Source organism: Pseudomonas sp. Irchel s3h14 (assembly GCF_900187425.1).
Lineage (GTDB): Bacteria > Pseudomonadota > Gammaproteobacteria > Pseudomonadales > Pseudomonadaceae > Aquipseudomonas.
Genome location: NZ_FYDJ01000010.1, coordinates 115,344 through 171,864, shown reverse-complemented (window position 1 = coordinate 171,864; position 56,521 = coordinate 115,344). Strand labels below are relative to the sequence as shown.

Annotated in this window: 51 protein-coding genes and 3 pseudogenes (2 of these 54 only partly in view); 21 read left to right on the top strand and 33 right to left on the bottom strand. The window is 58.8% G+C overall.

The window, feature by feature from the left end; translation table 11 throughout:
• Both CKW16_RS20025 and CKW16_RS20020 read left to right on the top strand, forming a co-directional pair.
• A protein-coding gene (locus tag CKW16_RS20025) for a response regulator transcription factor (protein WP_008155184.1) crosses the window boundary here: on the top strand, positions 1 to 171 show its end. It extends 531 nt beyond the left edge of the window; only the last 171 of its 702 coding nucleotides appear in the window; its start codon lies beyond the left edge, outside the window; it ends in the stop codon at positions 169 to 171.
• A gap of 4 nt (positions 172 to 175) precedes the next feature.
• Positions 176 to 1,477, top strand: coding sequence for an ATP-binding protein (locus tag CKW16_RS20020; RefSeq protein ID WP_095130019.1), 1,302 nt, complete (start codon positions 176 to 178; stop codon positions 1,475 to 1,477).
• A 191-nt stretch (positions 1,478 to 1,668) separates the two neighbouring features.
• On the opposite strand, the gene pncA is transcribed toward CKW16_RS20020, so the two are convergent.
• From pncA to CKW16_RS20000, 4 genes are read right to left on the bottom strand one after another with little or no spacing between them, the layout of a single operon-like run.
• Positions 1,669 to 2,298: a bifunctional nicotinamidase/pyrazinamidase gene (gene pncA / locus CKW16_RS20015; protein ID WP_095130017.1), complete on the bottom strand. Its 630-nt coding sequence runs from the start codon at positions 2,296 to 2,298 to the stop codon at positions 1,669 to 1,671.
• A gap of 52 nt (positions 2,299 to 2,350) precedes the next feature.
• A complete protein-coding gene (locus CKW16_RS20010; RefSeq protein ID WP_095130015.1) occupies positions 2,351 to 3,127 on the bottom strand; it encodes an anti-sigma factor in 777 nt (258 codons plus the stop codon).
• The gene (locus tag CKW16_RS20005; RefSeq protein WP_218244104.1) at positions 3,124 to 3,621 is read right to left on the bottom strand and encodes a sigma-70 family RNA polymerase sigma factor; all 498 of its coding nucleotides are present in this window, start codon (positions 3,619 to 3,621) and stop codon (positions 3,124 to 3,126) included. The genes CKW16_RS20010 and CKW16_RS20005 overlap by 4 nt, the downstream gene beginning before the upstream one ends.
• A 54-nt stretch (positions 3,622 to 3,675) precedes the next feature.
• Positions 3,676 to 4,209, bottom strand: a complete 534-nt coding sequence (locus tag CKW16_RS20000) for a tetratricopeptide repeat protein (RefSeq protein ID WP_095130011.1) — start codon at positions 4,207 to 4,209, stop codon at positions 3,676 to 3,678.
• 136 nt (positions 4,210 to 4,345) lie between these two features.
• Here CKW16_RS20000 and CKW16_RS19995 point away from each other — a divergent pair.
• A pseudogene (locus CKW16_RS19995) lies at positions 4,346 to 4,717 on the top strand (SAM-dependent methyltransferase); the annotation flags it as partial.
• 121 nt (positions 4,718 to 4,838) lie between these two features.
• Here CKW16_RS19995 and CKW16_RS19990 read toward each other — a convergent pair.
• The 4 genes from CKW16_RS19990 to CKW16_RS19975 all read right to left on the bottom strand — a co-directional run bounded on the left by CKW16_RS19990 (position 4,839) and on the right by CKW16_RS19975 (position 7,797).
• Complete coding sequence (locus CKW16_RS19990; RefSeq protein ID WP_095130009.1) at positions 4,839 to 5,792, bottom strand: D-2-hydroxyacid dehydrogenase family protein; 954 nt, start codon at positions 5,790 to 5,792, stop codon at positions 4,839 to 4,841.
• 13 nt (positions 5,793 to 5,805) lie between these two features.
• The gene (locus tag CKW16_RS19985) at positions 5,806 to 6,831 is read right to left on the bottom strand and encodes an alpha/beta fold hydrolase (RefSeq protein ID WP_095130007.1); all 1,026 of its coding nucleotides are present in this window, start codon (positions 6,829 to 6,831) and stop codon (positions 5,806 to 5,808) included.
• Positions 6,832 to 6,916: 85 nt separating this feature from the next.
• On the bottom strand, positions 6,917 to 7,351 hold the full coding sequence (locus CKW16_RS19980) for a YqaA family protein (RefSeq protein ID WP_095130005.1): 435 nt from the start codon (positions 7,349 to 7,351) through the stop codon (positions 6,917 to 6,919).
• Positions 7,351 to 7,797 (bottom strand): DUF411 domain-containing protein, encoded by a 447-nt coding sequence (locus CKW16_RS19975; RefSeq protein WP_095130003.1) that lies wholly within the window; start codon positions 7,795 to 7,797, stop codon positions 7,351 to 7,353. Before CKW16_RS19975 ends, CKW16_RS19980 begins: the two co-directional genes overlap by 1 nt.
• A 502-nt stretch (positions 7,798 to 8,299) precedes the next feature.
• Here CKW16_RS19975 and CKW16_RS19970 point away from each other — a divergent pair.
• Positions 8,300 to 8,830 carry a hypothetical protein gene (locus CKW16_RS19970; RefSeq protein ID WP_095130002.1) on the top strand — a complete coding sequence of 177 codons (531 nt, stop codon included), beginning with the start codon at positions 8,300 to 8,302 and terminating at the stop codon, positions 8,828 to 8,830.
• Between the two features lie 39 nt (positions 8,831 to 8,869).
• Here the strand turns inward: CKW16_RS19970 and CKW16_RS19965 are convergent.
• Positions 8,870 to 9,409 (bottom strand): annotated as a pseudogene (locus CKW16_RS19965) (LysR substrate-binding domain-containing protein); the annotation flags it as partial.
• A 60-nt stretch (positions 9,410 to 9,469) separates the two neighbouring features.
• On the opposite strand from CKW16_RS19965, the pseudogene CKW16_RS32645 reads away from it, so the two are divergent.
• A pseudogene (locus CKW16_RS32645) lies at positions 9,470 to 9,613 on the top strand (LysR family transcriptional regulator); the annotation flags it as partial.
• Here CKW16_RS32645 and CKW16_RS19955 read toward each other — a convergent pair.
• From CKW16_RS19955 to CKW16_RS32345, 6 genes are all read right to left on the bottom strand, one after another.
• Positions 9,602 to 10,555: a GNAT family N-acetyltransferase gene (locus tag CKW16_RS19955; protein ID WP_095130065.1), complete on the bottom strand. Its 954-nt coding sequence runs from the start codon at positions 10,553 to 10,555 to the stop codon at positions 9,602 to 9,604. The pseudogene CKW16_RS32645 and the gene CKW16_RS19955 overlap by 12 nt on opposite strands.
• Entirely contained in the window at positions 10,555 to 11,844 is a 1,290-nt protein-coding gene (locus tag CKW16_RS19950; RefSeq protein WP_095130000.1) for an AMP-binding protein, read from the bottom strand. The genes CKW16_RS19955 and CKW16_RS19950 overlap by 1 nt, the downstream gene beginning before the upstream one ends.
• Before the next feature lie 63 nt (positions 11,845 to 11,907).
• Complete coding sequence (locus CKW16_RS19945; protein ID WP_095129998.1) at positions 11,908 to 14,310, bottom strand: acyl-CoA reductase; 2,403 nt, start codon at positions 14,308 to 14,310, stop codon at positions 11,908 to 11,910.
• A 1-nt stretch (position 14,311) separates the two neighbouring features.
• Positions 14,312 to 15,442, bottom strand: coding sequence for an acyl-protein synthase (locus CKW16_RS19940; protein WP_095129996.1), 1,131 nt, complete (start codon positions 15,440 to 15,442; stop codon positions 14,312 to 14,314).
• Positions 15,443 to 15,463: 21 nt separating this feature from the next.
• Positions 15,464 to 16,705, bottom strand: coding sequence for an MdfA family multidrug efflux MFS transporter (locus CKW16_RS19935; protein ID WP_095129994.1), 1,242 nt, complete (start codon positions 16,703 to 16,705; stop codon positions 15,464 to 15,466).
• A 250-nt stretch (positions 16,706 to 16,955) separates the two neighbouring features.
• Positions 16,956 to 17,093 (bottom strand): hypothetical protein, encoded by a 138-nt coding sequence (locus CKW16_RS32345; RefSeq protein ID WP_176471577.1) that lies wholly within the window; start codon positions 17,091 to 17,093, stop codon positions 16,956 to 16,958.
• Positions 17,094 to 17,250: 157 nt separating this feature from the next.
• Here CKW16_RS32345 and CKW16_RS19930 point away from each other — a divergent pair, with 157 nt between their 5' ends.
• Positions 17,251 to 17,439, top strand: coding sequence for a hypothetical protein (locus CKW16_RS19930; protein WP_008024801.1), 189 nt, complete (start codon positions 17,251 to 17,253; stop codon positions 17,437 to 17,439).
• 19 nt (positions 17,440 to 17,458) lie between these two features.
• Here the strand turns inward: CKW16_RS19930 and CKW16_RS19925 are convergent, their stop codons facing one another.
• The gene (locus CKW16_RS19925) at positions 17,459 to 17,830 is read right to left on the bottom strand and encodes a fe2+ zn2+ uptake regulation protein (protein WP_095129992.1); all 372 of its coding nucleotides are present in this window, start codon (positions 17,828 to 17,830) and stop codon (positions 17,459 to 17,461) included.
• 244 nt (positions 17,831 to 18,074) lie between these two features.
• Here CKW16_RS19925 and CKW16_RS19920 point away from each other — a divergent pair, with 244 nt between their 5' ends.
• Positions 18,075 to 20,420, top strand: a complete 2,346-nt coding sequence (locus CKW16_RS19920; protein WP_095129990.1) for an acylase — start codon at positions 18,075 to 18,077, stop codon at positions 20,418 to 20,420.
• A gap of 54 nt (positions 20,421 to 20,474) precedes the next feature.
• Here the strand turns inward: CKW16_RS19920 and CKW16_RS19915 are convergent, their stop codons facing one another.
• Positions 20,475 to 21,479 carry a FecR family protein gene (locus tag CKW16_RS19915; protein ID WP_095129988.1) on the bottom strand — a complete coding sequence of 335 codons (1,005 nt, stop codon included), beginning with the start codon at positions 21,477 to 21,479 and terminating at the stop codon, positions 20,475 to 20,477.
• A 98-nt stretch (positions 21,480 to 21,577) separates the two neighbouring features.
• Complete coding sequence (locus CKW16_RS19910; protein WP_095129986.1) at positions 21,578 to 26,398, bottom strand: dermonecrotic toxin domain-containing protein; 4,821 nt, start codon at positions 26,396 to 26,398, stop codon at positions 21,578 to 21,580.
• Positions 26,399 to 26,629: 231 nt separating this feature from the next.
• Here CKW16_RS19910 and CKW16_RS19905 point away from each other — a divergent pair, with 231 nt between their 5' ends.
• Positions 26,630 to 27,670 (top strand): Ldh family oxidoreductase, encoded by a 1,041-nt coding sequence (locus CKW16_RS19905; protein ID WP_095129984.1) that lies wholly within the window; start codon positions 26,630 to 26,632, stop codon positions 27,668 to 27,670.
• Positions 27,671 to 27,763: 93 nt separating this feature from the next.
• Here CKW16_RS19905 and CKW16_RS19900 read toward each other — a convergent pair whose 3' ends face one another.
• On the bottom strand, positions 27,764 to 28,081 hold the full coding sequence (locus CKW16_RS19900) for a YqjD family protein (RefSeq protein ID WP_095129982.1): 318 nt from the start codon (positions 28,079 to 28,081) through the stop codon (positions 27,764 to 27,766).
• Between the two features lie 165 nt (positions 28,082 to 28,246).
• On the opposite strand from CKW16_RS19900, the gene CKW16_RS19895 reads away from it, so the two are divergent.
• The gene (locus CKW16_RS19895) at positions 28,247 to 28,498 is read left to right on the top strand and encodes a hypothetical protein (protein ID WP_008155229.1); all 252 of its coding nucleotides are present in this window, start codon (positions 28,247 to 28,249) and stop codon (positions 28,496 to 28,498) included.
• On the opposite strand, the gene CKW16_RS19890 is transcribed toward CKW16_RS19895, so the two are convergent.
• Positions 28,473 to 29,408, bottom strand: a complete 936-nt coding sequence (locus CKW16_RS19890; RefSeq protein ID WP_095129980.1) for a LysR family transcriptional regulator — start codon at positions 29,406 to 29,408, stop codon at positions 28,473 to 28,475. The genes CKW16_RS19895 and CKW16_RS19890 overlap by 26 nt on opposite strands.
• Before the next feature lie 85 nt (positions 29,409 to 29,493).
• Between CKW16_RS19890 and CKW16_RS19885 the strand changes: the two genes are divergently transcribed.
• The gene (locus CKW16_RS19885) at positions 29,494 to 30,417 is read left to right on the top strand and encodes a carbon-nitrogen hydrolase family protein (RefSeq protein ID WP_095129978.1); all 924 of its coding nucleotides are present in this window, start codon (positions 29,494 to 29,496) and stop codon (positions 30,415 to 30,417) included.
• 149 nt (positions 30,418 to 30,566) lie between these two features.
• On the opposite strand, the gene CKW16_RS19880 is transcribed toward CKW16_RS19885, so the two are convergent.
• From CKW16_RS19880 to CKW16_RS19865, 3 genes are all read right to left on the bottom strand, one after another.
• The gene (locus CKW16_RS19880; protein ID WP_095129976.1) at positions 30,567 to 31,112 is read right to left on the bottom strand and encodes a GNAT family N-acetyltransferase; all 546 of its coding nucleotides are present in this window, start codon (positions 31,110 to 31,112) and stop codon (positions 30,567 to 30,569) included.
• 182 nt (positions 31,113 to 31,294) lie between these two features.
• Positions 31,295 to 32,767, bottom strand: a complete 1,473-nt coding sequence (locus CKW16_RS19870; protein ID WP_095129974.1) for a nucleobase:cation symporter-2 family protein — start codon at positions 32,765 to 32,767, stop codon at positions 31,295 to 31,297.
• Positions 32,768 to 32,888: 121 nt separating this feature from the next.
• Entirely contained in the window at positions 32,889 to 33,782 is an 894-nt protein-coding gene (locus tag CKW16_RS19865; RefSeq protein WP_095129972.1) for a LysR family transcriptional regulator, read from the bottom strand.
• Between the two features lie 102 nt (positions 33,783 to 33,884).
• Between CKW16_RS19865 and CKW16_RS19860 the strand changes: the two genes are divergently transcribed.
• Together CKW16_RS19860 and speB are read left to right on the top strand one after the other, a co-directional pair.
• Positions 33,885 to 34,976, top strand: coding sequence for a polyamine ABC transporter substrate-binding protein (locus tag CKW16_RS19860; protein ID WP_095129970.1), 1,092 nt, complete (start codon positions 33,885 to 33,887; stop codon positions 34,974 to 34,976).
• A gap of 13 nt (positions 34,977 to 34,989) precedes the next feature.
• Entirely contained in the window at positions 34,990 to 35,949 is a 960-nt protein-coding gene (gene speB / locus CKW16_RS19855) for an agmatinase (RefSeq protein WP_095129968.1), read from the top strand.
• Positions 35,950 to 36,051: 102 nt separating this feature from the next.
• On the opposite strand, the gene CKW16_RS19850 is transcribed toward speB, so the two are convergent.
• Positions 36,052 to 37,104, bottom strand: a complete 1,053-nt coding sequence (locus CKW16_RS19850; protein ID WP_095129966.1) for an aldo/keto reductase — start codon at positions 37,102 to 37,104, stop codon at positions 36,052 to 36,054.
• A 204-nt stretch (positions 37,105 to 37,308) separates the two neighbouring features.
• On the opposite strand from CKW16_RS19850, the gene CKW16_RS19845 reads away from it, so the two are divergent.
• From CKW16_RS19845 to CKW16_RS19825, 5 genes are all read left to right on the top strand, one after another.
• Positions 37,309 to 38,025 (top strand): YafY family protein, encoded by a 717-nt coding sequence (locus CKW16_RS19845; RefSeq protein ID WP_095129964.1) that lies wholly within the window; start codon positions 37,309 to 37,311, stop codon positions 38,023 to 38,025.
• Between the two features lie 52 nt (positions 38,026 to 38,077).
• A complete protein-coding gene (locus CKW16_RS19840; RefSeq protein WP_008069241.1) occupies positions 38,078 to 38,419 on the top strand; it encodes a nuclear transport factor 2 family protein in 342 nt (113 codons plus the stop codon).
• A gap of 26 nt (positions 38,420 to 38,445) precedes the next feature.
• Positions 38,446 to 39,564: a cell division protein ZapE gene (zapE, locus tag CKW16_RS19835; RefSeq protein ID WP_095129962.1), complete on the top strand. Its 1,119-nt coding sequence runs from the start codon at positions 38,446 to 38,448 to the stop codon at positions 39,562 to 39,564.
• 16 nt (positions 39,565 to 39,580) lie between these two features.
• Positions 39,581 to 40,162, top strand: coding sequence for a DinB family protein (locus CKW16_RS19830; RefSeq protein ID WP_095129960.1), 582 nt, complete (start codon positions 39,581 to 39,583; stop codon positions 40,160 to 40,162).
• A 113-nt stretch (positions 40,163 to 40,275) separates the two neighbouring features.
• On the top strand, positions 40,276 to 40,767 hold the full coding sequence (locus CKW16_RS19825) for a GNAT family N-acetyltransferase (protein WP_095129958.1): 492 nt from the start codon (positions 40,276 to 40,278) through the stop codon (positions 40,765 to 40,767).
• Between the two features lie 48 nt (positions 40,768 to 40,815).
• On the opposite strand, the gene CKW16_RS19820 is transcribed toward CKW16_RS19825, so the two are convergent.
• From CKW16_RS19820 to CKW16_RS19805, 4 genes are all read right to left on the bottom strand, one after another.
• Complete coding sequence (locus CKW16_RS19820) at positions 40,816 to 41,022, bottom strand: hypothetical protein (RefSeq protein WP_046054123.1); 207 nt, start codon at positions 41,020 to 41,022, stop codon at positions 40,816 to 40,818.
• A 96-nt stretch (positions 41,023 to 41,118) separates the two neighbouring features.
• Complete coding sequence (locus CKW16_RS19815) at positions 41,119 to 43,356, bottom strand: TonB-dependent siderophore receptor (RefSeq protein WP_095129956.1); 2,238 nt, start codon at positions 43,354 to 43,356, stop codon at positions 41,119 to 41,121.
• A gap of 167 nt (positions 43,357 to 43,523) precedes the next feature.
• A complete protein-coding gene (locus tag CKW16_RS19810) occupies positions 43,524 to 45,257 on the bottom strand; it encodes a phosphoethanolamine transferase CptA (protein WP_095129954.1) in 1,734 nt (577 codons plus the stop codon).
• 199 nt (positions 45,258 to 45,456) lie between these two features.
• Positions 45,457 to 45,639, bottom strand: coding sequence for a DUF6026 family protein (locus tag CKW16_RS19805; RefSeq protein ID WP_033055075.1), 183 nt, complete (start codon positions 45,637 to 45,639; stop codon positions 45,457 to 45,459).
• 272 nt (positions 45,640 to 45,911) lie between these two features.
• On the opposite strand from CKW16_RS19805, the gene gnd reads away from it, so the two are divergent.
• Genes gnd through CKW16_RS19790 form a run of 3 tightly spaced genes read left to right on the top strand, consistent with a single transcriptional unit; the run spans position 45,912 to position 49,233 of the window.
• A complete protein-coding gene (gene gnd / locus CKW16_RS19800; protein ID WP_056739989.1) occupies positions 45,912 to 46,892 on the top strand; it encodes a phosphogluconate dehydrogenase (NAD(+)-dependent, decarboxylating) in 981 nt (326 codons plus the stop codon).
• Complete coding sequence (zwf, locus tag CKW16_RS19795) at positions 46,889 to 48,412, top strand: glucose-6-phosphate dehydrogenase (protein ID WP_095129952.1); 1,524 nt, start codon at positions 46,889 to 46,891, stop codon at positions 48,410 to 48,412. Before gnd ends, zwf begins: the two co-directional genes overlap by 4 nt.
• Entirely contained in the window at positions 48,409 to 49,233 is an 825-nt protein-coding gene (locus CKW16_RS19790) for an HAD family hydrolase (RefSeq protein ID WP_095129950.1), read from the top strand. Before zwf ends, CKW16_RS19790 begins: the two co-directional genes overlap by 4 nt.
• Before the next feature lie 113 nt (positions 49,234 to 49,346).
• On the opposite strand, the gene nhaB is transcribed toward CKW16_RS19790, so the two are convergent.
• The 3 genes from nhaB to CKW16_RS19775 all read right to left on the bottom strand — a co-directional run bounded on the left by nhaB (position 49,347) and on the right by CKW16_RS19775 (position 52,726).
• Entirely contained in the window at positions 49,347 to 50,849 is a 1,503-nt protein-coding gene (nhaB, locus tag CKW16_RS19785) for a sodium/proton antiporter NhaB (RefSeq protein ID WP_095129948.1), read from the bottom strand.
• Between the two features lie 78 nt (positions 50,850 to 50,927).
• The gene (locus tag CKW16_RS19780) at positions 50,928 to 52,217 is read right to left on the bottom strand and encodes a hypothetical protein (RefSeq protein ID WP_095129946.1); all 1,290 of its coding nucleotides are present in this window, start codon (positions 52,215 to 52,217) and stop codon (positions 50,928 to 50,930) included.
• 239 nt (positions 52,218 to 52,456) lie between these two features.
• On the bottom strand, positions 52,457 to 52,726 hold the full coding sequence (locus CKW16_RS19775) for a hypothetical protein (RefSeq protein ID WP_008149930.1): 270 nt from the start codon (positions 52,724 to 52,726) through the stop codon (positions 52,457 to 52,459).
• A 341-nt stretch (positions 52,727 to 53,067) separates the two neighbouring features.
• On the opposite strand from CKW16_RS19775, the gene CKW16_RS19770 reads away from it, so the two are divergent.
• Positions 53,068 to 54,393, top strand: coding sequence for a sigma-54 dependent transcriptional regulator (locus CKW16_RS19770; protein WP_095129944.1), 1,326 nt, complete (start codon positions 53,068 to 53,070; stop codon positions 54,391 to 54,393).
• Positions 54,394 to 54,476: 83 nt separating this feature from the next.
• On the opposite strand, the gene CKW16_RS19765 is transcribed toward CKW16_RS19770, so the two are convergent.
• Both CKW16_RS19765 and CKW16_RS19760 read right to left on the bottom strand, forming a co-directional pair.
• Positions 54,477 to 55,757, bottom strand: a complete 1,281-nt coding sequence (locus tag CKW16_RS19765) for a transporter (protein ID WP_095129942.1) — start codon at positions 55,755 to 55,757, stop codon at positions 54,477 to 54,479.
• Positions 55,758 to 55,803: 46 nt separating this feature from the next.
• Positions 55,804 to 56,521 carry the 3' portion of a hypothetical protein gene (locus tag CKW16_RS19760; protein ID WP_095129941.1) on the bottom strand. The gene runs 23 nt beyond the window's last position, so 718 of the gene's 741 nt are visible here — the last part of the coding sequence; its start codon lies off the right edge, out of view — the gene reads right to left on this strand; the stop codon is at positions 55,804 to 55,806.

Here is a 56,521-nt window from a genome sequence, read left to right as displayed (position 1 = left end):
CAGATTCTGCAACGCCTGCGCGGCATCGAGTTCAACGGCACCGACCGCTCGGTGGACGTGGCGATCTCCAAGCTGCGGCGCAAGTTCGACGACCACGCCGGCGAGGCGCGCAAGATCAAGACCGTGTGGGGCAAGGGTTACCTGTTCAGCCGTTCCGAGTGGGAATGCTGAGTCGATGTTCAGAATCCTGTTTCGCCTGTACCTGGTGACTATCGTTTCGTACAGCGCGGCGATCTATCTGGTGCCTGACGTGGTGATCAAGGTCTTCCAGGAGCGCTTTGTCACCTACAACCTCGATTATTCGCGCGGGTTGCAAACCCTCATCGTCAAACAGTTTCACGCCGTGCCCCCGGAACAGTGGCCGGCCTTGGCCGCGGAGATGGACAAGGAATTCCAGCCGCTGCACATCGTCCTGACCGGTAACGACGATGCCGATTTCACCCCTGATGAGCGCAAACGTCTGCAGCGTGGCGAGAACGTCGTGCGCATTGGCGACTGGGGCTGGCGCACCCTGGCGGTGGCGCCGCTGAACGAGCGGACGGTGGTGGAGATGGTCGTACCGCCGGACCCGATGGACGTCAGCCTGTTGTACTGGAGCATCAACGTGCTGATCGGCGCGACCATGCTCGCCTGCCTGTTGCTGTGGCTGCGCCCGCACTGGCGCGACCTGGAACGCCTCAAAGGTACGGCTGAACGTTTCGGCAAGGGCCACTTGAGCGAGCGCACACAGATTTCCAAAAGCTCCAACATCGGTAGCCTGGCCAACGTCTTTGACACCATGGCTGGCGATATCGAGAACCTGCTCAACCAGCAGCGCGACCTGCTCAATGCCGTCTCTCACGAATTGCGCACGCCCCTGACACGACTGGATTTCGGTCTGGCGCTGGCACTGTCCGACGATTTGCCAGCCGCCAGCCGCGAGCGTCTGCAAGGTCTGGTCGCACACATTCGCGAGCTCGACGAGTTGGTACTGGAACTGTTGTCCTACAGCCGCCTGCAAAACCCGGCGCGGTTGCCGGAGCGGGTCGAGGTGTCGCTGGATGAATTTATCGACAGCATCCTTGGCAGCGTCGACGAAGAACTGGAATCCCCGGACATCGTTATCGATGTGCTGCTGCACGGACAACTTGAACGCTTCGCGCTCGACCCAAGGCTGACTGCCCGCGCTATTCAGAACCTGCTGCGCAATGCGATGCGCTACTGCGAAAAACGCATTCAGATTGGTGTGCGGGTGTGTGCCAAGGGGGCTGAAATCTGGGTGGACGACGATGGGATCGGTATTCCAGATGAGGAGCGTGAGCGGATATTTGAACCTTTCTATCGACTGGATCGCAGTCGGGACCGGGCCACGGGAGGCTTCGGTCTGGGGTTGGCCATCAGCCGTCGGGCGCTGGAGGCTCAGGGCGGTACGCTCACCGTTGAAGCGTCGCCGTTGGGTGGGGCACGGTTCCGGTTGTGGTTGCCCACCTCAACCTGACGCACTCTGTGTAGCAGCTGTCGAGCCTGCGAGGCTGCGTTCGAGCCGGGGTCGCGCTCGACCGCAGCACTCGTAAAACCAGAAAACCGGTTTTTTCAGGGAAACAGCGTCCACCGGACTTGCGAGGACTGCGGTCGAGCGCGACCCCGGCTCGAACGCAGCCTCGCAGGCTCGGCAGCTGCTACAGAGACTTAACCCGGCACTTCCTCCGCTGAAATCAACCCAACCCCAGCCACCTGCATCCGCTCGATCGCCGCGGCCAGTGATCCGTCCAGATCAATCGCCCGACACGCATCCATCACCACAAACGCGTTAAACCCTGCCGCCCGCGCATCCAGTGCAGAGAACATCACACAGAAATCGAGTGCCAGCCCAACCAGATAAACCGTGCCGATACCGCGTTCTTTCAAGTACCCGGCCAAACCTGTTGTGGTTCTTCGATCCGCCTCCAGAAACGCCGAGTAACTATCGATGTCCGGGTTGCAGCCCTTGCGGATGATCAGTTGGGCGTGGGGCAGGTCCAGATCCTTGTGCAACTCGGCACCGGGCGTGGCCCGCACGCAATGGTCCGGCCAGAGCGTCTGCTCGCCATAAGGCAGTTGAATCACGTCGTAAGGCGCGCGGCCGGGGTGGCTGGAGGCGAAGGAAGCGTGTCCGGCCGGGTGCCAGTCCTGGGCGATGATGACTTGGGTGAACCGGGCGCCGAGGCGACTGATCAGCGGGACGATCAGGTCACCTTCGGGTACCGGCAACTGGCCGCCGGGGATGAAGTCGTTCTGTACGTCGATGACCAGCAAGGCTGTGCGTGAAGAAATAGGCATGGGTGGGTTTTCCTCCTTGGAAATGAGACACCCAGCATAGTGACAAAACGGATCACGCGCTAAGCCGGCCTCTCAACAATTTCGCCATGTCCTCCAGATCCGCCACCGGGTTATGCCCGATCAGCATCCAGGCATGTTGCATGTCAGCCCAATAGACAATGTTCATCCCGTGCCGGCGCTCCTGGGCGAAATGCCGGCTGCCGCTGTTGGAGCGGGTGACGCACAGCGCTAGGGGACCGTGCGCCGGGTCCAGGTAGGTGATTTGGGCAATGGCGACGCCGTCGTACTCGAGGATTTGCGCGCGCTTGAACTCGGAGCGTGGCAGGGCCAATTGTGCCGGCACAAGATTCAGGCCCAGACGCGCATCAATGGTCCGTAGTTGCGCTCGCTGAGCGGCTTCGTCAGTGGGCAAGTGGTCCAGGGTTTGCGGCACGTAAAGCGACATGTACTCGGCCACCAGCCCGCGCCAGTTATTCTTTTGCTGGCTCAACTGCCAGCCGAGGAACAGCCGATCCGCCACCACGCCACTCACCACCAGCCCGGCGGCCGCCGCGAGAAACCAGCGTCGATTCATGGTCGGGCGTTCAGGTGAAGGCAGGGTGTCGAGCATCGATTGCAAGCGGTCCACGGGCGCCTGGCGGCCCAACTCGTCGTAGGCCTCCTTGAACGGCAGGCTGCTGCGGGCCAGCCATTGCAGGCGCAGGTTGAGCGTTGGGTCTTCAAGGATGGCCGCGTCGATGCGGGTGCGCTGTTCGCTGTCGAGCTGGTTGTCGAGGTAGGCCACCAGTTGCTCATCCGTGGGTACCGTCGGGCGTGCGTGATCGTTCATCGACGTTCTCCAGTGGAAGGGTTCGGCACGGCGTGCAAGGGCGGGTACTCGGCCAGTTTCGCGCGTGCAGCGGCCAGGCGACTCATGACGGTGCCGATGGGCACGTCCAGCACCTCGGCCACTTCGCGGTAGGACAAACCTTCGACATAGGCGAGAAACATCGTTTCCCGCTGGGTTTCGGGCAAGGCATCCACACGCCTGATCACCTGAGCCGCGAGGACATGGGTTTGTGCCGCGTATTCACCGTCGAACGACAAAGCGTTGTCGGCATCCACCAGCCCCTGTCCATGACGCACTCTTCGGGAGCGAACTTCGTTGAGCCAGATCGAGTGCAGAATGCTCAGCAACCAGCGGTCCATGCGGCTGCCCGGGACAAACTGCCCGGCACGCTCGAGTGCCCGCACGCAGGTGGCCTGCACGAGGTCTTCGGCGACATGCCGTTGCCGGGACAACAGCAGGCCGTAGCGCCATAAACGCGCCAGGTGCTGGCCCAGTTCTGCCCGTATTGCCTGATCGCTGGCGATGGCGACCTCCGTCTGCTCGGTGTGTCAGGTTTTCGATGAGTCGTTGATGGCTTCGGCCAGGTCCTGGTATTCCTCGCAGGTGGTGCTGCCGCAGATGGTTTTGATCTGCTGCAACTGTTCCTGAGCGAGGTCCAGCTGACCTTTGACCACATACGCTTCGCCGAGGTATTCGCGAACTTGCGCGTAGTGCGGGTCAAGTTTGACCGATTGCAGGTAATAACCGATGCCTTCGTCGGTGCGCCCCAGTTTACGCGTGGCGTAGCCGCGATAGTTCAAGGCCTTGGCGGTGTTTGGCTGTTTGAGGGTGTCGAGCAGGGCCAGGGCTTCTTCGTAGCGACCGTCCTTGGCCAGCCGATAAGCGTAATCGGTGCGGTCGGCGTCCGGTACCAGGCTGCTGGTTTGCTTGAGGCATCGCTGCTGCTTGCTGTCCCAGACCTGGCCTTTTGGGCAGTTGGGTTTGGCCGGTTCTTCGTCATCGCCGTTGGCGAATGCAAGCGAGCTGGAAAACGCGACGGCGAGCAACAGCGGGGCGGTGAAAACAGCAAAACGGATAGTCATGGGCAATTCTCATGGTCGGTGAGAGATGAACACCACAGGGTGAACAATTATTCATTTCTTTCTGGCGGTCTGTGCAAGGAAAGCTCAAATCGAGGCGCAATGCTCGACAGCATTCGTTGTCGATCTGGAGTACTGCAAGCTGGGGCTGGTGTGGAATCAGCGTGATTCCCGGGTGATCTGGGTGCCGAAACTGGATGCGATCGTCAATGCGCTGGAGGGCGATACGCCGCGCTATTACACCGGGGCCTGGCGACAGGCGTTTCCGCATGTGGCGTTCGGACCGCTGGCAGAACAGCGTTTCAGCCATGGGCATACAGGCTTGCCTGAGGACGTGATTTTCAACCGCGTGCGCTCCACCAGTTTTGTTGCGGCATTGCCGGCGGTGGAGCGGGCGAGGGTTGATGAGCAGTTGAGAGCGCTGATTGCCGCCGAGCCCGAACTCCGAGGAAAAGACGTGGTGACGGTGCCCTATGAGACGGCGGCGTTTGTGGCGGTGAAGGGCGGTTAGATCGGTGGTGAGGCCATTCGCGAGCAAGCCCGCTCCCACATTGATTTTGTGAACGACACAGATCAAATGTGGGAGCGGGCTTGCTCCGGGCGGCGTTCCGACGAAGAACGATGACTCGGTATCAACTCAGTACGCGAATCGGTTCTCCCGCAGACCAGGCCTGAATGTCCTCAATCATCTGCGAGAAAAACTGGTGGTAGTTCTGCTGGCTGACATACCCGACATGGGGCGTGGCCAGCACATTGTCCAGGGTTCTGAACGGATGATGAGCGGGCAAGGGTTCCTGCTCGAAGACGTCCAGTGCAGCACCGGCCAGTCGCCGTTTCTGCAACGCCTTGATCAACGCGGCCTCATCGACAATCGGACCACGGGCAGTGTTGACCAGCAGCGCCGTCGGCTTCATCCAGTCCAGTGCCTGGGCGTCCACCAAGCCACGGCTACGATCGCTGAGCACCAGATGGACCGACAGCACATCGGCCTGTTCGAACAGTTCCTGCTTGCTGACGTAGGTCACGCCGACTTCGGCTGCGCGTTCAGCGGTCAGGTTCTCGCTCCAGGCAATCACCCGCATGCCGAACACCTGACCGAACTGGGCAACGCGAGTGCCAATGCTGCCCAGACCGAGGATCGCCAGGGTCTTGCCGTGCAGGTCGCCACCCAGGCTTTGCTGCCATAAACCGGCGCGAAGGGCGTTGGCTTCGACCACCAGGTTGCGGGTCGCCGCCATGATCAGCGCCCAGGTCAGTTCCGGCGCGGCGTGCTTGTAACTGTCGGTGCCACAGACCTGAATACCCAGCGCGGCGGCGGCTTTCAGGTCCAGGGCGGCGTTACGCATGCTGCCGGTGACCAGCAGCTTGAGTTTCGGCAAGCGCCGCAGCAGGTCCTCATCGAACCGGGTGCGCTCGCGCATCACGCAGATCACCTCGAACTCGCCCAACCGTGCCGTCAGGGTGTCGTTGTCGGCAGGGTAGTCATGGAGGAAGCTTACTTCACCGATGTCGTCCAGCACCGACCAGTCCACCACGTCACGGGCCACGTCCTGCCAGTCATCAATCACCGCAATCTGCACAGCCATCAGCCTTACCTCATCAATGAACGGGGTTGGTATTTTTCAGCCAGGCGAGCAGCGCCTGGTGAAATTGCGCCGGTTCTTCCATTTGCGGCGCGTGGCCCATGCCGTGGAATTCAACCAGCGTCGATTGGGGAATCAGTTTCGCCACCTGCTTGCCGAGCACGTCGTAGTGACCGATTTTCGCCTTGACCTCGGGCGGTGCGATGTCGCTGCCGATGGCCGTGGTGTCGGATGTACCGATCAGCAGCAGGGTCGGCACCTTCTGGTCCTTGAACTCGTAGTACACCGGTTGGGTGAAGATCATGTCGTAGATCAGCGCCGAATTCCACGCCACCTGCGTATGCCCCGGTCCTTTGTTCAGCCCGGCGAGCATGTCTACCCAACGATCGAATTCCGGCTTCCAGCGGCCGCCGTAATAGGTGTTGCGTTCATAGGTGCGGATACCGTCGGCCGTGAGTTTGAGCTCGCGTTCGTACCATTGATCAACCGTGCGATAGGGAACGCCGAGGGCTTTCCAGTCTTCCAGGCCGATGGGGTTGACCAGTGCCAGTTGTTCGACTTGATCGGGGTATTGCAGCGCATAGCGAGTGGCGAGCATGCCACCGGTGGAATGCCCGAGAACACTGGCCTTTTGAATGCCGAGGGCCTTGAGCAATTGCTGGGTGTTGGTCGCCAGTTGCTGGAAGCTGTACTGATAATGGTCGGGTTTGCTGGAGGTGCAGAAACCGATCTGGTCCGGGGCGATGACCCGGTAACCGGCCTCACTCAGGGCCTTGATCGAGCTGTCCCAGGTGGCACCGCAGAAGTTCTTGCCGTGCATCAGCACCACGCTGCGTCCATTGGCCTTGCCGTGGGCGGCGATATCCATGTAACCCATTTGCAGGGATTTGCCCTGGGACTCAAAGGCGAAATGCTTGACCGTGTAGGGGTACTCGAAACCTTGCAGCTCCGGGCCATATTCCGGACCTTCGGCGTGGGCGATGACAGGCAATGCAGCGGTCAGCAGCAGGCCGGGCAGCCAGCGGGAGTGGGTGTGGGACATGGGTGAACTCCATTGGAAATCGGCCGATGCTGGATAGGCACGATTAGGGCGACATTAAACACAGGCAATCGCCGTGGATAATCGTTCAACCCATCCAGCCCACTATGGCCATGGCCAACACACCATAACGGGCGCCTTTGGCAAGGGTCACGATCAGCAGGAATCGCCCCAGCGGCTCGCGCATCACGCCGGCCACCAAGGTCAGCGGATCGCCGATAACGGGCACCCAACTCAGCAGCAACGACCAATGACCGTAACGCTGATAATGGACCCGGGCTTTTTCCAGATGGCGCGGGCTGACCGGAAACCAGCGCCGATCACGAAACCGCTCGATACCGCGCCCCAGCCACCAGTTCACCAGCGACCCCAGAACATTGCCCAACGTCGCCACGGCGAGCAGCGACCAAAGCCAATACTTGCCGCTGAGCAACAGCCCCACCAGCAGCGCTTCGGACTGCAAGGGCAGCAAGGTTGCTGCACCGAATGCGGCGAAGAACAGCCCGATGTACGCACCGAACATCAATGGGCGGGGTAGTCCGCCACCACCACGTCAGTGCCGTCTTTTTTCAGACCGATCACTTGATACGCATCGCTCATGCCGTCCATTTCCATGCCGGGTGAACCCATGGGCATGCCGGGGGCGGCAACGCCCAACAGATCGTCGCGCTTGCTCAAGGCCAGCACTTGGTCGGCGGGGACATGGCCTTCGACGAATTTGCCGTTGATCAAGCCGGTATGGCACGACGCCAGACGCGGAGGCACGCCGTGCTGTTGCTTGAAATCACTCATGTTGGCTTCGACGCGATCATCGACTTTGAAGCCGTTGGCTTCCAGATGGCTGATCCATTTTTTGCAGCAACCGCAATTGGCATCGCGGTGAACCTCGATCGGGATCAGGTCGGCGGCCTGGGCCAGGGAGGAAATGAACAGGGCGCTCAGGGCGACCAGACGCAGGTGGGTTCGCATGGGGAATCTCGTTTCGAATTGCGGCCAAAAAAATGCATTCTGACCATTTTTAGCGGACAGACATTCAAGGTGTGTTTCGAAGTAATACAAAACTGGGCAGCTTGATCATCGTAGATCAAAGCTGTCAGTCAGATGAGGCGCACATTACAAGATTGTCAGGTTGGCCGCTGAGTGCCGGGGACAGCACTCAAGGGATCGCCGCGAGGTGACGGACTGTGTGCAGTGAAAAGTGTCGTTATGGATACAAACTAACTAACCAACAGGTTAGTAGTACATATTTAGTGTCTGTACCACTTTCTAATTTAATGTATAGGCCAATGAAACAGGGCACTTGCCCGTTTGTATCGTAAATGTATGAGAATTGTAAAAAGTCGGAAATAATTGTTGGTGTGGCTAGTGGCCAGGCTGATACTCGCGCGCTCTAAACCAGACTAAACAAGGAACTTTTTATGGTCGCCTCACACGGACGTCTGCATCAGGTAGCGCAGTCGGGAGTTCGGTCATGACTATCGGCTATACCGGGGCCTGGACTTCCAAGGCAGGTTTGCTGGTCAAGGACACAGGCGCCGGAAAGCCTGTGACGCACAGCGCCAGGGTCAAGCAAATGCTGGCATTGGTGGGAAGCGATCCCAGCGCGCTGAACACGAAGTTGATGGATGAGCAGAAACTGCACAGAAACATCAAAGGCTTCGACCCGGAAAACGTCACCCCCAAACAACTGGGTAATCTCAGTGCCTTCTTGAAAGCCAAAGGCCTGATTTCTGATATTACGTCGATGACGCTAATCAACGCCGGTGACAAGTTTGACCGGTTCGGCGTACAGAAAGACCCGGAGGCGAAATTCAACGCACTAGAGTATTTCGCCACCCAGCTGGACACCATCCAGAACAACAGTATCAAGGGTGACAAGTACGCCACGGGCCTGATCCCGGAATACAAGAAGGCGATCTACGTACTGCAGAATTTACAAGCTTACGGCAAGGGTAATGGCACATCTGTGCCGACCGACAAGGGCGTCAGCTCCAAGGCGTGACGCCCGATTGTCCTGGCCCACTCAACCTGTCGAATGGGCCAGGCGTCGGGCGACATGGTAATACGGGGTCTGGACCAGACCATACCCCGCCTCACAAGCGGCCAGGTAACCATCGGCGCTGTTGACCGAGACTTGCTTGGGTAGATTTATGGCCTGAACCTGATCATTGACCATGAATTCCAGCCCATAACGCTTGCCATTGCTGCTGGAGAAGTACTCCACCATCTGATGGCCTTCAAGGTCAGCCAGACACTGAGGCGTTCCGAATCGCTTCAAGTAGTCGGGGCTGGCACACGTGACCTGGTCCAGCATGGCCATCGGCCGCGCCACCAGTGAATCGTCCAGCGACGCGCCGCCCCGCAGCACGCAATCGACGCCTTCGCGAATCAGGTCGACAGGCCGGTCATTCAAGCCGATTTCCAGCTCGATCAAGGGATACCGGGCAGTAAATTGCGGTAATGCCGGGATCACCATCAAGCGTCCCACCCCCGCCGGCATGTCTACTCGCAATAGCCCCTTGGGGTTGTTGCGCGCAGCGCTGAACACCGCTTCGGTTTCCTCCAGGTCCGCCAGCAACCGTGTGGCCGCGCTGGATGTGAAGCTCAGCGGCGACGACTTGCAAGCGCTGGAAGCGATACGGTGCCGACACCGGGGATGCCGCTGACGGCGCTCTACCCGCCACACCGCCAGTTGTCCCGGCGGGTGAGGGTGTTTGTCGACTGGCTGGTGGAGCTTTGCGCGCAGCCGGGCAATGACTTTTATCGAAAAGACTCACGCGGCTGAGCGGGCTCTGTTCAGCGCTTCGGCGCTACTCTGCGTGTTGGCGTTTTGCTGTAAATCGTCATGCAAGCGTTGCATGTGCGGGCAGTGAAGGTTGAGGTGTCGAGACTGCGCCCCTCGATGAAACAGTGCGAACCACCCATTGGTGTTTGATGTAGGCATCAGCCCGGTAAAGGTGAAGCCAAGGGCCGCCAAATTGCGCGAGTCCTGGGCAAAGTGCTGTGACAGTTCGAGTTTGGCCGAGATCAGCCAGTGCCTGGGCAATTGCCGGATCTGGTCAAGCAGACGTTTGGTCAAACGCTGAATGACCATGTCGAATCTTTGATGGTGTTGCTTGAGTTGCAAGGGCAGAGAAGACAACGGCGTCGTGTCCGGATGAGTCCCGAATACGGAACACACGTGCTGCATAAACCCCCGGCAGCTGTCAGGCCATGGGATGTCGGGGAGTGGACGCGTATGTCCTTCGACGACGTAACAACCCATCACGATGGTTTCCGGCAGCGGCTCAGCGAAGGGCGAAGGGACGTAGTCAGGAAGCAAACCCGTGCTGTGGAAGCCGATGTTTGCTGCCATGCGTTGCGTGTAGGGATGATGTGTCACTTGTTTGATCGAGACGCTCTTGAACCCCATGGGACCGGACCGCGACAGCAACTCCCGTCCCAGACGGGTCGCGATACTCTGCCCCTGCGCGGCGGGATGTACCACACTGAGGGCCAGCTCTGTGGTGTCTGCAGGTGTGTCATGGCACAACGCGGCATGCCCTAGAACGCGTACGTCGTCCACCGCAAGCATCGACCTCCAGCGCCCCTCGGCATTGTGCTGATTGATCATATTTGGCAAGTAAACATCCGGCTGAACGTAATGATCGCCATAGACCTCGCGAAACAACTGGCTCACGGCACGTGCGTCGGATGGCCGATAGGGCCGAAAAATCAAATGCGACATCATGCGGGCTCCGGCGACGGTGCGTCATACACGCGCAAGTCCAGGACTCGCAGTTGTTTGCCGGAGCGTGGGTGAAGCTTCAGGGCTGTGACATCGCAGGACAGCACTCGCAGCTCCAACAGGCCCTCGCGGCTCAGTTCCTCGATGGCGCGATAGTGTTCAACCAGCGCCTCGTACAACTCTCGGCACACCGGTACGATGGCCATTGATAGCGCTGAGGGAACCCACTTCACACTCAAAATATCTTTGTATCCGTCATGTTCGATCAGCAATTGCCATTGGTCGTTGTGGGCAATGCGTTGGACGATCTGCTGGATGTCATCGATCAGCAGCGACAGCACCCCGATTCGCACTCGCTGGCTGTGCACGCTACGTCCCTTGAGGGCGAATTTGCGCTTTGGGGTTGAGCCGGGTTCGCGCCAGCACGCGCGGTCGCCCACCGGATAACGCAGCAGTGGCATGAGCCGGCGAGAAAGATTGGTTACCACCAATAATCCGGTGCGATCGCATTCTTCGATGACTTCACCGGTGAGTTCATCGACGATCTCCAGCACGGTATGTGGTTCAAACACCCGATGCTCGCCCAAGGCGCAGTCGCGACCGCTGGCCCCGATAAGGCCGGCGTCTACGCTGGCATAGCCAATTGAAGCGATGCGCACGTTGGGGAACACGTCGGTGAGGATTGCCACCTGCGGGGCAAACAGGCTTTCGCCGCCATACAGCAACGTATCAACCCCGCACAGCACTCGCCGATGCTGGTTCAGGTAGGCAGCGAGTCGCAGCAGCTGTGCCGGTACGCCGACGAGCACGTTGATCCGATGCTGATCAATCGCATCGGCCAGTACGTCCAGCTCGACGTGCCCGGTAAATGGAAACTCGCAGATCGATCGCCTGACGTGCGCCAGTGAGTCGTGGATGAACAGAAAACTAGCGTAAAGATCACCGGAAAAAAACAGATTGGCGACACGGTCGCCGTCGTTCAGCTGAGAGGAGAAACTTTCTCCGAACGTACTGACCAGTTCTTGCCATTCGTTATAGGTATAAACCGTCAGTTTGCCCTGGCTGGTCGATCCGCCGGCTTTAAACACTAGCGCATCATCGACCTTTCCGGTCAGGACCGGCCAATGACTCAAGTCATGGCTGTCAGCCCAATAGTCCGCCACATTGGTCAGCGGTAGATCTTGTAACGTAATGCCCTGCGGCGGTAAGTGTTCCAGTTGCTGGCGGTAGAAGTTTGACTGTTGCCGTATATAAGGCAGCAGTTGTTCGAGCGAATAAGTTGATTTCACTGGATTCTCTTTTTTATATCAGGCGTCTAGACGGTTAAAAAACAAGTGTGGCTGGTGGTATTTTTATTTTCTTTTATCAATAACCAAGGGTGTTTTGCCGCTGTGTTTGTTTCGAGTGAATGCTTGCTCTGTGCACACTTGAACTTCGACAGTTAACAGGTTGGCGTTTACGGCATTTGCCAGCGCTTCATGGCTCAGCAATGCGTTGCGAACCTGGTTGATGTCTGCATCCGTTAGAACGTTGAGTCGCTCGACGCCATCAGAGGTGTGGTCCAGAACAATCTGAATGGGCGCGCCGACGCTATCCTGCAGAGCCGACGGCGAAATGAACTCCGTGCCCATTCGCACCAGTTTGCCGTGGCGCTGGAGCAGTTCGAATCGGGGTGAATCCAGCCCGCACTTACAGGCTCCGGGGATCCAGCGACCGGTGTCGCCCACGTCATATCGGCGCACGGTTTGGCCTTGCCGTGCTCGTGAAGTAAACAGCAGGCGACCGATCTCATTAGCCTGAACCGGTTCATCCTGTTCGATCTGCACAATTTCCAGATACTGGGTGTCGCACATCAAGTGAAACACCCCGTTCGCGGTGGCTGCGCACGCATGCCCCAAGGGGCCGGCATCGACGGAACCATAGATCGCCGAGCGGATCATCGAGACCCCGCAGCTTTCCATCAGGCTCAGGCTGGTTTGGCCCGGATGCTCGCCGCCGAGGAATACTTTGCCAATACCTGCGTACGTGCGGAGTCGGGCCTGCTCGTTGAAGAACAGACGATGCAAGGTGCTCGGCATGCCAATCAGCACGGTGACATGCTGGTCAACGATCAGTTGGGCGATCTCACTGAAGTCATCGTCCTGGGGCGCGCCCATGGGGAAATGTGTGACGCCCATCTGTTCCAGTATTTTGGTAAAACTGAGGAAGCCTCCGTACAGGCTGCCGCCGTAAAACAGGTTCATGACCCGGTCCTGTGAAGGATCGAGCCCGGCGGCGAACAGGCCGTCTGCCGCTGCGCGCATCTGCCGTTGAAAGTCGCGATAGCTGAAACCGGCGAGGGCCGGAGTGCCGCTGCTTCCTCCTGAGCGAAAATACAATTGTGCCGCAGTGCCAATCGGCTGGGTTGTGAAAGCGTTTTTGTCCATGATCGGTGCATGCGCGATGTCGGGGGCGGGCGGGATCGGGTCGAGCGTTGCCCGGCCTGGCAAAACAGCCGGCGACAGACTCACCGAGAGGCGGCGACTCAGACGCGTCAACGCGTAGACACCATCATGGGGCTCACCGACATAGCCGTCATGAATCCCCGCGCAAGGCGCAATACGGGTGACCCCAGCGTTGACCAGCGTTCGCACAAGTCCTGGCGTTTCTGTCGCAGAGCAAATCAGTGCGCAGCTTTGCAGGACAGTGCGCCAGGGCAACAGCGTCTCGGTGATCAAGTGTTGCGGTACGGGTTTAAGTAGCACCGTACGAAACAACGGAGAAGGCGCGAGCGTCTGATGGTGTTCCCAGATGATCCGCCATCCGTGCCCGGCCCAGACTTGGCCGCTCTGGTTCGCAAAACAGTAATCCAGTTGCGCCATGCCCGTGCGGGTGGTGATCTCGCAAGCCTCCTGATCCGTGGGCAACAGCGCCGGCCAGTGCGACGCGCGACGTTTGAAGGCATCGCTCAAACGCTCGCCCAGGTCCAGCAGGATGGCCGGGTCGTTGCTGTCCACCAGCACCCATTGCGGACTGGAACACGCTTGCTGATCAAGACTGCACACCTCATCTACCAACGCATCCAGCGCCGAAGGGCTGGCCGCGTCAGGCGACAGATAAGCGAAACTGATCCTGTGCCCCCAATCGATCCAGCGACATCCGGTGGGGATCTGCTGACGAATTGCCTTGAGCGCCTTTTCACCGCCCCAGGCTGACACGCCATCGGCCTGAGCGCAGAGTTCGGCTATCCGGGAAGTGCCCACGGGCAGCACTGCGACGAATTCGGCAAGCCTGCCACTGGTGTCGCACTTCACAAAGGCAGCCAGCAATTGCGCAGTCAAACCCGCATCGCTGGCGCTGGGGCGTAACCAGTTAATGTTACCGGCCAGCAGGCTTTCGAGAACCGCGCAGAATGCGAGCATCGGCGCATTGCCCGGCGTCACATGTACCACCAGCCCCAAGGGGTGCCAGCTTTCAAAGTGCGGCTGTTGGTAGTCGATACGTCTCAGCGAACGGGGTTGCGCACCCAGTTCTCGCTCAAGCTTCGTGCTCAGGTTGCTGCGCTGGCAGAACTCGATCAGCCCCTGACATTGATCGTCGTCCAGAGGCAGGTTAAGGCTGCGGGTCTGTAACTGCCTGGCGAAACGTACCGCGGCCTCGATGACGGTCTCGCTGTCGATCGGTGCAGAAAGCAACCTGGGTAATTGTTTTCGAAGGCAGTCGAGGGCGCTTTCCGGGGTAGCGTCATCACGCAGTTGGCCATTGATGAGGTACATATCAAGTCCCTCCGAGCAGGTCTGAGGCCGCCATGGCGCAGCTGCGACTGGCGGTGGTGCCAGCACGTCCGTGCAGCTCGAACCAATCGGTCGTCAGACCGCATCCGCAGCTTGCGCCTGGGTGTAATGTCGCCAGATCGCCCATGACCACAGCGTGCGCAGGGCTTGACGAAATGTACGGGGAGACGAATTCCAGCAAGCCGCGCTGGCCGTATGGCTGGACCGTGAAATCGGATGGGTTGCGTACGAAAACCTTCGAGTAAATGGGGGCATGAAAATGATGGCGGGCACATTGGATATAGGGCACGGCATGCTCGACGGCGCCATAGCCATCCCGACAGCGGGACAGGTCGATACCCAGTTGCCGGTTGATTCGGGCATACAGCTCAAGCAGGGGAATCTCCTGCGCTGCCTGGGTTTTCCAGCCGCCTCCCAAAAACACCAATGACTGTGCGGGTAGCTCGAGATTCGGTGCGCAGGTGTTTTCCATGTGCTGTAGCGCATGGGAAAGGAACGCAGGAAATCCGAGAATCCGCACGGGTAAGCCCTCGTCGGCAAACTCCTGCAAGGCGCGAACAACACCAAACAGGTCGAACTGATGACCGTTACCCGTCAGGCGCAATCCGTAGACGACCCGATTGACGGGTGCATAGCCGCAAAGAAACTGGTCGGTGTACGCAGTGCCCAAGGTGATGGCCGCCTCGGGCTCGTAGCTCAGGAGCAAATAATTGCAGGGGCTGTCCGGCGTATCCCAGCCGTAGTGCCGGAAAATGTGGCTCACCATGCCTTGGGCCGCCGCCATGCTGCGAGGGTCATAGCGCATGCGACTCTTCTGGCCGCTGGTGCCAGATGATGTCAGCTCCAGCGCGCCTTCGCCGGTGGGGCCGAACAACAAGTGACGTTTGAAATAGTTGGCGAAAATCGGTGGCAACCTGGACCAGTCATCCAGTGTCTCCAGGTCTTGGGCATCGAGCCCGTTGGCGTTTAGCCAGCGTTCGTAGCCAGGCGTGTGGTGACAATGAAACAGGCTGATTTCCCCTATCGCCTGGTCGAACAGGCCGTCGGGCACTGAATCCAGGCAATAGGGTTGCGTTAACGCGCAGAGCGCATCGGTGTGGGGTAAATGGATCATCAAAAGACCTACGTTGTGGTGTCAGACGGCAAGCGCGATGTGAGAACGCCGCAGAAACAGCCGCAGAGGAAGCAGGCAAAGAAGCCCTGCAATACCAACCATCAGGGCAAAGGATTCGTGGCTATTACCGGCGCCGGCTACAGCGATAATCGAGCCGCCACCGCCCATGACGGCGATCGACATCATGCCGATCATGGCCGAGACCAGACCTTTGCTATCGTCGCTTGCGAACAGTGCAAGCCGGTACAACGCGGCATTGCTCATGCCAAGGCCAACGGCGTAAAGCGCCAGGCAACTGATCAGCACGGCTGTCGACGCGCCGTAGAAGCTGACGGCAACTAGCGCGATGAGCCCGCCGCAAAACGGCCAAAGCGCGTATCGAATCAATTGTGGCAATTCAGTGTTGGCAATCAGTCGGTTGAGGATCAGATTGCCGAGAATGACCGCCGCAAACACCGGGATTTGCCACAGGCCGTAGTGCAGCGTTGAAAGCCCCTGGTTGTGGATCAGCAAGAGCGGCGCCAACCCGATCCAGGCAATCAACGGCAGGCTCATCACGCCCAGCGCGACAGCGGCGCACAGGAATTGCGGGTTAGTCAGCAACGCGACATAGCGGCGCACGGTGCCGCGCCATTCAAAACGCACGGGTTCCAGTCGCTGACCGTCGTGGCGCAAGGTGCCCACGGTTTCCGGCATGAACAGGTAAAGCCCGAGCCAGACCATCACGCCGCCAATACCCAGCAGTAAAAACAATTCCCGCCAGGACAGCCATTCCAGTAGCAGACTGCCGAGCAACGGCCCCAGAAGCGGGGAGAGCAGCGCAACGTTCCCCAGCAACGCCATGATTTTGACCGCGTCGGCTTCGCAGAAAACTTCTTGCAGGGCCGGGTAGCTGACCGCGATGACAAACCCCAACCCCATGCCCTGAATCAGTCGCAAGCCGTTGAACGCATAAATGCTTTGCACGTAGAACGCGGCGGCACAGGCCAGGGCGAATACCGCGCAACCGATGAGCAATATCCGGCGGCGGCCGAAGTGATCAGACAGCGGGCCAATCAGCCATTGCAGAAGCATGCCGCCGGCCAGATAAAGATTGAAGGCGTAGGGGACATGATCGGGACTGGCATCCAGTTGTTCAGTGACGGTCAACATGGCTGGCATAATCATGTCGCTGGCCATATAGGTCAGCAGTTCGAAAAAAGTTAATGCAAGGCAAAAGCCAAACAAATGGTGGGGGCTGATATTGATTAAAGGCTTGTGCATGGCATCCCTGTTCTTGCTCGAAGTTTAATAACGGGGTTGTTGCGACGCACCGAGACTAATCATTGAATATGAATAGCTCCAATGAACTATTGAGACTCAAGGTTTCAATTGTTTTCGATATGTTTCGATATTCGATGGGTAGGGAGAGGTGAATATGCACGTACGAAAAATGCCCGCGACAGGGCGGGCATTTATTTAGCAGTTATCGGATGGGGTATTTAGCTTACAAGTGAAGGTTCAATTATTCACGTTATCGATGCTGGTAATAACCCGGCCCGCCACGGTCGTAATGGTGGCCGCCGTGCCAGCCGCCGTGGGGGAAAACGATGCAGCCGCTCAGTGTCAGGAGAACGAGCAGGGGAATCAGCAGTGTGATTCGACGGAACATTTCTAAATCCTCATGGTTATCGCCACTATGAAGCCAAATCTCTTCATCGGCTGTAACATGAGACCCCGTTTGTAGCGTCCCATCCCCGGAGAAAGGTAGGGGCTTGGCATGCGCTCTGATACAAATCGGATACATATTTCAGGTTCAGGAACTCGCAATGACTCAGTCGCAACGTTTGAAATACTCGATTCTGATCTCCCTCGTGGTGTTGGGGATCATGTTCGGCCTTTCGTATCTGCAAAACGCAGGCGTCATCAGCGAGAAGCTGTTTCAGTACATCGCCATCGGCGTGGCGGTGATCGTGGTGGTGATCAATGGCGTGATGCGTCGCAAGGTCAAACCCTGAACGACGCACCTTGAGCGGATCACTCGCGTTGGAGCATGGCTGCAGCGTGCGGATGCAGGCTGTAGCTTTTGTCCGGATTGAGCGTGATCACGCCTTCGCTGCACAAGCGTTTCAATACTTCCCGCACACTGAGAAAGGACAGGGGAATATCCAGGTCCAGCAAGTGGCTGTGCACGCCGCGCACGCCAAGGCTACGGTCGCTTTCGGCGGCGGTCAGCAAGGCGTCGATGACTTTGAGGCGGATCAGACTGGTTCGCAGACCAAAGCTCTTGAGCAGCAGTCTGATCCGCTCGTTGCCATTGCGCTCACTTCGTTGACTGAAAACACCGGAGCCCATGGCAGAGCCCTTTGGCGCATTGCTACCGTCCGTTGGCAGTTGCGAGTTGTACATGCAAAAACTCCTTTTTCGAGCCGGCCAGGAAATGTGATGGGTGCTCTCAATCAATAAGACGTATGAGCAGGGCAAATAATGAAGCCTCGAATGTAGAAATTTTGTCGCCATCACGTCAGCGGCCTGTGAGATGCCCGTGAAACGCGCCTTTCGCGGCCTAAATTTTTGTCATTTGTTTCGTTTCTAGGGGAAGGCGCAGTGCGTGTATGACGCAGGGTGTTTGTCTTTTCGATCAGGAGCGAGCGTGATTATTTCCAGGCAGTTAACCCGGTTGAGCCTTGCAGGCGTGTTGGTAGGCTTAAGTCTTGCGGCAAACTCCCGCAGTCAGCCAGAGCAGGCGAGCGCCGACATTCGCCGGACCAGTTTCGGTGTGCCGCATATCCGTGCCGACAACGAGCGCGGGCTCGGTTATGGCATTGGTTACGCCTACGCTCAGGACAACCTGTGCCTGCTGGCCAATGAGATCACTACCGTGAACGGCGAACGTTCACGCTATTTCGGCCCGGATCAGTTCACCGTTGAAGAGCGCGAAAACCTGGTCAGCGATCTGTTTTTCAATTGGCTGAACACGCCACAGGCCGTCGAGGGTTTCTGGCAGGCGCAAACCCCGCAAGTGCGCGATCTCATCGAAGGGTATGTGGCGGGCTATAACCGTTTGCTGACCGAGCGTCGGGCGCAGGGTTTGCCGCAGCAGTGTCAGGGCGACTGGGTGCGCGAGATAGCCGCCCAGGATCTGGTCAAGTTGACGCGGCGTCTGCTGGTCGAAGGCGGAGTAGGGCAGTTTGCCGAAGCCTTGGCCGGTGCGACGCCACCCAAGGCCGTTACTCATATGGCAGGCGACCCCGTGTCGTTCCAGGTGGCTGCCTCGCGCATGCAGCGTTTTGCCCTGGATCGCGGCAGCAATGCCGTGGCAGTCGGCAGTGAACGCTCTTTCAACGGCCGGGGAATGTTGCTGGCCAATCCGCATTTCCCTTGGGTAGGCGGGATGCGTTTCTATCAAATGCACCTGACCATTCCCGGCAAACTGGACGTGATGGGCGCGGCGCTGCCGGGGCTGCCGATGATCAACATCGGTTTCAACCAGCACTTGGCGTGGACCCACACCGTGGACTCGTCCAAGCATTTCACCTTGTATCGCCTGCAACTCGATCCCAAGGACTCAACCCGTTATCTGCTTGACGGCAAGTCATTGCCCATGAAGAAACAGACCCTGACCGTGAACGTGAAACAACCGGATGGCCAGACCAGGCCGATTTCTCATGTGGTCTACAGTTCGCAGTTCGGCCCGATCGTGCAATGGCCCGGAAAACTCGACTGGGACAACCAGTTCGCCTACAGCCTGCGCGACGCCAATCTGGACAACGACCGGGTCTTGCAGCAGTGGTATGCAATGAACCGCGCGGTCAGCCTCAAAGAGTTGCAGGCCTCGGTGCACAAGATCCAGGGGATCCCGTGGGTCAACACCCTGGCGACGGATGATCAGGGGCAGACGCTGTACATGAACCTCTCGGTCGTGCCGAACGTCAGTGCCGACAAACTGGCCACGTGCAGTGATCCGCGGGCCGGGTTGCAGATGATCGTCCTCGACGGTTCCAATAGTGCTTGTGCCTGGGACATCGACCCGCAGGCTGCGCAAAAAGGCATTTTTGCGGCAGACAAGTTGCCGCAGCTGTTGCGCAAGGATTTTGTGCAGCACTCCAACGATTCGGCCTGGATGGCCAACCCGGCGCAACCGCTCACCGGTTTTTCGCCACTGATCAGCCAGGACGGCCAGCCATTGGGGCTGCGCTCACGTTTTGCACTGGATCGCCTGAATAGGTTGAACAAGGCCGGACCAATAGCAGCGGCGGATCTGCAACGCATGGTGATGGACGACCAGGTGTATCTGGCGGCTCAAGTGATACCGGATCTTCTGCAGTTCTGTGCGGCGGCACTGGGTTCCGATGCGCCCGCGCTCACGCCGCTGTGTGCCAGCCTCAAGGCTTGGGATCGCAGTGCGAATCTGGACAGTGGTTTGGGGTTTGTGCATTTCCAGAATGTCATGGAGTCGCTACAGCAAACGCCTGATCTCTGGCGTGTGGCGTTCGATCCGAAAGACCCGCAACACACCCCGAGTGGCCTGGCGCTCGATCGCCCGGACGTCGCAAAGGCGGTTCGCGAGGCGATGCTGGCGTCGGTCGCGCAGGTGAACAAGATGGGGCTCAAGGCCGATAGCCGCTGGGGTGATATCCAGGTGGTCAGCAGTGGCAGCCAGCAGACGCCGATTCACGGTGGACCTGGCACTCTGGGGGTTTACAACGCCATTCAGAGCGTGCCGAGAACCGACGGTAAACTCGAAGTCGTCAGCGGTACCAGCTATTTGCAGGTGGTGACTTTCGATGACAAGGGACCGCAGGCCCAGGGCCTGCTGGCGTTCTCGCTATCCAGTGATCCGGCCTCCCAGTACTCCAGAGACCAGACCGTGGCATTTTCCAGGAAACAGTTGAGTGTGTTGCCGTTCACCGAGCAGCAGATCACGTCCGATCCGCAGTACCAGGTTCAGACAATCCACGAGCAGGATGCAAAAACCGGGAAGGTGGCCGCACAGTAACGCTGAGAATGCTTGAACCAGGAATGAAGGCCGCACCCACAGGGGTCGCGGCCTTCAGCTTTTTGGGGTTTGCTGCGGAATGGAATTGAGGACCGGATTGCCATCTTTGTTGCGGGTCAGGTAGACCGGCAATACCTTGGGCAGGGACGCCACCAGGTTGTTGAGCTCTTTGATGTTGTAGATGCCGCCGATACGAATCGAGCCGGTGCTGTTGTCGGCCACCATCACCGGTTTGCTCAAGTAACGATTGATCAATGGCAGTGCGTCGGTCAGTGCCAGATCATCGAGCACCAGTTTTCCGCTGCGCCACGCCAGTGAGTTGTCATTGTCGTAGGTCTGACTGATCCGGGGAGTGAAGTCGCCGCGTCTGAAGCTCGCCTGCATCGCGGGCTCAAGGCGCAAGCCGTCTCCCGTCAGGGCATCATTGCTGCTCACCAGCACCGAACCTTCGATCAGGTTCACGCGTACCTGATCTTCATACATCCAGACGTTGAATTTGGTTCCGGTGACCCGAATCCTGCCTTCGGCCGCTTTGACAATGAAGGGGTGTCGAGTGTCGTGACTGACGCTGAAGAAGGCTTCGCCTTTTTCCAGCGTGATCCGACGCTGATCCTTGTAGTTGCTGAACGTCAGCTCACTGCCCAGGTTGAGTTCCACCTGACTGCCATCGCTCAGGGTGACCTGGCGGACATTGTCGTTCGCCTCGAAATGTTGATAGGAATTGGGCAGCCAGCCCAGGTTCCAGCCGCTATAGGCCGCCAATGGCAACGCCATGGCGCAAACCGCGGCGGCGATACCGAAGGTGCGCCAAGGCGTAGCAGGTTTGGCGCGGACCATCGGGACCACCACGGTTTCTGGACGCGGGAGGTCCCCCGCGACATCCCAGATCTCCAGCATGGCCTCGTACTCGAACGCGTGAAGCGGATGAGCGTCATGCCATTGCTCGAACGCCAGCCGCTCTTCAGCAGTGCAATCGTTGGCGTGCAGACGCATGCACCAATGCGCAGCGGCATCGGTGACAGCGTCATATTCGGCTTGCGAGAGAGGGTTGTCGGTCATTGACTCATCCTGATTTCCTGCATTCTAACCTTGTGAGGAAGTCTGCGAGAACAACCGTCATGGCATTTGCCCATCAAACTGGCACTTATTTTTAAATCTCACGGGGTGCTGGTGTGCAATTGGCGCCCCAGATGAGTGATCAGCCAGGTCACGCTGTCGGCGTTAGCGAGTTGCACCGCCAGTCTGATCAGTGGATCTTTTTTGAAGGTTGTACGGGCACCGCTCAGGTTGTCCTCGCCGGTCAAGGTCAAGATATGATTCTTTATCCGATCAGTATTTTCATCAGAAGTATCACCCAGGTCCTCCCATTCCCCGTCATCAGGGTTCATGACTTTGAACAGCTGTGTATAAGGCGTCTTGATTGACAGTGCGCTGCCCTGAAGTTCGCTTAAGGCAGTCTTGAGCTCAGTGGCGAAAGTACTGGCCGTTCCTATCAGGTCGACGAACGGTCTGCTGGAATCGAGATAAGAAATGTCTTCGGTGTTGCATGCAATGTGCGAAAGCTCATGGATCAGGGTTGCTGCCCGGGCATGAGTATTGATGGGGAAGGCGGCGTCGGATAGATGTTCGCGGTAGAGGTCGAAATTGGGAAAGAAGAATTTCTCTGCCAGGTAAATTTTCCTGTTTACGTCCTTTGGAAGGGTGAAACCGAAGGAGTTTTCCGCGTTGTCGAGAAGTTTTCCGACCACAAAACGCCTGGAGTTCGGCTTTCTGAGTGTGGGTTCCAACAAGGCCGCAAAAATGTCGCCCAGGACTTTTTCGAGCTTCTCCACATGTGCGTCCGTCACTGCAGGCACATCAATAAAATCCATGATGAGCCGATGCACGGGGGTGACCGTGCCGTCAGACGTTTTCAGCAGTTGCAGGTTGCGAAAGCTGTTCCAGGCATAGGTGGTTGCCAGATCCAGCGCCTCGTCAACCTGACGAGCCTTTTGCGGAAAAATTTGACGGATTTGGGTCATTCCATGTGCTTCGACATGCATGCTTCCCCAAGCCGATATCGCGTTCTGTATCCGGTTGATGAGGCTGAAGCGGGGTGCCGGTGTTCCCCTGTCCAGAACCCATTGCTTCGATTCGTTCAGACGTAGATAAGGGCCACGGTTTTTTGTGTCGCCGATACGCCAGCGGGTGCCGTGCTTTTCGACGGGATAGACTTTGCCTTCAACCGGCCCGTAGTGTTTTTTTGACGACGGATGAGAGTAGAGCCCAAGCTTGGAGTCGTGTGTCAGCGAACCCAGATCGACGTCAATGCTCTCCTGACGCTTCAGCTGCGTGCGCTCGGGTGCGGTGATATCGATGTCCTGCCATTTGAGTCGGGTGTTGGGCGTTTCTGGCGCGGGCGCGCTGGTCGTCGAAGGCTCCTTCACTGGATCCTCCATCGATTGCCGCAACGAGGCCAGTTGTGCAATGCCGCTGATAAATTCCTTTATCGCCGCCCCCCATTTGTGCGTTTGAAGGTCTTCGGCGGACTGCTTGATGTCTTGGTAACTGCGCCACACCGTGATCGGGTAGGCAAGCTTGCCCGTCAAGAACGTAAATGCCTCATGCAAATCTTCACCCAGCACATGCTTGATGGTTGCCCATTCACCCTGCTTGTTGTCATCGGTCTGACAACCGAGCAATCGGACTAATAACTCGACGTTGTCGTTGAACAAGTGTTTGAACAGATTCCCCTTGATCGGATTGGACGCCAGCGTCACTTCGGGGAGGCGGGTACTGGAGGTGGCCATCCTGTACTCAAGCTGTATCCGATCAGGCTGCGGGAGGTTCATGAGTACCCAGTCGAACAGACTGCCGCGGGTCTTCAGTTCAGTCAGCAGTTGTGTTTCATTCTTGTATTCTTTCACCCCGTGCCGAGGGCTGTGAGGCGCGACAAGGACCTGTGGTGCGGTGCTATCGGCCGATGAGCCAATCAGATAGACGCCTGGCACTTTGACCGCCTGTTCACTCTTGATGCCCAGGAGCTCAAGTGGGCGGATGATCGCGTGGGCACCATCGACTGCCGCGCGGGCGATAGCGTCAGGCATGTCCATGACTTGGCGTATCAGATCAAACCCCGTCTCGCTCAGGCGCTCCTGCAGTTTTTCCGTGTGGGCGTAATGCATCAACTGCCAGGGCAATTGCGTGTAAAACCGCTTCCTGCGGTCCGCTGCGTTTGCCTGGGTGTCTGCAAAGGCTTCGTTCAATGTTTTCTGCTGATGTTCGCCCAGCTTCAAGTTTCGTATCAGGTCTCTGATGTAGCTTTGGTCCATCTCCTCGGGAATCACGGTGCTATCCAGCGACACCCGACTGAAATGGGTTATGTCCAGATTCTTGAAGTGGGTCAATGCAAAGTCGGTCAAGGTTTGGATGCTGGCCGCAGACCTCGGCCGTGCGCTGATCAGGATCTGGACCTTGTCCGGATCGATGTCGAACTTATCGGCCTTGAGTTGTTTTTCAAGTGCATGGTGAGCCGTGCGCGCCAGGGAGCGTATGCCGGTGAGGTAATCCTGGTCGTCGGTGACGTTGTTGAGGTATTGCTGAAGCAACTCCCCATGCAATATCTGATCTTTGATGGACGCCTTGGCCAGCCATGCCGGCAGTTTTTGCTGAGTGGTCAGGGATTGGGCAATGTCCGTCGCGCGGTCTAACCCGGTCATCGGTTGGCGTAACGCCACCAGCTTCAGAAGACTGGCCAGGGTCGTCGCGGGGAGCTTCGTGGCCAGCGCACGGGTGAAGCACGCCTGGTCCAGCTGGACATAGGGCTTTTGCACCTGATCGAGAAAATGCTGATCTATTCGCTGTAGTGGGGCGAGGGTGTAGTGCTTGCCAGGCAATCGCTCGCTGCGTCCAAGGTTCTCCAGAAGTGTGGTGCGATCATCGTCGTCTTTGAGGCGTCGCCCCAGCTCGGTCAGCAGCGGTGCCAACGCCTTGTAGGCTTCAAATCCCGACGCAGGCGTCCACAGAATTGCCTTGCCCGAATGCAACAGGTCCAGGCCACCTCGTTCGGTCAGCACAAAACAACTGGCCAGTTTTAACGGGGCAGCGGAGTCGCCTGCCTTCAGCGCCAAGGAAAATACGTCCGGCAAAAAGCCGTTCAATGCCGCTCGCTGCAAGCGTACCGGGGTATCAAGCACGGTTTTGATGATCGCCTGTTCCGTCGCACCCAGGGTGCGCATGACGGTGTGCAGCTTCAATTCACTGCGCAATGCCGTTGACAGGGTATGAGTGAAACTCGATTGCAGGCTCTCGACTGACGAATTGACGATACGCTGCGCTTCGGCAATCGTGCGGGTGGTTGGGGGAATGACCGGGTGGTTTTCGAGGAGTTGGTCGAGCGCCACCTTAACGGAGGAGAGTCGGGCCAGTTGCTCTTTGGCCGACTCGGCACGAACGGTGGCCGGTTGCGCGCTCCAGCGCTGGTCTGCGTGTGTGCTCCAGCGTCCCGCGGCATCGGCCGCCAGCAGTCGATCGTCGATCAGTCCCCGGACATCCAGTGCCTTGTCGATCAAGGCATGGGGATCCTGTGTACCTTCGCTTTCACGGTAACGGCGCAGCGCGTGGGACAGGTTCTCCCGTTGTTTGCCAAGGATGTCGTCCATCAATTGTTCAAACACCGGGCTGATGATCGGTTCACCGACAATGACGCGCTTATCCGGCTCCAATGAAAGAAACGTGCCGCGTTCGTCAAAAGACATGAAGTTGAACAGCGTGTCTTCGTGGCCTTCGCTTTTCATCATCTCCAGGACGATTTTCCTGACAGCGGGCAGGTCGCTCGTCGCCTCGATGCCTCTGGACTGGGTGTACAGAAAGCCCAGGGTTTCGCGGCTGCCGATCATCAAGGTCGAGGCCAGCTGCGCGTAATGCTTGAAGGGCGCGGTGACACGCACTTTTTCGATGCGAAGAGGATCGACGGTTGCAGGTTCGAGGCTGACATTCATCAGTCGCAGGTATTCCTGCGTCGTTAGAACACCTTGCTGACGCTGAAGCAAAAGCTTCACGTGAAAGGTATCGCGCAAACCCTCGGCAAAAAACGCCGAGCGTGACTGTCCGTTGCTCATCGGTGTGTTCCAGAACGTCTTGAGCAGGCTTTGCAAGTGAGGGGTAAAACTTTGCGCGATCTCTTTGACTGCGCTTTCCCAGGCCTGGTTATCGGCGTCGCTGCTCACACTGTGTTGGGGATTGGAAAAGACTCTGGAATCGCCAGTTGGCCAGTCGTTGGTCAGGTAGAAATGCAGCAGGGCATCGCTCAGTGACTGCGAGGAAAGCGTGTGTGGGTAATCTTTGCCGAAGGCTGAAGTCGGCATGACAAAGCTCTTCAGTCGAGTAAGGCGCTGGTCCAGTTTGGGAAACGGTTTGTACAACGCGTTCTTGAGGGTCTCGTCCAGCATCGATTGCAGTGTTGGCAACTTGATCAGCTCACCCATCATAGTTTTGATGTTCTGAGCCTGATTGCGCTCGAGGGTGAGCTCCTGCTCCTGGAACACCGCCCCTTCGATTATTTGCGTGGCAATGTCTGGCGCAGTGGCGGCGGGTAAAGCGCTGCGTTGTTCGATGGAGAGAAAGCGCAATAACTCACGCTTCCCAGTGGGCTGTGCCAACCATTCCTTGAGCCTACTTTTGAGGTCGTCCATGTCCGCGAATTTGATCAGGCCTTTCCACGGTGTGTAGAGCGTGACTTCTCCATCGTTGGGCTGGCTCATGGCAAAAGCGCCGGCCAGGGGGATATCGGGCGCATCAGGCACGCTTAAAAGCAGCTGATCGACGTGCATGGGCTTGTTATTGGCGATACGGACTTCATGCGTCGCCAGATACACAACCTTCAACCACTTCAGGTCATCAAGCGTGAAGTACAGCGCTTTCTCGCGATCACCGGGCTGTTTGGCATTGGATGCAAGTTCTGCCTCGTCGAAAAAATACGGCAGTGGGGGAGCAATCATGGTTTTTCCTCGATGTGCTGCGATCGGCGGGTAATCGCCGGTCGTTGGATTGAGGAAAAACAGTACGGTCAGTGGAAGGCTCGGGTGCGGTACATATTGCTTGATCCGAACAGGCTGTCGAGACTTGACAGGACGCCGGTAGAACAGCGCTTAATCGACACCTGTTTTGGGTTGCCCTGCAACCTCGCTTCACCCTGTTGCCCGTATTCAATAATAAAACTGGAGCTTCAGATGACCGCAACGCCCGAAGTGGCCGTCAGTTCGAACACTCAAACGCTCGATTTCGACGCGCTCGTTCTTTTGCTTGAGCAGATTTTTCAGCGCCATGGCACCTCCGCCGATGTCGCTAGAACACTGGCCCTCAACTGCGCCGGCGCCGAACGCGATGGCGCCCATAGTCATGGCGTGTTCCGCATTCCCGGTTACGTGTCGACGCTCCAGAGCGGCTGGGTCAATGGTCAGGCCGTGCCGGTGGTCGAGGACGTGGCTTCGGGCTTTGTCCGGGTCGACGCCGGTAATGGTTTCGCCCAGCCGGCCCTCGCGGCAGCGCGCGCACTGTTGGTGGAGAAGGCCCGCAGTGCTGGCATTGCGGTGCTGGCGATTCGTAACTCCCACCATTTCGCCGCCTTGTGGCCGGATGTCGAGCCCTTCGCCTATGAAGGCCTGGTGGCGCTGAGCGTGGTCAACAGCATGACTTGCGTGGTACCGCACGGCGCCGATCGTCCGCTGTTCGGGACCAACCCGATTGCGTTCGCCGCGCCTCGGGCTGACGGCGAGCCGATTGTCTTCGACCTGGCGACCAGCGCCATTGCCCATGGCGATGTGCAGATCGCCGCACGCAAGGGCGAGCGATTGCCGCCAGGCATGGGAGTGGACGGACTTGGCCAGCCGACCCAGGACCCGAAAGCGATTCTTGAGGGCGGCGCGTTGCTGCCGTTTGGCGGGCATAAAGGTTCGGCGCTGTCGATGATGGTCGAGCTGTTGGCGGCGGCGTTGACCGGCGGCAATTTTTCCTTCGAGTTCGATTGGTCGAACCATCCGGGGGCCAAGACGCCGTGGACGGGCCAACTGTTGATCGTGATCGACCCGAGCAAGGCGGCCGGGCAGAATTTTGCCGAGCGCAGTCAGGAACTGGTCCGGCAGATGCACGGTGTGGGGCTCAAGCGTTTGCCGGGGGATCGACGTCACCAACAGCGGGCCAAGTCCAGCACCGAAGGCATCCGGCTTGATGCTCAGACGTTGGCGAGTTTGCGGGAATTGGCCGGGCTCTGAGTCCTGCATACTCTCAGTCTGCATAAAAGCCGGGCATGAAAAAGGCGAGCTGCGTGCTCGCCTTTTTGCTGGGTACTGATTAAACGGGGTCGCTTAACGCCGACTCAGCAACAACCCGACTACCAGGCCGAAACCGGCAGAGATCGCCACGGTTTGCCACGGATGGCCACCGATGTAGGTTTCAGTGGCTTCGACCGCAGGTTTGGTCCGGTCACGAACGCGGGTGACGGAGTCCCGCGCCTGCTGAAGTTTCTGGGCGATCTGCCCACGAAGTGTGTCCGCTTCCTCTCCGACGAGCGAGGCACTGCTTTTGAGCAGCTTTTCCGACTCTTCGATCAGAGCCTGAAGTTCGCTGAAGGCTTGATCCTTGATCTGGTCTTCGGCGACTTGTGCGGCGGTTTTCCGGGCCATTGAGGTACTCCTTGCAGATAAATGGGCAGTGAACAGTGGAGTCTGTCGTCAGCGAAAAAGTTGCAGTGGATTTTCGCGTTGACCCAACCCTGACGAAAAATCCTGAGTCGGACATTTCTTCCTACAGTGTAAGATGTCGCCTATTTTACGCAGCAGGTAACTCCCATGAGCTTCAATCTGGCCGACAAACCCCTTGCCGAGCGCGCTGCGCTGGAAGATGAGAAATCCCGTCTGTTCGATCTCTGGCAAAGCAACCTGGGCAAGTCCAAGGGCGAAGCCGCGCGGTTGTTCGGTGAACGCGCCAAGCGCAAAGGCAAATGGGCCGAGTGGGTCCGTGCCGAACTTGACGGCATGTCGCCCCCGGAATTCGCGAACATGGTGCGCAGTGAAGTCAATCGTCTGATGGCTGCCAAGTAGCGCTCGCAAAACTCGCGACAATCGCTTCCCGTACTTTCAGCACCACCGGATCAAGCTGTGTACTGGTGCGCCAGCCCAGTTCGATCGGGTATCGCGGCAACGCCAGAGGGCAGGGCAGCAGCGCCAGTCCGCTGAGCGCCGCAATGCTTTGGGCCGCATGGGCCGGAATGGTCGCCACGGCCTGACTGCCCTTGAGCAAGTGCGGCAACGCGGCAAAGTGTGTAGTCGAAGCGCATACCCGCCGACTCAACCCCAGCGCCGCCAGCCCCTCATCGGTGATCCCGATAAAGCCGCCCGAAGACACCAGAATGTGTTCGCGGGCAACGAACTCATCAAGGCTGAGGGTCTGCTGTCCCTCGGCCAGGCTGAGCGGGTCCACCAGGCACAGATAACCGCCTTCTCCCAACACCTGACGGCTGAGCAAGCGCTCGGCAAACCCACCGGCGGTGATCGCCAGATCAATGCTGCGCTCCATCAACGCCTGAGCGACGATCTGGCTGTGGGTCTGACGAAAGATCAACCGCAGCTTCGGCGCGACGCGGGCGATTTCTTCGATCAGCCGGCGCCCATAAGCGATTTCGAAATCATCGGACATCCCCACGGTCACCGAGCGCCCGTCGTAATGGTGGGCGGCCGGATCGACCATCGCCAGGCTCTGCCGGCATTTGTTCAGGGCATCGCTGACCACCGGTTTCAACTGGTTGGCCTTGAGCGTGGGCGCGAGTCCGCGGCCGGTGCGCACGAACAACTGATCGCCATACACCTCGCGAAGCCTTCGCAGTGCCGCGCTGACCGCCGATTGAGTCACGCCCAGACGCAACGCGGCCCGGCTGGCGCTGGACTCCTCGTGGAGCGCTTCGAAGACTTTCAGCAGGTTGAGATCGACGGCGGCGATATTCATTTGGTTCATATCATTCAGCAGTGAATGGGGCTTTATTGATGATCCCGTGGCGCCTGAGAATGAGCAACACCTCATTGCTTTCGGAGTTACTGCGATGCCCAAATCAATCGTTGCTGCACTGCAAATCGGCTCTTTGCCCGGCGGCAAAGCCGAGACCCTGGAACAGATCCTTGCCTGGGAAAGCGCGATTATCGAATCCGGTGCTGCGCTGGTGGTCATGCCGGAAGCGTTGCTCGGCGGTTACCCCAAAGGCGAGGGCTTTGGTACTCAGCTGGGTTATCGACTGCCGGAAGGTCGTGAAGCCTTTGCCCGGTATTTCGCCAATGCGATCGACGTGCCCGGCGCGGAAACCGAAGCGTTGGCCGGGCTGTCTGCGCGCACCGGCGCCAACCTGGTGATCGGTGTCATCGAGCGCGCCGGTAGCACGTTGTACTGCACCGCGTTGTATTTCGATCCGCAGACCGGGCTGGTCGCCAAGCACCGCAAACTGATGCCCACCGGCACCGAACGGTTGATCTGGGGCAAAGGCGATGGCTCGACGTTGCCGGTGATCGACAGTCAGGTCGGGCGGATCGGCGCGGTGGTGTGTTGGGAAAACATGATGCCGTTGCTGCGCACCGCGATGTACGCCAAAGGCGTGGAGGTCTGGTGCGCGCCAACGGTGGACGAGCGGGAAATGTGGCAGGTCAGCATGCGTCATATCGCCCATGAAGGACGCTGCTTTGTGGTCAGCGCCTGTCAGGTTCAGGATTCACCGCACGCCTTGGGCGTGGAGATCGCCAACTGGCCGGCGGACCGAGCATTGATTGCCGGTGGCAGTGTGATCGTCGGGCCGATGGGCGACATTCTGGCAGGACCTCTGCGTGACAGCGCCGGTTTGCTCACCGCAGAAATCGACACTGACGAGCTGGTCCGTGCCCGTTACGACTTCGACGTGGTGGGCCACTATGCGCGCCCGGACGTCTTCGAACTGACAGTAGATGAGCGCGCAAAACCCGGCGTCCGTTTTAACGCATAACTCATGTGGGAGCGGGCTTGCTCGCGAAGGCGGAGTGTCAGTCGACAGGAGAGTTGCCTGACCCACCACTTTCGCGAGCAAGCCCGCTCCCACATTGGATTGGTGTCGAGCACGAGTTGTGTGACTGGCACCGCTCCCACATTGGATCTTCAGTGCGGCTGTAGCCACTCTTCACGGGTGATTTCCCAGAGGTCTTTGGGGAATCGCCCGCTGACGAAGTCGCCCTCATCGCTGCGGATCAAGCGCATGCCGGTGCGTTCCGAGAGTTTGCGCGAGCCGAGGTTGGGCGCTGCTTTCGGTACCCGCATCACGGATCGGCCGAGGGTTTCGAACCAGTACTCGGTGACCGCCGCACTGGCTTCGGTCATCAAGCCCTGGCCTTGCCATTCTGGCGCGAGCCAGAAGCCGCGGTTGTTGTCCTGTTCATCCATCAGGCTGATGTTGCCGATCAGTTGCTCGGGCGCCGACTTCAAACGAATCGACCAGTGCCACTCTTTACCAGCGGCAATCGCCGGCAAAGCGATGTCACGCAGATAGGTCAGTGCGCCGTCGGCGGGGTACGGCCAAGGTACCAAGGCGTTGAGATAACGCACCACTACCCAGTGCGGAAACTGTTGCTGGATGGCTTCGGCATCGGACAATTCCAGCGGGCGCAGGATCAGGCGTTCGGTGTAAAGCATGGGTGTGGCTTCCATGTTCTTTGTCGCTCCTTGAGTCGTGAATTACCAGGTGCCGGTCGTCGACGTTGGCAGGCTGAGTTTGCCACTGTCCACGAAACGCAGGGTGCCGAACAAGCCGCCCGCGAGTTTGCCGCGCAGGACGTAGGGCAGGTTGTCGAGCGTTTGGGTTTTGCTCAGGCCCAGTGTCTGAGCATTTTCTAGCGGTTCAAGGGTGCGACAGCTGCGGGCGAGACGGGTTCACCCTTGGCCGGGACATCCGGGTTTTCCATGACCCGCAGGATCGAGGCTTCCGGATCGAAGTCGTCTTCTTCCAGCTCAATGAATTCTTCAGGCAGGAAGATATTCAGCACGATTGCGCACAACGCGCCGACGGTGATCGGCGATTCGAAGATATTGTGCAGCGCCTTCGGCAACTCGCGCAGCACTTCCGGAACCGCCGCGACACCCAGGCCCATGCCGAGGGAAATCGACACGATCAGCATGTTGCGCCGGTGCAGGCCGGCTTCGGCGAGGATCTTGATCCCGGCGACCGCGACGGTGCCGAACATCACCAGTTCAGCACCACCGAGTACCGGTTTGGGCATCAGCTGCAGCACCGCGCCGATCATCGGGAACAACCCCAGCAGCACCAACAAACCGGCAATGAAGAACGCCACGTAGCGGCTGGCCACGCCGGTGAGCTGAATCACACCGTTGTTCTGAGCGAAGGTCACCATCGGCATGCTGTTGAACACGGCGGCCATGGCCGAATTGAGGCCGTCGGCGAGCAGACCGGATTTGATCCGGCGGATGTAGATCGGGCCTTTGACGGGCTGCCGGGAAATCATCGAGTTGGCGGTCAAGTCACCGGCGGCTTCCAGCGGCGACACCAGGAAAATCACCGCCACCGGCACAAACGCCACCCAATCGAAGTTAAAGCCGTACTTGAATGGCACCGGTACGCTCATCAACGGTACGTCGGGCAGGCTGGCGAAATTGACGTCACCCATCAGCCAGGCCACGACATAGCCGAGGGTCAGGCCGATGACGATCGCACCGAGGCGCAGGAACGGCACATCGACCCGGTTCAACACCACAATCGTTCCGAGCACCAGGGCCGCCAGGGCCAGATGACTGGCCGCGCCGAGGTCCGCCGCACCGAAGCCGCCGGCGATGTCGGTCATGGCGACTTTGATCAGCGACAGGCCCATCAGCGTGATGATCGTGCCGGTCACCACCGGGGTGATCAGCATCCGCAATTTGCCGATGAACTGGCTCAACACCACTTCGATGAAGGCGGCGAAGAAGCACACACCGAAGATCGTCGACAGGATCTCATCGGTGCCGCCACCCCGAGCCTTGACCATGAAACCGGCACTGAGAATTACGCTGATGAATGAGAAGCTGGTGCCTTGCAGACACAGCAGGCCGGAACCGATCGGGCCGAAACGCCGTGCCTGAACAAACGTGCCCAGCCCCGAGACGAACAGCGCCATGCTGATCAGGTACGGCACTTCGCTTTGCAGACCGAGGGCGCCACCCATGATCAGCGTCGGGGTGATGATGCCGACGAAACTCGCGAGCACGTGTTGCAGGGCGGCGAAGACGGTGGCGGTCAGATGCGGGCGATCGTCGAGGCCGTAAATCAGGTCGTTATTGCGCGGGGCAGGGGCTTTTTCAGAGGCGGTCATGGTGATGTGCGTGCCAGAAGGCGGGCCGGGTCAAAAAATGGAGGCGCAGGATGCCAGCAGCGGGCATCGAGGGCAACGCACAACGCACTGATCGTTCCCACGCAGAGCGTAGGAACGATCATCAACCGAACGCCGCGAGTAAATCCTCCTCAAAGGCTTTTTGCGCATCCCCCGGCACCTGGGCTCGATGGCGGGCCAGATGGAATGCCACGTCGAAACTCATATCGGCACGGCGCACGGCTCGCAGCAATCCCTTGTCTTCCCAGCTGCGGGCAAAGTGTTCGGGTAAATAACCGACATGCTTGCCGGAGAGAATGAAGGCGAGGGTGCCTTCGACTTGCTCCGAGCGCGCCGAACACATCTTCCCCTGGAAAGGCTCGTCGCTGCGCAGGAAACGGTAAGGGTGATCGACCCGATCGCAAGCCTGTAGCGCTTGTTCGTCAGGTGCATCATCAGTGAACAGCGGATGGCCGGCGGCGCAATACAGGTGCTGGGTTTCGGTAAACAGTTCGCGGTAGTCAAAAGCGCTTTGCACTTGTGAGAAATAGCCGATCGCCAGGTCCAGTCGTTGTTGCAGCAGCAACCGTTCCATTTCCCCGGGCATGGCGCTGATCAATTCGATGCGGACCGATTCGTCCCGTTCACGAAAGCGCCGGATCGCATCGGCCACCCGTTGCAGCACGGATTGATCGAGTGCTTCGGACAGCCCCAGACGAACCTCGCCGATCAAACGCCCGGCCACGCCGTTGGATTGGTGGCGGAAGGCTTCGATGGACTCGAACAGGCTGCGAGTCGCACTCAGCAGTTGCTCGCCCTTGGGCGTGATCTTGAAACCACCCTTGCCACGACTGCACAGGCGATAGCCGAGTCGGGTTTCCAGTTTGGCCATTTGCTGGCTGATGCTCGACTGGCTCAAGCCCAACTCACCCTGAGCCGCGCTGAAACCGCCGCACTCCACCACGTTGACGAACAGGCGCAGCAGTTGCAGATCGAGATCGTGGAGTTGACTCAGCATCAAACATTACTCCTGGATAAAGTCAGGATAACTAACTTGGTATTTTTCCAATGTATCCGACGACGCATTCTGCATCCACTTCATCTGGTCAGGTGTTTCGTCATGGCTCCCATGTTCAAGCTGTGTTTACCCGCGCTGTTCCTCGCCATGGCCGTATCGGCCCAGGCCGAGGAAAAAGTCCTCAATCTCTACAGTTGGTCCGATTACGTAGCCCCTGAAACCTTGCAACGTTTCGAGCAGGAAACCGGTATCCACGTGCGCTACGACACGTTCGATTCCTCGGAGGTGCTCGAGACCAAGTTGCTCACCGGTGGCAGCGGTTATGACGTGGTCGTTCCGTCTTCCAGTGTGCTGGCCCGCGGATTGGCAGCCGGTGCGTTGAAAGAGATTCCCCACGAAGGCCTCAAGGGATACGCCAACCTCGATCCGGATTTGCTGGAAAAACTCGCCGCCGTCGACCCCGGCAACCGCTATGGCGTGCCCTACACCTGGGGCACCTTGGGATTGGGGATGAATGTCGAAGCCGTGAAGCAGCGTTTGCCGGACGTGCCGCTCAACAGCCTGGACCTGCTGTTCAAGCCTGAGTACGCCAGCAAACTGAAAGATTGCGGCATCGCCATTCTCGATTCGCCTCAGGAAGTGATCGGCCTGGCGCTGCATTACCTGGGTAAAAATCCCTACAGCACCGACAAGGCTGATCTGACAGCCGCCGAGGCGCTGTTGCATCAGCTGCAACCCAATGTGCTGTACGTCGCGACCGGTCGGCAGATCAGCGATCTGGCCAACGGCAGCGTTTGCCTGGCGCTGACCTACAACGGTGACGCCAGCATGGCCGCCGATCAGGCGCGCAAGGCCAACAAGCCGTTTGAAGTGGCGTACCGGATTCCGAAAGAGGGCACGCTGGTCTGGCAGGACAACCTGGCGATCCCCAAGGACGCCCCACACCCCGAAGCCGCCCGCGCCTTTATCGAGTTCATGTTGCGCCCGGAATCCGTTGCGGCACTGACCAACGAACTGTTCTTCGCGACAGCCAACCAGGCCGCAACTCCGCTGGTGGATGAGGCGGTGCGCACCGACCCGGACATCTACCCGCTGCCTGACGTGCGTGACCGGCTGTACGCCGACCGCAGCATGAGCCTCAAGGACCTGCGTCAACGCACTCGCTTGTGGACCACTTTCCGTAGCCGCCAATAATAAGGAACCCGAGATGGACGTCCCGATGCAAAACGATCAGGCCATGACCCGCGACAGCCTCTACGGCACTGCCGCCGAAAGTACCTACGCCGGTATCACCAGTTTCATGCGTCGACGCTACAGTCGCGACTTGCGCGGCGTTGATGTAGCGGTCAGCGGTGTCCCGTTCGACACCGCCACCAGCAACCGCCCCGGAGCGCGTTTCGGACCACGCGGCATTCGTGCCGCGTCCACCGGGATTGCCTGGGAACGCCATTGGCCGTGGACCTTCGACCCGTTCGACCATCTGGCGGTGATCGACTTCGGCGATTGCGACTTCGACTACGGCACACCGCAGTCGGTGCCGGAAAGCATCGAAGCCCACGCTGAACACATTCTCAACGCCGGTAGCGCAATGCTGACGTTCGGCGGGGATCACTTCATCACGTATCCGCTGCTCAAGGCCCATGCGCGTAAACATGGCCCACTGTCGTTGATCCACTTCGACGCCCACAGCGACACCTGGCCGGACGAAGACGGCAAGCGCGTCGATCACGGCACGATGTTCTGGCACGCGGCCAAGGAAGGTTTGGTGGATCCGTCGCGTTCGGTGCAGATCGGCTTGCGCACCACCAATGATGATCACCAGGGTTTCCAGGTGCTGGATGCGCGACAAGTGCATCGACGTGGTGTTGATGAGATTGTCGAGGCCATTCGGGCGCGGGTCGGTGATAACCCGGTGTACCTGACGTTCGACATCGACTGCCTCGATCCGGCCTTCGCTCCAGGGACCGGAACGCCGGTGTGCGGCGGCTTGAGCACGGTGCAGGCGCTGGAAATCCTGGGTGGCTTGCGCGGGATTAATCTGGTGGGAATGGACGTCGTGGAAGTGGCGCCGGCCTACGACAGTGCGGACATTACCTCACTGGCAGCGGCGACGTTGGCGATGGAAATGCTGTGTTTGTATGCGGCTAAACACAAAGTCGACCGGTAAAACGCTATCGCGGGCAAGCCTTGCTCCTACAGGATATCGGCGAACACAAAATGTGTGAACACCACAGAACCTGTAGGAGCAAGGCTTGCCCGCGATGCTTTTTCAGGCGACGGGGATGATCGGCAGATCCAGGGTTTCAGCCCCGGTAAATCGCGCCATCGACCCGGCAATGGATTCATGGGGCACGCCCATCTCCACACCACTGACCCCATCAAGCCGCGACAGTTGATCCCCACTCAACTGCACATCCAAAGCACCCAAGGTCGCATCCAGTTGCTCACGAGTGCGCGAGCCGAGAATCGGTATCAGTGCCGTGGTCGAACGCTTGGCTTTTTCCCGCAGCCAGGCAATGGCCACGTGCGTCGGGCTGGCGCCCAGTTCTGCGGCGACGGCCAGCAAAGTGTCGAGCAGGGCGGTTTCACGGGCACTTTTCTCGGCGTGAATCAGCATGCCAAGTTTGGCGGCGCGGTTGTCGCCATCGTTGGTGCGGTACTTGCCGGTGAGGAACCCACCACCCAACGGTGACCACAACGTAGCGGCCAGGCCCAAGGCTTCGGCCATCGGCAGTTGTTCACGTTCGGCCGTGCGTTCAGCGAGGCTGTATTCCACCTGAATCGCAGCAATCGGCGAGAAACCGCGAACCTCAGCCAACAAATCAGCCCGAGCGATGCGCCACGCCGGGAAGTTCGACAGCCCGGCGTAATGAATCTTGCCGGCGCGCACCAGATCGTCAAAACCACGCAGGATCTCTTCCATCGGCGTCACGCCATCGCTCATGTGAGCCCAGAACAGGTCGATGTGGTCGGTGTTGAGTCGTTTCAGGCTTTCTTCAACGGCGCGAACCATGTTCTTGCGGTTGTTGCCGGTGTGGGAAATGCCCGCAGCCGGCGTGGTCCCCAGGGTGTATTTGGTGGCAATGACCAGGCGGTCCCGTTCTGCTGCGATGAACTCGCCGAGCATCGCTTCCGACTGGCCCGCCTGATAGCCGTTGGCGGTGTCGATGAAATTGCCGCCGGCCTCCAGGTAGCCATCAAAGATGCGTTTGGCTTCGTCACGCTCGGCGCCATGGCCCCAACCGGTGCCAAAATTTCCGGCGCCCAGCGCCAGTTCCGAGACCCGCAAGCCGGTTTTGCGGCCGAAGACTTTGTAATGCATGGGGTGACTCCTGAAGGAAAAGACGTTGGGGTTGAATATAAATGTCTAGCGACATGTATTTAATATGATGTCGGTAATATTGAACGTCAAGGTACTTTTCCATTCTCAAGAAAAGGGCCGACCACCGGCCACAACGCTACTGCCACTTTCTGACAGGGTCCTCTGCTAAGCTCCGACAACTTTTACGGACAGAGCCTGCCGATCGTGTCGCGGACCACTCGTTTACTGACCTTGTTGCAAGTACTGCGCGGCAAAAGTCGCCCGGTGACCGCGGCAACACTTGCCGGCGAATTGGAGATTTCCGAGCGTACGCTGTACCGCGACATCGCCGAACTCACCGCCCTTGGCGCGCCAATCTACGGCGAAGCGGGGATCGGCTATGTGCTGCGCAGCGGTTTGTTTCTGCCGCCGTTGATGCTCAACGCCGATGAAACCGAAGCCATCGTGCTGGGGTTGCGCTATGTGGATCAACGCGGCGATGAGGTGTTGAGCAAGGCTGCGGCGGATGCGCTGGCCAAGATTGCTGCGGTATTGGCGCCTGAAGCGCTGGACGCGTTACGCAACCCGACGGTGTTGCCGGGGCCACCCGGCTATGGCTTCGCGCCCAACGCCGTGCCACTGAATGTGTTTCGCCAGGCCATCCGCGATCAGGCCAAGCTGCATATCGACTACGCGGATGCTCATCAGGTGCCCAGTCAGCGGCTGATTTGGCCGCTGGCCCTGGGATTTCTGAACGAGGTGCGAATCATCGTCGCCTGGTGCGAGTTGCGCAGTGCCTACCGCACCTTTCGCACCGACCGGATCTCGGCAGCGAACGAGCAGGGCGAGCGTTATCCGGGACAGCGCAGCGACCTGTTGCGCACCTGGCGCAAACAGATGCAACTGGATGAAGCAGGGCGCTTCACTCCTGACAAGAACTGACACAGGCTTGTTTTAGCATGGCTCCAGAATCAACAAACAAGGAGCCGTAACCATGTCCAATCCCGCCTCTTCACTGGCACCCGCCATCGCCGCCTACATTGCTGCGGCCAATGCCCGCGACACCTCGCGAGTCGCCAGTTTTTTCGCTGAGGATGCCAATGTGTTCGATGAAGGCCAGCACCAGGTTGGCACTCACGCCATCGCGCAATGGATGCAAGACACCGCCCAGCGTTACCAGCCACGGGTTGAAGTGCTCGACGTGCAACTGCGCACCGGCAAAGTGTTGGTGCATAACCTGATCTCCGGAACGTTTCCCGGCAGCCCGCTGGAATTGCGCTACATGTTTCGCCTGAATGAACAGGGCAAGATCGCCCGGCTAGACATCTCGCTCTAACCAGGGCGCATGGCATACTGCCGCGCATGAATGTCGACTCCCCCTTAAGCGCCTGGCAACACGCCATTGAACAGAAGGGCTTCGTCCAGGACGAAGCCCAGGAACATGCCGTGTGGGCGCTGCAGAAATGCTACGAAGCGCTGCATGAAGGGCGCACGCCGATCACTGGCGTGTACCTCTGGGGGCCGGTCGGGCGCGGCAAGACCTGGTTGATGGACCAGTTTTACCAAAGCCTGAAGGTCCCGGCCCGTCGCCAACACTTTCACCACTTTATGGGCTGGGTCCATCAGCGTTCGTTTCAGCTGACCGGCACCGTCGACCCGTTGAAGGCGCTGGCTCGCGAACTGAGCGAGGAAGTGCGGGTCCTGTGTTTCGACGAACTGTTTGTCAACGACATTGGCGACGCCATCATTCTCGGGCGTTTGTTTCAGGTGATGTTCGAGCAGGGCGTGGTGGTGGTCTGCACCTCCAATCAGCCACCGGATCAGCTGTACGCCGATGGCTTCAATCGCGACCGGTTCGTGCCCGCCATCGAGGCCATCAAGAAACATATGCAGGTGATTGCGGTGGATGGCGCCGAAGATCATCGCCTGCACCCAGGCAAAGGGTTGCAACGTTACTGGGTGGCGGCACTGGGGCAACCCAGCGCGCTGGGTGAAGTGTTCAAGGCATTGACCGTCGGCCAGTCGGTGTCCAGTGACCCGATCAAGGTGGGCTACCGCTCACTCGATGTCGTGCAGGCCAGTCCAACCGTACTCTGGACTCGTTACGCCGACCTCTGCGAACAGCCTTTTGCCGCCATGGATTTCATCGCCCTGTGCGACACCTTCAGCGCTATTCTGTTGAGTGACGTGCCCAACCTCAGCGCGCAAAAGCGCGAGGGGCGCATCGCACGAGGCACTGAAGACGGCGTCGAACGGGTGGTGGCGGGCGATCGCGAGTTGCCGCAATTGTCGGTGCATGACGACGGTGTACGGCGTTTCATCGCCCTGGTGGACGAGTGCTACGACCGCAAGGTGCCGCTGTGCCTCGAAGCGCAGGTGCCCATGGAATCGTTGTACACCGAGGGTTATCTGGAGTTTCCGTTCCGCCGCACCCTCAGCCGTTTACAGGAAATGCAGCTGCAACGTTTCGCCGAAGCTTGAACAAGGAGCCGCGAACATGAATCAGCCTTTGTCGCACCATTTGCTGACCATGGCCTATCAGAACGCTTGGGCCAATCATCGACTCGCCAAGGCCTGGAACCAGTTGAGCCCGGCCGATCTGGCGGCACCGCGGGTCAGCTTCTTTCCCAGTCTGCGCGCCACCCTCAATCACATCCTGACCTGCGACTGGTTTTACGTGGATGCGCTGGAGCGGGAGTTGCGCGGCGATGACCCGCATCCCGATTGCTACGTGTTTTTCAACCAGGACGAGCCGTTTACGCGCGCAGTAGACCTCAAGCGCGAACAAGCGCTGGTGGACCTTCGACTGATCGCCTATTGCGAGCAAATGCGCGACGCTGACCTCGGGAAGGTTGTGACCATCGCCCGAGACACGCCGCAACATGACAGCCGCCTGCGCCTGCTGTCCCATCTGTACGAGCACCAGATCCATCATCGCGGGCAGATTCACGCCATGCTCAGCGGCACCCCGGTCAAACCACCGCAACTGGACGAGTTTTTCTGTGCCGGTGAGTCAGGCCTCAGGGCTGAGGATTTTGCTGAGCTGGGGTGGACCGAGGCGCTGATCTGGGGCGCTTGAGCGAAAAATTACAGCAGGATCGGGTTGTCGACACGGCTGTGCCCGCGATATTGTCGGTCGGCCTTTCAGTGCGAGATGCGCTGGGGCAACTTAATGTGTGAACGAGGGTGGAAATGGAATCCGCAGAAATTATTGTACTTCAGGCCAGCTATACCAATCCGGTGCATGCCGAGGCTATTGGGCTGGTGCTAAATGCTTACGCCGAAGACCCGATGGGTGGCGGCCACTCGTTGTCCGCCGACTTGCTGAAGCAACTGCCGGCGGAACTGGCCAAGCGTCCCCACGCGTTCAGCGTTCTGGCCTTTGTCGGTGGCGAGCCGGCCGGGCTGGTCAATTGCTTTGAAGGTTTCTCGACCTTCGCCTGTCGGCCGTTGGTCAATGTGCACGATGTGTCGGTGGTGCCGAAATTTCGCGGCTTGGGGTTGAGCCAGAAGATGCTGCAAAAGGTCGAGGACATCGCCCGCCAGCGCGGCTGCTGCAAAATCACGCTGGAGGTGCTGGAAGGTAATGCAGTCGCCCAGGCTTCCTATGGCAAGTTCGGTTTTGCCGCAGGCATGTTCGACCCGGCGCACGGTCGGATGTTGTTCTGGACCAAGGCGCTTTAAGGTATTACGAGCAAAGAAAAAGGGCGTCCATCAGGACGCCCTTTGTCGTTACGGTTTGTAGTGCTCTGTCACTTGCGCGGTTTGATCATCTGGAACCCTGATTTCTGCGGTGTTGCTGGCGTTACTTTGATTCGCCTCTTGGCTGAGCCGCAGGCTCTCAAAGTAGTACCGCATGCGTTCAGCGCCACCTTCGGCAAATGCAGCGGTTGAACTGAACATCATCAGGCCGGCGAGGATCATGGTTGTACGTTTCATGGTGTGCCCCACTACGAGTTGTCGGGTCCTTTCGTCCATGAAGCAATGTCGAAGGGACATTATCCGCCGATTCCGTTAAATGGGAATTGCCTGCGCCTAGAGCTTCCAGTCCAGGCTCAGGGTCACCGTGCGCGGGTCACCCCAAAACACACCGTTATAGAACCCGACGTTGTCGTAATACTTCTTGTCGAACAGGTTATCGACGTTCAGCGAGGCCGACAGGTGCTTGTCGAACTCATACCGCGACATCAGTTTGACCACGGTGTAGGCGTCCTGCCGGATCTTGGTCCTTTCGGTGATCACCGCACCGTCGGCGCTACGTCCCACCGGGCGGTTGGCGGCGCGGAACACATCGCTCTGCCAGTTCACCGCGCCACCCACGGTCAGTGCCTGCCAGTCGCCGGGCAGACGATAGGCCGTGGAGAGCCGGAACATATTCAGCGGCTGGTTGGTATTGGCGCGTTTCTTTTCGCCATTGGCCGAGTGGGTGTAGGTGTAGCCGGCCGTCATGTTCCAGCCGGCCATGACCTCGCCCGAGAGCTCGGCTTCGAAGCCCTGAACCTTGTTGCCTTTGCCGCCTGACTTGTAGAACTCCTTGCCGGTCACCGGGTCCGGTGGCACCGAATCGTCGACTTCGGCTACGTTGTCCTGTTTGCTCCAGAACAGCGCGGTGGCGAGGTTCAGACGTTCTTCAAGCAGGCTGCCCTTGAGCCCCAGTTCATAGTTGCTGCCCACCACTGGCTCGAGGTATTTGCGATTGCTGTCGCGATTGTCTTGCGGGTTGAAGATGTCGGTGTAGCTGACGTACGCCGTGTATTCGGGGGTGAGGTCGTAGAGGAGCCCGGCGTAGGGCGTCCACATGTCGTTGTGTTCCTGGCTGCTGGCATCGACGCTGCTCAGTTGCAGGTTGTCGTCGTACTTGTTGGTCTTGGTCGATACTTTCCAGCTGCCATAGCGACTACCCAGTACCGCATGCAGGTCATCCGTCAGACTCAGGCGAGTGGCCAGGTAACCGGCCTTCTGGCGGGTACTGTCTTTTGAACCTGAAAGGCTGGTGACCGTGTCGGGAAACTTGGCGATGTCGCCCATGTATTTCCAGTCGCGGATGCTTTCGTAATCCGCCGCCCTTGGGCCGTCCACCATGTAGGGGGAATCTTCCCGGCGCTCGGCCTCGCCATAGCCGATCATCATTTCGTGTTCCCGTCCGAACAGCGAGTAAGGGCCTGCCACGTTGAAGTCATAAGCCTTCATTTTTTGCGTACTGAGCATGTGGCTGACGTTGGCGCTCATGCCACTGCGATCTGCCTCAGGAAAACCCCCGCCGCCGTAGTAGATCTTGCCGTCGGTGTCGCTCTCGCGATGGGTGTAGGCGGCCTTGGCGTGCCAGCCGGCACCCAATTGGTGTTCCAGCGTGGCGAACGCGGTTTTGTCCTTGAGCGGCCAGGAACTCCACGACGTGGCCATGTTGGTGGAGCGTCCGAGGTTGGCCTTGCCACCGTCAGCGTTCCAGTACGGCACCGTGCCCCAGGACGTGCCCTGGACGTGTTTGTTCTGATAGTCGTAACCCACGGCCAACACGGTGTCATCGGTCAGGTCGGCTTCGAGAATGCCGTAACCGACCTCCCGTTGTTGCTGGTACTTGTCGCGGAACGAATCGCTGTCGCGATAGGCCAGCACGCTGCGTCCGCGCAAGCGGCCGTCGAAAGCCAGTGGACCACCGACATCCAGATAACTGTAGTAGTCGTCATAACTGCCGCCGCTGACACCGGTCTGGACCTGCCACTGCGCCGTCGGCCGTTTACGCACCATGTTGATGGTGGCCGACGGGTCGCCCGCGCCGGTGGTCAGGCCGGTGGCACCGCGAACCACTTCGATGCGGTCGTAGATGATGGTGTCGGAATCGGACTTCATGTAGCTGAAGGTGTTCAGCATGCCGTCGATCTGGAAATTGGTGATCGAGTAACCCCGGGACGAATAGCTGACCCGGTCCGAATCGTTGTGCTGAACGACCACGCCGGTGGTCTGGCTCATGGCTTCGGACAGCGTGCCGAGTTTGAAATCGTCCATTTGCTGGCGCGTGACCACAGACACCGATTGCGGCGTTTCCTTGATCGACAGGTTCAAGCGCGTCGCAGTGCTCATGGCGCCGGTGGTGTACGACTCGGTGTTTTCGGTGGTGCTGCCCAAACCCTGGGCGGTGACATTGGTGGCGCCCAGTTCGAGGGTGCGGCCAGGCTCTTTGTCAGGGCTGGTTTCAGCCAGCAAGTCGGGGCACAGGGCGGCACTGCACAAGCCCAGGGTAAAAGTCATGGAACGGGTGATAGGCGCGAACATCGCAGCCAACTCCTTGTCGTCGATGGAAAAATTCCGTTTGTTCAAAGACGAAGGGGAGAGGCGGGATTTAGCTATAAACGAGAATAATTATTATCTTTGCGGGGTTTCGAACAGCACAGTCGCGCAATGGCACAGGAAAAAGGGGCCGGAACCGGCCCCTGAAAGGATTACTGCTGAATAACTGCCACCGTCTTGGGTTTCATCAGGCTGAAGTCGATCAATGCCTTTTGCTCGCGCTCATAAGGATTGCCGATCATCAATGGCCGTGGCTTGAAACTGTCGCTGACCAGGCTCTTGCTGCGATCCAGTTCATCGAAGCTCAGACCCGCCAGATCAGCCCAGGTGTGGATCAGGTGCGAGCTGCTGTAAGGCCGCCCAAGATCACCGGCAAAGCTCCAGTCATGGTTTTCGCGCCATTTCGGCGAAGCCCAGGCCATGAGCGGAATGGTGTACATCGGCGCCGTCGGTTTGCTTTCGTTGCGCCCAAGGGTGCTGTGGCCAGGAGAATCGAAAACGTCTTCACCGTGGTCGGAGAGGTACATCAGGAACCCGTTCGGATCAGATTTGGCGTAGTCCTTGATCAGGCTCGAGACCACGAAGTCGTTGTACAGCACCGCGTTGTCATAGCTGTTGTACGTCGGCACCTGATCGTCGCGCACACCGTCCGGAACGCCTTTGCGGTCCTTGAACTTATCGAAGGACGACGGATAACGGTATTGATAGCTCATGTGCGTGCCGAGCAAATGCACGACGATCAGCTTGCGCGGCGCAGCGTCGGCCAAGGCCTTGTTGAACGGCTCGATCACGTCGCCATCGTACTGGGCGGCATTCTGGTTGCGGTTGTTGTTCAGGTACACCTGCTCGTCGGCCTGCTCGGAGAAGGTCGTCAGCATGGTGTTGCGCTTGGTCATGGTCTGCTGGTTGGTGATCCAGAAGGTCTTGTAGCCTGCCTGTTTCATCATGCTGACCAGCGACGGGGTCGACAGGTACAGGTCCGGGTTTTCTTCGTCGGCGAAGGTCAGAACCTGCTGCAACGCCTCGATGGTGTAAGGGCGCGGGGTGATGACGTTATCGAAGACCGCCAGTTGATCCTTGAGCTTGTCCAGCTCCGGGGTGGTTTCCCGAGGGTAGCCGTAGAGGCTCATGCGCTGACGGTTGGTGGACTCACCGATCACCAGCACCAGGGTCGCCGGCTGATTGGCCGCCGAATCCTTGAGATTGTGCAGGGGAGGGATCTTGCTGGCACTGTTGAGCATGTCTTGCATGCCGGCCAGGGTATCGAGGTAGCGGTGATAAGCCACGGCCATCTGCCAAGGCACCGCGGGCTCGATGCGGGTTTCGAACTTTTCGAAACCGCCGGCAAGGCTGCCGGTACGCGCGGTTTGCTTGATCAGCGGGTAACCGACGACGGCGACCACAATCGCCGTTGCAGCCACCAGTGCCCGACCGCGAGGCATGTACACCGGGCGCAAGCGAGTCCAGAGGAAGTAAGCGAAAGCGGTGTGAGCGAGGAACGCAGCCACCATCCACCAGGCAAAGTACTGTGTCATGTACTCGCCGGCTTCAGAGATGTTCGACTCGAACATAATGAAGATGACGCTTTGGGAAAACTCCTGCTGATAGATGAAGAAGTAACCCAGGCTGGCCATTGAGCAGGCCCACAGCACCACACCGATCAGTGCAGCCATGACACGTGTTTGTTTGGGGAACAGCAGCATCGGCGCAAGCCAGATGGCACTCATCACAAAGGCCTGGCGGAACCCGGTAAAACCGGAGGTGCCTGTCAGTTGGATCAGTAGTTGGGTAATGCCGGAAAAATACCAGAAGAACAGGAACAGCCAGAGAAATCCTGTCCAGTCGAAACCTTTCGCAGACGTATTGCTGCGTTCAAACAAAGCCATTCAGCGCTCCAGCCAATAATCACTTCCCCGCCGGGACATCTTTGTCACCGACGAACGGGCGCCGCGCGGATACCGAACGGCCATAAGGCGCCGGAGTATCAAGAAACGGATGTGAAAACTTCGTGAGTGCAGGGTTTGTCAAAAGGGGGGATGGCAGATCGGAAACAACAGTGGGCTGCTTCCGAATCAAGCGAGGGGGTCAGGCGTGAGGCACACGGTGAGTGACGGGCAAAGGCTGGGCCTGATTGCTTTGTGTCAACAAGCGCAATTGCGCGAGCTCCTGCTTCAACTGGTCGCGCTCGTCTTTCAACTGGCGTAATTCATCGCGACGGATCGTGACGTAAAGGGTTTGTGCTGGCCGTGCTGCGTGTACTGTGCCCATTGCTCACCTCGCAAATGGCTGCCTCAACTGTAAACCTGCCCCGACATCGGGTGCTGACTTACTATCGGCGCTGATTTTGATTTCTTTTGCCCCGGAAGGGAACTTTTTTATTTTTCATGGTCGTTGTGTCTTCGGCGCGATTACCGACGTTATCAATCTGGATCGGGCACAATGCCCGGAAACTATGTGCCAGCGCTCTGGACTAACCCTCATTAGTCGCGTTGGGCTATAACCTTTGACACACATTTATTTGTAGTAGGGAGCATCAGCACATGCAACTCGGGATTATTGGACTGGGCCGCATGGGCGGAAATATTGCGCGGCGCCTGATGCTCAACGGTCATACCACCGTTGTTTACGACCGCAATACCGCCTTTGTCGACACCCTGGCCGCAGAAGGCGCCTCTGGCGTCATCGACCTGCCGGCGCTGGTCGCTGGCCTGGCCAAGCCACGTGCGGTGTGGGTCATGCTGCCGGCCGGCGCACCGACCGAAGACACCATCGACACCTTGAGCACCTTGCTCGAAGCTGGCGATACCATCATCGACGGCGGCAACACCTTCTATAAGGACGACATCCGCCGGGCGAAAACCCTCTCGGAGAAAGGCCTGCACTATGTCGACGTCGGCACCTCCGGCGGCGTCTGGGGCCTGGAGCGGGGCTACTGCATGATGATCGGTGGCGAAGCCGAGGTGGTTAAACGCCTTGATCCGCTGTTCGAGAGCCTTGCGCCGGGCCTGGGCGACATCCCTCGAACCAAGGACCGCAAGTCCGAAGACGATCGTGCCGAGCGCGGTTACATCCACGCAGGCCCGGCCGGTTCGGGGCATTTCGTGAAAATGATCCACAACGGCATCGAATACGGAATGATGCAGGCCTTCGCCGAAGGCTTCGACATCCTCAAGACCAAGGCCAGCACCAACCTGCCGGAAGACCAGCGTTTCGACCTGAACGTAGGCGACATCGCCGAAGTCTGGCGTCGTGGCAGCGTCGTGTCGTCCTGGTTGCTCGACCTGACCGCCGACGCGCTGGCCAGCGACCCGAAACTCGACGGTTACTCTGGATCGGTGGCTGACAGCGGTGAAGGTCGCTGGACCATCGAAGCCGCCATGGAGCAATCGGTGCCTGTACCGGTGCTGTCGAACTCGCTGTTCTCCCGCTACCGTTCGCGCGGGCAAGGCACCTTTGGCGACAAGATTCTCTCGGCCCAGCGCTTCGGCTTCGGCGGCCACGTGGAGACTTCGAAAAAATGACCCGTCTGATCCGCAATAAATCCAAGGCAGAACCCGCACCACCGACCACGCTGTTTCTGTTCGGTGCCCATGGTGATCTGGTCAAGCGTCTGCTGATGCCGGCGCTGTACAACCTGAGTCGCGACGGTCTGCTTGGGGATGGACTGCGGATCATCGGTGTTGACCACAACGCCATCACCGATGAAGCCTTTGCGAAAAAACTCGAAGACTTCATTCGGGCCGAAGTGGCCGCCAAGGTCGGCAAGGGCGATCAAGCCCTTGATCCGGACTTGTGGGCCAAGTTGGCCAAAGGCATCAGCTACGTCCAGGGCGACTTCCTGGACGACAGCACCTATCAAGCCCTGGCGGCGAAAATCGCCGCCAGCGGCACTGACAACGCGGTGTTCTACCTGGCCACCGCGCCACGTTTCTTCAGCGAGGTGGTGCGTCGTCTCGGCGCCGCTGGCTTGCTGCAAGAGTCGCCAGAAGCGTTCAGAAGGGTGGTGATCGAAAAACCCTTCGGTTCCGATCTGCATACTGCCGAAGCCTTGAACGCTTGCTTGCTCAAGGTGATGACGGAAAACCAGATCTACCGGATCGATCACTATCTGGGCAAGGAAACCGTGCAGAACATTTTGATCAGCCGGTTCTCCAACAGCCTGTTCGAAGCGTTCTGGAACAATCACTACATCGACCACGTACAAATCACCGCCGCCGAAACCGTTGGCGTGGAAACCCGTGGCAGTTTTTATGAACACACCGGCGCCTTGCGGGACATGGTGCCCAATCACCTGTTCCAGTTGCTGGCGATGGTCGCAATGGAGCCGCCGGCCGCCTTTGGCGCTGATGCGGTACGCGGCGAGAAAGCCAAGGTGGTCGGTGCGATTCGTCCCTGGTCGGTCGAGGAAGCGCTGGCCAATTCGGTACGCGGCCAATACACGCCCGGCGAAATTGACGGCAAGGAGTTGCCGGGGTATCGCCAGGAAAACAACGTGGCGCCCGACAGCAATACCGAAACCTACGTCGCGCTGAAGGTCATGATTGACAACTGGCGCTGGGTCGGCGTGCCGTTTTACCTGCGCACCGGCAAGCGCATGAGCGTGCGCGATACCGAAATTGTCATCTGCTTCAAACCGGCGCCGTATGCGCAGTTCCGCGATACCGAGGTCGATGAGCTGCAACCGACCTATCTGCGAATCCAGATTCAACCCAACGAAGGCATGTGGTTCGACCTGCTGGCCAAACGGCCCGGCCCGGCCTTGAAGATGGCCAATATCGAACTGGGCTTTGCCTACAAGGATTTCTTTGAAATGCAGCCGTCCACCGGCTATGAAACCCTGATCTACGATTGCCTGACCGGCGATCAGACGCTGTTCCAGCGCGCTGACAACATCGAGAACGGCTGGCGCGCCGTGCAGCCTTTCCTTGATGCCTGGCAGCAGGACGCGAGCGTGCAGAGCTATGCCGCTGGCGAAGACGGCCCGCAGGCGGCAGAAGATCTCCTGACCCGCGACGGTCGCGTCTGGCATGGCCTCGGATGAGTGACGCACCGCAGCCTCCCATCCGTTTTTTACTCAGTGATATGGACGGCACCTTGTTGCTGCCCGATCACAGCCTCAGCCAACGCACAATCGAAGCGGTCCGTTCCTTGCGCGAAGCAGGCGTGCTGTTCAGCCTGGCCACCGGTCGTCCACCCAAAGCCATGTTGCAGCAGATTGAAGCCCTGGGCGTCGACCTGCCAACGGCAGCGTTCAATGGCGGCACCATCGTCAATCCGGACGGCAGTTTGCTGGTTGCGCATTACTTGCCGGCAACGGCGGCGCTGACCACGTTGGCGCTGTTTGCCGATCAACCGGACATCGAGGTTTGGGTGTTCAGCGGTGGCGACTGGTTAGCGAAGGACCCGACCGGTCCCATGGTTCCACGGGAGCAGCATGGCCTGGGGTATCCACCGGTGGTGGTCGAGTGTTTCGAGCCGTATCTGGAACGTATCGACAAGATTGTCGCCGCCAGCAACAACGCCGAGTTGTTGATTGAGCTGGAGGCGCAGTTGCTGCCCAAGGTCGAGGGCCAGGCGCAGGTCTCGCGTTCACAACCGGTGTACCTGGACGTGACGGCGATGCAAGCCAACAAGGGCGCAGCGCTGGCGACACTGGCCGAATTTCTCGGTGTGCCGCTGGAGCAGACTGCGGCGCTGGGCGATGGCGGCAACGACCCGGCGATGTTTCACCGCGCAGGCTTGTCGATCGCCATGGGGCAGTCGGAAGAGGCAGTGAAGCGCCAGGCCGATGTGGTGACTGGCGCCAATACCGAAGACGGCGCGGCGCAGGCAATCGAGCGCTATATCCTGTACGCAGGTTAAACCGCGTCATCGTTCTTCGCGGGCAAGTCGGATCGCCGCACCGCTCGCTCCTACAGGTCAGCGGTAAATCTGTAGGAGCGAGGCTTGCCCGCGAAGGCGTCAATCCTGTTGATTCAAAGCCAGAAACTCACTGCATACCAGCCAAGAACACCCATCACCACGGTGTATGGCAACGCCATCCACACCATCCGCCCGTACGACAGGCGAATCAGCGGTGCAATCGCCGAGGTCAGCAGGAACAGAAACGCAGCCTGACCATTGGGCGTCGCCACGCTCGGCAGGTTGGTGCCGGTGTTGATCGCAATCGCCAGCGTCTCGAAATGCTCACGGCTCATGTGGCCAGAGATGAAGGCCTGTTTGACTTCGGTGATGTAAATGGTCGCGACGAACACGTTGTCGCTGATGGCCGACAGCAAGCCGTTGGCAATAAACAGCATGCCCGGCTGTTGATCCGCTGGCAGCGCCAGCACCCACTGGATCAAAGGCGTGAACAGTTGCTGATCGTGAATCACCGCCACCACCGCGAAAAACACCACCAGCAGCGCTGTGAACGGCATGGCGTCCTTGAACGCGTTGCCGATACGGTGCTCGTCGGTGATGCCAGTGAATGCGGTGATCAGCACGATCACCATCAAGCCGATCAGGCCGACCTCAGCAACGTGGAACGCCAACCCCGCAATCAGAATCAGCGCTGCCAATCCCTGCACGATGAGTGCTGCACGTTGGCGCGAGGTGCGTTCGGCATTGTCTTCGGCGGCGTATTTGGCCAGAACTGCACGCACGTTGTCCGGTAACAGCGTGCCGTAACCGAACCAGCGAAGTTTCTCCAGCAGGACGCAGGTCACCAGGCCTGCCACCAGGACCGGCAATGAAACCGGGGCGACTTTCAGAAAGAACTCAGAGAAGTGCCAGCCCATCTCGTGGCCGATCAGCAGGTTCTGCGGCTCACCGACCAATGTGCAAACACCGCCCAGTGCGGTACCCACGGCGCCGTGCATCAGCAGGCTGCGCAGAAAGGCGCGAAATTGTTCGAGGTCGGCGTGATGGAGTGTGGGCAGGTGCTGGTCATCGCCAAACTCGCTGTCCTGACGCGGATCGTTGCCGGAGGCGACGCGGTGATACACCGAGTAAAACCCGACGGCTGCACTGATGATCACGGCGGTCACGGTCAAGGCATCGAGAAACGCCGACAGAAACGCCGACAGGAAGCAGAACATCAACGCCAGCAGCGCCTTGGAGCGAACCCCGAGCAGCAGTCGTGAGAACAGAAACAGCAGCAGGTCTTTCATGAAGTAGATGCCGGCCACCATGAACATCAGCAGCAGGATCACCGGGAAGTTGTGCACCAGCTCGTCGTAGAGTGCCTGGGGCGTGGTCATCTTCAGCAACAGTGCTTCGATCAACAGCAGGCCACCGGGCATTAACGGATAACACTTGAGCGCCATGGCCAGGGTGAAGATGAACTCCAGCACCAGCAGCCAGCCAGCCGCCACCGGGCCGACGGTCCACAACACCAGTGCGTTGAGAATCAGGAAACCGACAATGCTTGCCTTGTACCAGCGGGGTGAATGTCCGAGAAAATTGTGTGCGAACGCCTGAGCCATTGAACCGGGCATCGGCTACTCCTTGTATTAAGAAGCGCGCAACTTGCCGTAAGCGGGAGGGAAGATCAAGTGTAGGAAAACTGTGCAGGCCTACCCCAGATAGCGTGCGACGACCGCTCGATAGTTGCCGTCCAGTGAATAGCCTCCGACCACGATGTTTCCATCGGCCTGCATGACCACTGAAGTCGCGGTGTCCAGACTGCGGCCCAGGCGTGTGCGAACCCAGCCGGCGCCTTTGCCGAAGCTGCGATCGAGCTGCCCTTTGGGCAGATACCGCGCCAGAATGAAATCCGCTTCGACGCCGCCGATCGTGGCCCCGACCGTCACCACGCGGCCGTCCGGCAGTGCCTGTGCGTCGGTCCACTGGCAGCCGCGGTGACCGATCTCCAGCAATCGGGCCTGGCCTCCATTGCAATGAATGTCCGGGCGACCGTTGCTGTGTACTTTCAGTGCCAGGCAATGCATCGGGTCGCGGCTGCTGCCAAAACACTGCACATCGCCATTTTCCTGTTGGACGATCTGGCTGACCTGAGCGCTATACCCACGTGCCTTGAAGGTCATGAAACCATCCACGGCGAAACAATCGTCGAGCCTGCCGTCGATGTGATAGCGGGCCAGCAGACCTTCTTCAGGAAAGTTGATCGATCCGCCCACCAGGATCCGGCCGTCTCGTTGCACCATCAGGCTGCTGAGCCAGGTGTTCATCAACAAGTGCCTGACAATCACGAAGCCACGACCGTTGAAGGTGTCGTCCAGCGAGCCGTCGGTGTTGAGGCGTATCAGCATGCCGACATGATCGGACAGTTCGAAGTGATGATTGGCCTGCAGCAGGATTCGACCATCCTCCTGCACGCAGATATCACAGCCTTCTGCGCCCGATACGCCGGGGGGTAGCCAAGTGTCACGCACGCCTTGGGAAAGACCGCCCGGCAGACGCACGACGCAGCGGCCATTGTCGCCAAAACATTGAACCGGCCGACCATGCTGATCGAACAGGGCGAGGGCGGGCAGTGTCCGGTGAGCATTTTCGTAGTGCAGGCCGGCGACCAGAATGTGCCCATCGGGCAGTACGTGGACTTTGCCGGCCATGGCCTCGAAGCCGTGTTCAAATTGCCCGATGACGCTGCCTTGATTGCCGAACGCCAGATCTGCCGAGCCGTCCTCGAGCAAGCGTGCCAGACCGAAGCGGCTACCGCCTGGCGTTCCGACCTTGGCCGCCACGAGCAACCTGCCACGTGAATCAATCGCGACCCCGTTGGCCATGCTTGAGAGGCTGCCAGCGAAATACACCTGGGTTTTGCCAGACGAGGCAAAGGTTGTATCAAGTTTCCCGGCGTTACTCAGTGTTGCCGGTAATGCAAACGCGGTCTGGATTGACATGCACGCAGCTCCTTGCGAGTCGTCCTGAACCGGGAGTTTGGGTGGCGACTGTATAAGGAAACATTCAATCCCTGAACGCCTGATTGCACAACTGTCATAACTAACAGGCGGAGGGTCGCTGTGTGCCAGAACAGTGTCTTTTCGAACCACTGACAAGCCTGCCAAGTAGTTGGGCGCGTGCAAGTTCGAATAATAATCGGGGGAGGGCGCGGGTTACCGTTTGGTAACCCGCAAAACGCTTAGTGTGGCATCGACCACGATTGGAGTTTGTAACCCTCCTCGCTCAATTCCGCACGTGCCGCTTCAAGCAGGCATTCAAGTTGCGCAGGATCGGTATAGGCACTGCTTGGGATCTGCTTGCGGCCGATGCTGCGGGTGTTGGTGCGATCGATAACGGTCAGGCTGAGTTCGCCATTGCCGTCTTGTGGGGCCCAGGCCACGCATTGGAACGGTTGGAATGCGCGGTCGGCAATCAAAAGAGCTTCGTTGATGCGGAGCGGGGCGTTCATGGGTTTTTCTCTCTGTATGCCCAATCAAGTGATGTGCCGTCGGTTGGGCTTACCGTTCGGCTGGTTACTTGTACTGATGTCCGCAACCGGGGGGCGGGTCACATACAAGTAAAAGAAATATCAACTTTTTTTCATTGGCTCAAGGCGTGGACAGACTTTGAAAGCTGAATGAAAGGAAGGACTCGTTAGGTAACTGACTAAACGCTTCTTATAACTAATAACGCAACCGCTCTATAGTCAAACGGTACAAGGTCACGTCAAAATATTGCTAACGTTACAGCCAGACCCGCCAAACGACTGTTTTTAATAAAATTTCATAAATTTGGCGCCAAGGAACAGTCATGATCGAAGTGCCTGCCTTACGACGTCTGTTAGTAGTAGACCCCTGCGACGACTGTCGTCGTCTATTGCCGGGTCTACGCTCCGTGGGTTGGGATGTTGACAGCTGCAGCCTGGAAAACGCAGGGGACAAAACTTGCGACGTCGGCCTGTTGCGTTTGCAGCCTTTTCAACTCGAACACCCGGAAGCCGTCAAAGAGCTCATCAGCCGTAGCGGTACCGAGTGGATCGCCGTACTCAACCAGGAAGTCCTGCGATTGCAAAATGTCGGGGACTTTGTCTGCGAATGGTTCTTCGATTTCCATACCTTGCCATTCGATGTGTCCCGGGTTCAGGTGACGCTGGGCCGAGCGTTCGGAATGGCCCGCCTGCGTGGGCAGGGCACGGTTCACATTGATCAGCCTGAACACGAGCTGCTTGGCGACAGCAAACCCATTCGCGAACTGCGCAAATTGCTGAGCAAGCTGGCGCCCACCGAGTCTCCGGTATTGATCCGTGGTGAAAGCGGTACCGGTAAAGAACTGGTAGCCCGCACGCTCCATCGACAATCCCAACGTCACAGCAAACCCTTTGTCGCGATCAATTGCGGCGCAATTCCCGAACACTTGATCCAGTCCGAACTGTTTGGCCACGAGAAGGGTGCTTTTACTGGCGCCCATCAACGCAAGGTCGGGCGGATCGAAGCGGCTAACGGTGGCACGCTGTTTCTCGACGAAATCGGTGATCTGCCCCTGGAACTGCAGGCGAACCTGTTGCGTTTCCTCCAGGAAAAGCACATCGAGCGGGTGGGCGGCAGCCAGCCGATTCCCGTGGATGTGCGGGTGTTGGCCGCGACCCATGTCGACCTTGAGGCCGCGATCGAGAAGAAACGCTTTCGTGAAGATCTGTATTACCGCCTGAACGTGTTGCAGGTCGCGACCGCGCCCCTGCGTGAACGCAATGGTGATCTGTCGATGCTGGCCAACCACTTTTCCCATTTCTACAGCCATGAAACCGGCCGCCGTCCGCGCAGCTTCAGTGAAGACGCCTTGATTGCCATGGGCAAGCATGACTGGCCGGGCAATGTGCGCGAGCTGGCCAACCGGGTACGTCGCGGGTTGGTACTGGCCGAAGGCCGGCAGATCGAAGCGCGAGACCTGGGGCTGATCAGACCGCAGGCCATTGCCGCGCCGATAGGCACACTGGAAGACTACAAGCACCGGGCAGAGCGCCAGGCCTTGTACGATGTACTTAACCGCCACAGTGATAATTTGAGCATCGCCGCCAAGGTGTTGGGGATATCCAGGCCTACCTTCTACCGTTTGTTGCACAAGCATCAGATACGTTAGACGCAAGATCTAAAGATCTTTTGATCTACAACAAAAAAAGCCCCGCTGGGATTGAAGTCGCAGCGGGGCTTTGTTGTTGTGGATCAGAAGTAGTACGGGAATTTCAGGCTGAAGGAAAAGTCTGGCGAGTCGTCGGTCAGACCGATGGCCAGGTTGGGAACGATCGTCAGGTTATCGGTTGCTGCCAGGGTCATGCCGATGTTGAAGTTAGCCGAGTTGTAATCGCTGTTGGTAATCGATTGCCAATCGCCACCGTCCGGCTTGATCTTGCTCTTGCTGGCGAACTGGTCGGTGAACGAGAACGACATACTCATCTTCTCGTTCAAGGCGAAAGCAATGCCGGCGCCGACCTGCCAGGAATTGCCCAGTTTCACATCACCGGGCACCTTGGAGTTGACCTGAGGGCTGATGTCGCTGAAAGAGTCTTCAATGTTGTAGGTGTAGGACAGGCTGCCGAACAGCACGGCCGGGTCGAAGGTCTTGACCAGCGAGATACCCGGGGTGATCGCCCAGACACCATTGCCGGTAGGCAAGTCCTCGGGTACCGAGAGGTTATCGTTGCTGGGGTCATTGACCAGTTTGATGCCGTAAGGGTCATCACCGGTCGGCGCCTTGACGCGCAGTGTAACGACCGCATCGGGCAGGTTGGCCGACTCATCCAGAAACTTGTAAGCAACGCCAACGTTCACATCGCCGATGGTCGGGTCGCGGGTAACGGTGGCGTCCGAGGTCACCGGGCCTGCGCCACCGGCGCCACCGGAGGAATACGTTGATTCGCGATAAACCACGGGGACGTTAATGTCGAACTGCCAGCGTTGTCCCGTGTTGTAGCGGGCGGTCAGGTCCAGGGTCCAGTTATCCGACTTGATACGGTCGATGTTGATGTTGCCGAGGAAAATCGAGTCCAGTGCCAGGAAGCCGTTGAGTACCAACGCACGGGTATCGTAGTGCGTGTAGGTCAGGCCGGTTTCGAAGCTGAACTTGCCGCCACCGAAGAAGCCGCTGGCTTCGTCATACAGGTTGGAAACGCTTTGCGCAGGCTCCGAATCATCCTTGAGCGATTGGCCGTATGAACTGCCTGTGGTTCCCGGCGCACCGGCGGCCACCGTCTGGCCACCCCTGGTCGTTTCGGCAGGGGATTTGGTCAGGCGTTTGGGAGCCGGTGTCGCAGGTGTTTCTTCGACTTGGCGAACGCGTTGCTCGAGTACCATCAGCGCGTTCTGTTGTGCTTCGTAACGTTGTTTCAACTCCATGAGTTCTTGTTTTAGCATCTCGACCTGGGGGTCCGGTGCTGCGTATAGCAGTGTCGCCGGGGCCAGGCTACTCAAACAAACGATGGCTCTGAACGTCAACGATCGGTGCATGGGTTAGCCGTCCCTACTGACTTCATCTGATGAGACTGAGCGTAGATCAGAATCCCTGAGTGCGAAGACCTTTGAGCTGGTCCAGGTTGCCGTTCAGCGACCCGCCTGTCGCCACGTTGTCACGCAGCACGACATTGAGGGACGTGAGGTTGCGGACCTGGTTACCACCGCCCAGCAACGTCGTGTTCTGCATCAGTCCACCCTGGCCCAGGCGTTGTACGGTACTGCCCTGGTTGTTGTTGGCCACGATGTTGAGTTGCACACCCGTACCGGCCGAGGAAATGCTCAGCGAGCCCGCGCCATTGGCGTCGACCAACGTCGAGCCTGCGGCCAATGCCTGGCCCTGCTGTTGCGTTGTTGGCGCTTGGTTAGCCCTTGTGACGGTGATATCAACGTTGTTGTAGGCAGCGTTATGGTCGCCGGCAGCACGCACGACTTGAGTGACGCCTTCGGTGCTGTTCAGGCCGCTGCCGCCGATGACGATGCCGGTGCCTTGCGAACTCGCTGAGCCATTACCTTTTTCGTTGATTATCGACACATAGAACTGTGGCGTGATGGTCGATTGTTGAATTTGCATCGAGGAAGTTGCCCCGATCACTTCACCGTTGGCATTTTGCCAAGTGCTGGTCATGACAATGCCGAAACTGATGATCCGTCCAGGCATGACATAGCGGCCTCGCAGGCTCGCCAATTCCTGATCGTTCAGTTCAATGGGTTTGAATATCTGTGCCTGGGTCGGCAGGCTGGCGGCCAGGCAAACCATC

Bases quoted from the DNA above. Each gene is read 5' to 3' on its own strand.
- CKW16_RS19825 (WP_095129958.1), top strand. From the start codon at position 40,276: ATGGAATCCGCAGAAATTATTGTACTTCAGGCCAGCTATACCAATCCG.
- CKW16_RS19880 (WP_095129976.1), bottom strand. From the start codon at position 31,112: ATGGAAGCCACACCCATGCTTTACACCGAACGCCTGATCCTGCGCCCG.
- CKW16_RS19935 (WP_095129994.1), bottom strand. From the start codon at position 16,705: ATGCACAAGCCTTTAATCAATATCAGCCCCCACCATTTGTTTGGCTTT.
- CKW16_RS19865 (WP_095129972.1), bottom strand. From the start codon at position 33,782: ATGCTGAGTCAACTCCACGATCTCGATCTGCAACTGCTGCGCCTGTTC.
- CKW16_RS19765 (WP_095129942.1), bottom strand. From the start codon at position 55,757: ATGCACCGATCGTTGACGTTCAGAGCCATCGTTTGTTTGAGTAGCCTG.
- CKW16_RS20020 (WP_095130019.1), top strand. From the start codon at position 176: ATGTTCAGAATCCTGTTTCGCCTGTACCTGGTGACTATCGTTTCGTAC.
- CKW16_RS19840 (WP_008069241.1), top strand. From the start codon at position 38,078: ATGTCCAATCCCGCCTCTTCACTGGCACCCGCCATCGCCGCCTACATT.
- CKW16_RS19940 (WP_095129996.1), bottom strand. From the start codon at position 15,442: ATGATCCATTTACCCCACACCGATGCGCTCTGCGCGTTAACGCAACCC.
- CKW16_RS19780 (WP_095129946.1), bottom strand. From the start codon at position 52,217: ATGTCAATCCAGACCGCGTTTGCATTACCGGCAACACTGAGTAACGCC.
- CKW16_RS19820 (WP_046054123.1), bottom strand. From the start codon at position 41,022: ATGAAACGTACAACCATGATCCTCGCCGGCCTGATGATGTTCAGTTCA.
- CKW16_RS19945 (WP_095129998.1), bottom strand. From the start codon at position 14,310: ATGTACCTCATCAATGGCCAACTGCGTGATGACGCTACCCCGGAAAGC.
- CKW16_RS19980 (WP_095130005.1), bottom strand. From the start codon at position 7,351: ATGTTCGGTGCGTACATCGGGCTGTTCTTCGCCGCATTCGGTGCAGCA.
- gnd (WP_056739989.1), top strand. From the start codon at position 45,912: ATGCAACTCGGGATTATTGGACTGGGCCGCATGGGCGGAAATATTGCG.
- CKW16_RS19910 (WP_095129986.1), bottom strand. From the start codon at position 26,398: ATGATTGCTCCCCCACTGCCGTATTTTTTCGACGAGGCAGAACTTGCA.
- CKW16_RS19790 (WP_095129950.1), top strand. From the start codon at position 48,409: ATGAGTGACGCACCGCAGCCTCCCATCCGTTTTTTACTCAGTGATATG.
- nhaB (WP_095129948.1), bottom strand. From the start codon at position 50,849: ATGCCCGGTTCAATGGCTCAGGCGTTCGCACACAATTTTCTCGGACAT.
- CKW16_RS19775 (WP_008149930.1), bottom strand. From the start codon at position 52,726: ATGAACGCCCCGCTCCGCATCAACGAAGCTCTTTTGATTGCCGACCGC.
- CKW16_RS19970 (WP_095130002.1), top strand. From the start codon at position 8,300: ATGACTATCGGCTATACCGGGGCCTGGACTTCCAAGGCAGGTTTGCTG.
- CKW16_RS19770 (WP_095129944.1), top strand. From the start codon at position 53,068: ATGATCGAAGTGCCTGCCTTACGACGTCTGTTAGTAGTAGACCCCTGC.
- CKW16_RS19955 (WP_095130065.1), bottom strand. From the start codon at position 10,555: ATGTCGCATTTGATTTTTCGGCCCTATCGGCCATCCGACGCACGTGCC.
- zwf (WP_095129952.1), top strand. From the start codon at position 46,889: ATGACCCGTCTGATCCGCAATAAATCCAAGGCAGAACCCGCACCACCG.
- CKW16_RS20010 (WP_095130015.1), bottom strand. From the start codon at position 3,127: ATGAACGATCACGCACGCCCGACGGTACCCACGGATGAGCAACTGGTG.
- CKW16_RS19830 (WP_095129960.1), top strand. From the start codon at position 39,581: ATGAATCAGCCTTTGTCGCACCATTTGCTGACCATGGCCTATCAGAAC.
- CKW16_RS19925 (WP_095129992.1), bottom strand. From the start codon at position 17,830: ATGTACAACTCGCAACTGCCAACGGACGGTAGCAATGCGCCAAAGGGC.
- zapE (WP_095129962.1), top strand. From the start codon at position 38,446: ATGAATGTCGACTCCCCCTTAAGCGCCTGGCAACACGCCATTGAACAG.
- CKW16_RS19990 (WP_095130009.1), bottom strand. From the start codon at position 5,792: ATGGCTGTGCAGATTGCGGTGATTGATGACTGGCAGGACGTGGCCCGT.
- CKW16_RS20000 (WP_095130011.1), bottom strand. From the start codon at position 4,209: ATGACTATCCGTTTTGCTGTTTTCACCGCCCCGCTGTTGCTCGCCGTC.
- CKW16_RS19985 (WP_095130007.1), bottom strand. From the start codon at position 6,831: ATGTCCCACACCCACTCCCGCTGGCTGCCCGGCCTGCTGCTGACCGCT.
- CKW16_RS19815 (WP_095129956.1), bottom strand. From the start codon at position 43,356: ATGTTCGCGCCTATCACCCGTTCCATGACTTTTACCCTGGGCTTGTGC.
- speB (WP_095129968.1), top strand. From the start codon at position 34,990: ATGGACGTCCCGATGCAAAACGATCAGGCCATGACCCGCGACAGCCTC.
- CKW16_RS19895 (WP_008155229.1), top strand. From the start codon at position 28,247: ATGAGCTTCAATCTGGCCGACAAACCCCTTGCCGAGCGCGCTGCGCTG.
- CKW16_RS19860 (WP_095129970.1), top strand. From the start codon at position 33,885: ATGGCTCCCATGTTCAAGCTGTGTTTACCCGCGCTGTTCCTCGCCATG.
- pncA (WP_095130017.1), bottom strand. From the start codon at position 2,298: ATGCCTATTTCTTCACGCACAGCCTTGCTGGTCATCGACGTACAGAAC.
- CKW16_RS19885 (WP_095129978.1), top strand. From the start codon at position 29,494: ATGCCCAAATCAATCGTTGCTGCACTGCAAATCGGCTCTTTGCCCGGC.
- CKW16_RS19930 (WP_008024801.1), top strand. From the start codon at position 17,251: ATGACTCAGTCGCAACGTTTGAAATACTCGATTCTGATCTCCCTCGTG.
- CKW16_RS19850 (WP_095129966.1), bottom strand. From the start codon at position 37,104: ATGCATTACAAAGTCTTCGGCCGCAAAACCGGCTTGCGGGTCTCGGAA.
- CKW16_RS19975 (WP_095130003.1), bottom strand. From the start codon at position 7,797: ATGCGAACCCACCTGCGTCTGGTCGCCCTGAGCGCCCTGTTCATTTCC.
- CKW16_RS32345 (WP_176471577.1), bottom strand. From the start codon at position 17,093: ATGTTCCGTCGAATCACACTGCTGATTCCCCTGCTCGTTCTCCTGACA.
- CKW16_RS19810 (WP_095129954.1), bottom strand. From the start codon at position 45,257: ATGGCTTTGTTTGAACGCAGCAATACGTCTGCGAAAGGTTTCGACTGG.
- CKW16_RS19890 (WP_095129980.1), bottom strand. From the start codon at position 29,408: ATGAACCAAATGAATATCGCCGCCGTCGATCTCAACCTGCTGAAAGTC.
- CKW16_RS19905 (WP_095129984.1), top strand. From the start codon at position 26,630: ATGACCGCAACGCCCGAAGTGGCCGTCAGTTCGAACACTCAAACGCTC.
- CKW16_RS19805 (WP_033055075.1), bottom strand. From the start codon at position 45,639: ATGGGCACAGTACACGCAGCACGGCCAGCACAAACCCTTTACGTCACG.
- CKW16_RS19900 (WP_095129982.1), bottom strand. From the start codon at position 28,081: ATGGCCCGGAAAACCGCCGCACAAGTCGCCGAAGACCAGATCAAGGAT.
- CKW16_RS19870 (WP_095129974.1), bottom strand. From the start codon at position 32,767: ATGACCGCCTCTGAAAAAGCCCCTGCCCCGCGCAATAACGACCTGATT.
- CKW16_RS19915 (WP_095129988.1), bottom strand. From the start codon at position 21,479: ATGACCGACAACCCTCTCTCGCAAGCCGAATATGACGCTGTCACCGAT.